Origin of the sequence: Streptomyces sp. NPDC090077, from assembly GCF_044747545.1 — a bacterium.
Lineage (GTDB): Bacteria > Actinomycetota > Actinomycetes > Streptomycetales > Streptomycetaceae > Streptomyces.
In genome coordinates this window covers 114,585-171,505 of sequence record NZ_JBIVEG010000006.1, presented here as the reverse complement: position 1 = coordinate 171,505, position 56,921 = coordinate 114,585, and the positions used below count along the sequence as shown (strand labels likewise).

At 73.0% G+C, this 56,921-nt stretch carries 51 protein-coding genes and 1 tRNA gene (2 of these 52 cut by a window edge); 35 read left to right on the top strand and 17 right to left on the bottom strand.

What is annotated here, in order from left to right:
- From ACIPW5_RS13190 to ACIPW5_RS13175, 4 genes are all read right to left on the bottom strand, one after another.
- Positions 1-452: the 5' portion of an S-methyl-5'-thioadenosine phosphorylase gene (locus tag ACIPW5_RS13190; RefSeq protein ID WP_401244094.1), read on the bottom strand. 382 nt of this gene lie to the left of the window's left edge; the window shows 452 of its 834 coding nt (coding positions 1-452); it begins with the start codon at positions 450-452; the stop codon falls past the left edge of the window.
- An 86-nt stretch (positions 453-538) separates the two neighbouring features.
- Positions 539-850, bottom strand: coding sequence for an FmdB family zinc ribbon protein (locus tag ACIPW5_RS13185; protein ID WP_401244093.1), 312 nt, complete (start codon positions 848-850; stop codon positions 539-541).
- 67 nt (positions 851-917) lie between these two features.
- Positions 918-2,228: an MFS transporter gene (locus ACIPW5_RS13180; protein WP_401244092.1), complete on the bottom strand. Its 1,311-nt coding sequence runs from the start codon at positions 2,226-2,228 to the stop codon at positions 918-920.
- A 416-nt stretch (positions 2,229-2,644) separates the two neighbouring features.
- Positions 2,645-4,123: a potassium/proton antiporter gene (locus ACIPW5_RS13175; protein WP_401244385.1), complete on the bottom strand. Its 1,479-nt coding sequence runs from the start codon at positions 4,121-4,123 to the stop codon at positions 2,645-2,647.
- Between the two features lie 263 nt (positions 4,124-4,386).
- On the opposite strand from ACIPW5_RS13175, the gene ACIPW5_RS13170 reads away from it, so the two are divergent.
- On the top strand, positions 4,387-7,398 hold the full coding sequence (locus tag ACIPW5_RS13170) for a penicillin acylase family protein (protein WP_401244091.1): 3,012 nt from the start codon (positions 4,387-4,389) through the stop codon (positions 7,396-7,398).
- 24 nt (positions 7,399-7,422) lie between these two features.
- Here the strand turns inward: ACIPW5_RS13170 and ACIPW5_RS13165 are convergent, their stop codons facing one another.
- Positions 7,423-8,049 (bottom strand): 5-formyltetrahydrofolate cyclo-ligase, encoded by a 627-nt coding sequence (locus ACIPW5_RS13165; protein WP_401244089.1) that lies wholly within the window; start codon positions 8,047-8,049, stop codon positions 7,423-7,425.
- 94 nt (positions 8,050-8,143) lie between these two features.
- Between ACIPW5_RS13165 and galU the strand changes: the two genes are divergently transcribed.
- From galU to ACIPW5_RS13130, 7 genes are all read left to right on the top strand, one after another.
- Positions 8,144-9,046 (top strand): UTP--glucose-1-phosphate uridylyltransferase GalU, encoded by a 903-nt coding sequence (galU, locus tag ACIPW5_RS13160; protein WP_401244087.1) that lies wholly within the window; start codon positions 8,144-8,146, stop codon positions 9,044-9,046.
- 4 nt (positions 9,047-9,050) lie between these two features.
- Positions 9,051-10,394, top strand: a complete 1,344-nt coding sequence (gene glp, locus ACIPW5_RS13155) for a gephyrin-like molybdotransferase Glp (protein WP_401244085.1) — start codon at positions 9,051-9,053, stop codon at positions 10,392-10,394.
- An 80-nt stretch (positions 10,395-10,474) separates the two neighbouring features.
- Positions 10,475-10,954, top strand: a complete 480-nt coding sequence (moaC, locus tag ACIPW5_RS13150) for a cyclic pyranopterin monophosphate synthase MoaC (RefSeq protein ID WP_401244083.1) — start codon at positions 10,475-10,477, stop codon at positions 10,952-10,954.
- Positions 10,951-11,541, top strand: coding sequence for a molybdenum cofactor biosynthesis protein B (locus ACIPW5_RS13145; RefSeq protein ID WP_401244081.1), 591 nt, complete (start codon positions 10,951-10,953; stop codon positions 11,539-11,541). Before moaC ends, ACIPW5_RS13145 begins: the two co-directional genes overlap by 4 nt.
- Positions 11,542-11,558: 17 nt before the next feature.
- Positions 11,559-12,179: a GNAT family N-acetyltransferase gene (locus ACIPW5_RS13140; protein WP_401244080.1), complete on the top strand. Its 621-nt coding sequence runs from the start codon at positions 11,559-11,561 to the stop codon at positions 12,177-12,179.
- Between the two features lie 154 nt (positions 12,180-12,333).
- The gene (locus tag ACIPW5_RS13135; protein WP_401244078.1) at positions 12,334-13,362 is read left to right on the top strand and encodes a hypothetical protein; all 1,029 of its coding nucleotides are present in this window, start codon (positions 12,334-12,336) and stop codon (positions 13,360-13,362) included.
- A 78-nt stretch (positions 13,363-13,440) separates the two neighbouring features.
- Positions 13,441-13,514 (top strand) — tRNA-Ala (locus tag ACIPW5_RS13130).
- Between the two features lie 167 nt (positions 13,515-13,681).
- On the opposite strand, the gene ACIPW5_RS13125 is transcribed toward ACIPW5_RS13130, so the two are convergent.
- Positions 13,682-14,170: a DUF4265 domain-containing protein gene (locus ACIPW5_RS13125; protein ID WP_401244076.1), complete on the bottom strand. Its 489-nt coding sequence runs from the start codon at positions 14,168-14,170 to the stop codon at positions 13,682-13,684.
- A gap of 38 nt (positions 14,171-14,208) precedes the next feature.
- A complete protein-coding gene (locus ACIPW5_RS13120) occupies positions 14,209-14,709 on the bottom strand; it encodes a hypothetical protein (RefSeq protein ID WP_401244075.1) in 501 nt (166 codons plus the stop codon).
- Between the two features lie 114 nt (positions 14,710-14,823).
- Between ACIPW5_RS13120 and ACIPW5_RS13115 the strand changes: the two genes are divergently transcribed.
- Positions 14,824-16,140: a CoA transferase gene (locus ACIPW5_RS13115; protein WP_401244073.1), complete on the top strand. Its 1,317-nt coding sequence runs from the start codon at positions 14,824-14,826 to the stop codon at positions 16,138-16,140.
- A 31-nt stretch (positions 16,141-16,171) separates the two neighbouring features.
- On the opposite strand, the gene ACIPW5_RS13110 is transcribed toward ACIPW5_RS13115, so the two are convergent.
- Positions 16,172-16,678 (bottom strand): GNAT family N-acetyltransferase, encoded by a 507-nt coding sequence (locus ACIPW5_RS13110; RefSeq protein ID WP_401244071.1) that lies wholly within the window; start codon positions 16,676-16,678, stop codon positions 16,172-16,174.
- Between the two features lie 38 nt (positions 16,679-16,716).
- Between ACIPW5_RS13110 and ACIPW5_RS13105 the strand changes: the two genes are divergently transcribed.
- A complete protein-coding gene (locus ACIPW5_RS13105; protein ID WP_401244070.1) occupies positions 16,717-17,520 on the top strand; it encodes an exodeoxyribonuclease III in 804 nt (267 codons plus the stop codon).
- Positions 17,521-17,593: 73 nt separating this feature from the next.
- Here ACIPW5_RS13105 and ACIPW5_RS13100 read toward each other — a convergent pair whose 3' ends face one another.
- Positions 17,594-18,319 (bottom strand): MerR family transcriptional regulator, encoded by a 726-nt coding sequence (locus ACIPW5_RS13100; RefSeq protein ID WP_401244383.1) that lies wholly within the window; start codon positions 18,317-18,319, stop codon positions 17,594-17,596.
- A gap of 233 nt (positions 18,320-18,552) precedes the next feature.
- Between ACIPW5_RS13100 and ACIPW5_RS13095 the strand changes: the two genes are divergently transcribed.
- The 4 genes from ACIPW5_RS13095 (at position 18,553) to ACIPW5_RS13080 (ending at position 22,283) form a co-directional block, all read left to right on the top strand.
- Positions 18,553-20,157 (top strand): flavin-containing monooxygenase, encoded by a 1,605-nt coding sequence (locus tag ACIPW5_RS13095; RefSeq protein ID WP_401244068.1) that lies wholly within the window; start codon positions 18,553-18,555, stop codon positions 20,155-20,157.
- The gene (locus tag ACIPW5_RS13090) at positions 20,154-21,137 is read left to right on the top strand and encodes an alpha/beta fold hydrolase (protein WP_401244067.1); all 984 of its coding nucleotides are present in this window, start codon (positions 20,154-20,156) and stop codon (positions 21,135-21,137) included. The genes ACIPW5_RS13095 and ACIPW5_RS13090 overlap by 4 nt, the downstream gene beginning before the upstream one ends.
- Positions 21,134-22,018, top strand: a complete 885-nt coding sequence (locus ACIPW5_RS13085) for an SDR family oxidoreductase (protein WP_401244065.1) — start codon at positions 21,134-21,136, stop codon at positions 22,016-22,018. Before ACIPW5_RS13090 ends, ACIPW5_RS13085 begins: the two co-directional genes overlap by 4 nt.
- A gap of 76 nt (positions 22,019-22,094) precedes the next feature.
- Positions 22,095-22,283: a hypothetical protein gene (locus ACIPW5_RS13080; RefSeq protein WP_401244063.1), complete on the top strand. Its 189-nt coding sequence runs from the start codon at positions 22,095-22,097 to the stop codon at positions 22,281-22,283.
- Positions 22,284-22,455: 172 nt separating this feature from the next.
- Here ACIPW5_RS13080 and ACIPW5_RS13075 read toward each other — a convergent pair whose 3' ends face one another.
- Positions 22,456-25,719, bottom strand: coding sequence for a S41 family peptidase (locus ACIPW5_RS13075; protein WP_401244062.1), 3,264 nt, complete (start codon positions 25,717-25,719; stop codon positions 22,456-22,458).
- Between the two features lie 238 nt (positions 25,720-25,957).
- Here ACIPW5_RS13075 and ACIPW5_RS13070 point away from each other — a divergent pair, with 238 nt between their 5' ends.
- Both ACIPW5_RS13070 and ACIPW5_RS13065 read left to right on the top strand, forming a co-directional pair.
- A complete protein-coding gene (locus ACIPW5_RS13070; protein ID WP_401244381.1) occupies positions 25,958-26,536 on the top strand; it encodes a TetR/AcrR family transcriptional regulator in 579 nt (192 codons plus the stop codon).
- 192 nt (positions 26,537-26,728) lie between these two features.
- On the top strand, positions 26,729-28,933 hold the full coding sequence (locus tag ACIPW5_RS13065; protein WP_401244060.1) for an MMPL family transporter: 2,205 nt from the start codon (positions 26,729-26,731) through the stop codon (positions 28,931-28,933).
- A 170-nt stretch (positions 28,934-29,103) separates the two neighbouring features.
- Here ACIPW5_RS13065 and ACIPW5_RS13060 read toward each other — a convergent pair whose 3' ends face one another.
- Positions 29,104-29,490, bottom strand: coding sequence for an SsgA family sporulation/cell division regulator (locus tag ACIPW5_RS13060; protein ID WP_401244058.1), 387 nt, complete (start codon positions 29,488-29,490; stop codon positions 29,104-29,106).
- Between the two features lie 175 nt (positions 29,491-29,665).
- Here ACIPW5_RS13060 and ACIPW5_RS13055 point away from each other — a divergent pair, with 175 nt between their 5' ends.
- The 4 genes from ACIPW5_RS13055 (at position 29,666) to ACIPW5_RS13040 (ending at position 33,614) form a co-directional block, all read left to right on the top strand.
- Complete coding sequence (locus ACIPW5_RS13055) at positions 29,666-30,727, top strand: energy-coupling factor ABC transporter permease (RefSeq protein WP_401244056.1); 1,062 nt, start codon at positions 29,666-29,668, stop codon at positions 30,725-30,727.
- A gap of 1 nt (position 30,728) precedes the next feature.
- Positions 30,729-31,490 carry a cobalt ECF transporter T component CbiQ gene (cbiQ, locus tag ACIPW5_RS13050; protein ID WP_401244054.1) on the top strand — a complete coding sequence of 254 codons (762 nt, stop codon included), beginning with the start codon at positions 30,729-30,731 and terminating at the stop codon, positions 31,488-31,490.
- On the top strand, positions 31,478-32,287 hold the full coding sequence (locus ACIPW5_RS13045) for an energy-coupling factor ABC transporter ATP-binding protein (protein WP_401244052.1): 810 nt from the start codon (positions 31,478-31,480) through the stop codon (positions 32,285-32,287). The genes cbiQ and ACIPW5_RS13045 overlap by 13 nt, the downstream gene beginning before the upstream one ends.
- Positions 32,288-32,450: 163 nt before the next feature.
- Complete coding sequence (locus tag ACIPW5_RS13040) at positions 32,451-33,614, top strand: serine hydrolase domain-containing protein (RefSeq protein WP_401244050.1); 1,164 nt, start codon at positions 32,451-32,453, stop codon at positions 33,612-33,614.
- A 39-nt stretch (positions 33,615-33,653) separates the two neighbouring features.
- Here ACIPW5_RS13040 and ACIPW5_RS13035 read toward each other — a convergent pair whose 3' ends face one another.
- The 3 genes from ACIPW5_RS13035 to ACIPW5_RS13025 form a co-directional block, all read right to left on the bottom strand.
- Positions 33,654-34,133: a YbaK/EbsC family protein gene (locus tag ACIPW5_RS13035; protein WP_401244048.1), complete on the bottom strand. Its 480-nt coding sequence runs from the start codon at positions 34,131-34,133 to the stop codon at positions 33,654-33,656.
- Between the two features lie 490 nt (positions 34,134-34,623).
- On the bottom strand, positions 34,624-36,270 hold the full coding sequence (locus tag ACIPW5_RS13030; RefSeq protein WP_401244046.1) for a penicillin-binding transpeptidase domain-containing protein: 1,647 nt from the start codon (positions 36,268-36,270) through the stop codon (positions 34,624-34,626).
- Positions 36,271-36,349: 79 nt separating this feature from the next.
- Positions 36,350-38,116, bottom strand: a complete 1,767-nt coding sequence (locus ACIPW5_RS13025) for a dolichyl-phosphate-mannose--protein mannosyltransferase (protein WP_401244045.1) — start codon at positions 38,114-38,116, stop codon at positions 36,350-36,352.
- Positions 38,117-38,183: 67 nt separating this feature from the next.
- Between ACIPW5_RS13025 and rsmI the strand changes: the two genes are divergently transcribed.
- The 13 genes from rsmI (at position 38,184) to ACIPW5_RS12960 (ending at position 54,057) form a co-directional block, all read left to right on the top strand.
- Positions 38,184-39,080: a 16S rRNA (cytidine(1402)-2'-O)-methyltransferase gene (gene rsmI, locus ACIPW5_RS13020; protein WP_401244043.1), complete on the top strand. Its 897-nt coding sequence runs from the start codon at positions 38,184-38,186 to the stop codon at positions 39,078-39,080.
- A 160-nt stretch (positions 39,081-39,240) separates the two neighbouring features.
- Positions 39,241-39,738, top strand: a complete 498-nt coding sequence (locus ACIPW5_RS13015) for a hypothetical protein (RefSeq protein ID WP_401244042.1) — start codon at positions 39,241-39,243, stop codon at positions 39,736-39,738.
- Positions 39,739-39,747: 9 nt separating this feature from the next.
- On the top strand, positions 39,748-40,653 hold the full coding sequence (locus tag ACIPW5_RS13010) for a TatD family hydrolase (protein WP_401244040.1): 906 nt from the start codon (positions 39,748-39,750) through the stop codon (positions 40,651-40,653).
- Positions 40,654-40,787: 134 nt separating this feature from the next.
- Positions 40,788-42,245, top strand: coding sequence for a ubiquitin-like domain-containing protein (locus tag ACIPW5_RS13005; RefSeq protein WP_401244038.1), 1,458 nt, complete (start codon positions 40,788-40,790; stop codon positions 42,243-42,245).
- On the top strand, positions 42,242-43,153 hold the full coding sequence (gene rsmA / locus ACIPW5_RS13000; RefSeq protein ID WP_401244036.1) for a 16S rRNA (adenine(1518)-N(6)/adenine(1519)-N(6))-dimethyltransferase RsmA: 912 nt from the start codon (positions 42,242-42,244) through the stop codon (positions 43,151-43,153). Before ACIPW5_RS13005 ends, rsmA begins: the two co-directional genes overlap by 4 nt.
- Positions 43,150-44,052: a 4-(cytidine 5'-diphospho)-2-C-methyl-D-erythritol kinase gene (locus tag ACIPW5_RS12995; RefSeq protein ID WP_401244035.1), complete on the top strand. Its 903-nt coding sequence runs from the start codon at positions 43,150-43,152 to the stop codon at positions 44,050-44,052. The genes rsmA and ACIPW5_RS12995 overlap by 4 nt, the downstream gene beginning before the upstream one ends.
- Positions 44,053-44,144: 92 nt before the next feature.
- Positions 44,145-45,497, top strand: a complete 1,353-nt coding sequence (locus ACIPW5_RS12990; RefSeq protein WP_401244033.1) for an acyltransferase — start codon at positions 44,145-44,147, stop codon at positions 45,495-45,497.
- A 28-nt stretch (positions 45,498-45,525) separates the two neighbouring features.
- Positions 45,526-47,325: an ABC-F family ATP-binding cassette domain-containing protein gene (locus tag ACIPW5_RS12985; protein ID WP_401244031.1), complete on the top strand. Its 1,800-nt coding sequence runs from the start codon at positions 45,526-45,528 to the stop codon at positions 47,323-47,325.
- 188 nt (positions 47,326-47,513) lie between these two features.
- Positions 47,514-49,202 (top strand): PQQ-binding-like beta-propeller repeat protein, encoded by a 1,689-nt coding sequence (locus ACIPW5_RS12980; protein ID WP_401244029.1) that lies wholly within the window; start codon positions 47,514-47,516, stop codon positions 49,200-49,202.
- Between the two features lie 41 nt (positions 49,203-49,243).
- A complete protein-coding gene (locus ACIPW5_RS12975; protein WP_401244028.1) occupies positions 49,244-50,908 on the top strand; it encodes a PQQ-binding-like beta-propeller repeat protein in 1,665 nt (554 codons plus the stop codon).
- Between the two features lie 133 nt (positions 50,909-51,041).
- The gene (locus ACIPW5_RS12970; protein ID WP_401244379.1) at positions 51,042-51,755 is read left to right on the top strand and encodes a response regulator transcription factor; all 714 of its coding nucleotides are present in this window, start codon (positions 51,042-51,044) and stop codon (positions 51,753-51,755) included.
- 104 nt (positions 51,756-51,859) lie between these two features.
- A complete protein-coding gene (gene galE / locus ACIPW5_RS12965; protein ID WP_401244027.1) occupies positions 51,860-52,819 on the top strand; it encodes a UDP-glucose 4-epimerase GalE in 960 nt (319 codons plus the stop codon).
- A 461-nt stretch (positions 52,820-53,280) separates the two neighbouring features.
- A complete protein-coding gene (locus ACIPW5_RS12960; RefSeq protein ID WP_401244025.1) occupies positions 53,281-54,057 on the top strand; it encodes a LuxR C-terminal-related transcriptional regulator in 777 nt (258 codons plus the stop codon).
- Here the strand turns inward: ACIPW5_RS12960 and ACIPW5_RS12955 are convergent.
- Positions 54,016-54,513: a MarR family winged helix-turn-helix transcriptional regulator gene (locus tag ACIPW5_RS12955; protein WP_401244023.1), complete on the bottom strand. Its 498-nt coding sequence runs from the start codon at positions 54,511-54,513 to the stop codon at positions 54,016-54,018. The two genes, ACIPW5_RS12960 and ACIPW5_RS12955, sit on opposite strands and share 42 nt — an antisense overlap.
- Before the next feature lie 146 nt (positions 54,514-54,659).
- On the opposite strand from ACIPW5_RS12955, the gene ACIPW5_RS12950 reads away from it, so the two are divergent.
- Entirely contained in the window at positions 54,660-55,517 is an 858-nt protein-coding gene (locus tag ACIPW5_RS12950) for a trans-aconitate 2-methyltransferase (protein ID WP_401244021.1), read from the top strand.
- A 2-nt stretch (positions 55,518-55,519) separates the two neighbouring features.
- Positions 55,520-55,909 (top strand): VOC family protein, encoded by a 390-nt coding sequence (locus ACIPW5_RS12945; protein WP_401244377.1) that lies wholly within the window; start codon positions 55,520-55,522, stop codon positions 55,907-55,909.
- Between the two features lie 98 nt (positions 55,910-56,007).
- Here the strand turns inward: ACIPW5_RS12945 and ACIPW5_RS12940 are convergent, their stop codons facing one another.
- Entirely contained in the window at positions 56,008-56,679 is a 672-nt protein-coding gene (locus tag ACIPW5_RS12940) for a TetR family transcriptional regulator (RefSeq protein WP_401244376.1), read from the bottom strand.
- Positions 56,679-56,921: the 3' end of an acyl-CoA desaturase gene (locus tag ACIPW5_RS12935; RefSeq protein ID WP_401244020.1), read on the bottom strand. The gene runs 729 nt beyond the window's last position; only the last 243 of its 972 coding nucleotides appear in the window; its start codon lies off the right edge, out of view; its stop codon occupies positions 56,679-56,681. The genes ACIPW5_RS12940 and ACIPW5_RS12935 overlap by 1 nt, the downstream gene beginning before the upstream one ends.

The following is a 56,921-nucleotide window of genomic DNA, read 5'->3' as shown; positions in this document are numbered from 1 at the left end:
GCCGCCGCGAGCGCCACCGACCGGCCGACCGGGCAGTACGGGTCGGCGAAGGTGGTGTGCACGACGTTCGGGACGGTGCCGTCCGGCAGCGGCTCGCCGTCGAAGAAGGTCTGCGCGCGGGACTTCGTACGGTCGACCAGCTGGTCCGGCACCAGCAGCGTGCCGGGTCCGTACTCCGCCCGCAGGCCGCCGACCGCGCAGGGGCCGAGCACCTGGCGGACACCGACCGAGCGCAGCGCCCACAGGTTGGCCCGGTAGTTGATCTTGTGCGGCGGCACGGTGTGGCTGCGCCCGTGCCGCGGCAGGAACGCCACCTGGCGCCCGGCCAGCTCACCCACGTACAGGGAGTCGCTCGGAGGCCCGTACGGCGTCTCCACCTGGATCTCGGAGACGTCCTCGAGGAAGGAGTAGAAGCCCGACCCGCCGATTACACCGATCTCTGCGTTCACCATGGCCTCACCCTAACGGGGGACGCACAAGGCCCCGCCGCCCTAGAGGGCGGCGGGGCCTTGCGGAAAACGGAAGCGGTGCTGCGGAATCAGGCGGCCGAGGTGGAGCTGCTGCCCGTGCCCGAGGGCGCCGAGGAGGTCGAAGCGGCGGGAGCGGCGGCAGCGGTCGACGTCGTGCTGGACGACGAGGACGACTTCGAGGCAGGGGTGCTGCTCGACGAGGCGCCACGGCTGTCGTTCCGGTAGAAACCGGAGCCCTTGAAGACGATGCCGACCGCGGAGAACACCTTCTTCAGGCGTCCGTCGCAGCTCGGGCACACGGTCAGTGCCTCATCGGTGAACTTCTGCACGGCCTCAAGGCCCTCACCGCACTCGGTGCACTGGTACTGGTAGGTCGGCACGAATTTCCTCCTGGCACTCTCACTCAATGAGTGCTAACGACGCTCCATGGTGACGTATTCCGGCGGATCAGTCCACCGTCACAGGCGTGCGGTGACCGATCCCACGCTCGTTCGCCCCGTTGCGGGCGGCCGGCGCGGACGAGTTCACGATCCGGCTCGGGGCCTTCGGCGCCAGCTTCGAGCGCAGCGCCACCAGCGTGACGAGGGCCAGGGCCGTCGCCACCAGAGGCACCAGGAAGCCGTACGAGGACCCGTGCGCGTCCGTCAGACGGCCGGCCAGGGTCACGGCGGCGGCCTGCCCGAAGGCGACCGCTCCGGTCAGCCAGGTGAAGGCCTCGGTCCGCGAGGCGGCCGGGACCAGCTGCTCGATCATCGTGTAGCCGGTGATCAGCGCCGGGGCGATGCACAGGCCGACGACCAGGCCGAGCGCGCCCAGCAGGACCATCGAGTGCACGGCCCACAGCACCGAGGCGGCGGCGGTCAGGCCGATGTAGCCGAGGATCAGGCGGCGGCGCGGGCCGATCTTCCAGGCGACGGCACCCATCGTGATGCCGGCGATCATGTTGCCGGCCGCGAAGATGCCGTACAGCAGGCCGTTGGCGCCCGGGTTGCCGATCTCGTTGGAGAAGGCGGCGAGCGAGACCTGCATGCCGCCGAAGACGGCGCCGATGCCGATGAAGGCGACGATCAGGACGCGCAGGCCCGGGAAGGACAGCGCGGACTGGTGCTTGCCGCCGGCCGCCGCGAGCGGGGCGACCTTCGGCTCGGTGGCGCGCTGCGCGGCGAAGAACAGGCCGCCGAGCAGGGTCAGGGCCGCCTCGGTCGCCAGACCGGCGGCCGGGTGGATGCCGGTGCACAGCGCGGTGGCGAGCACCGGGCCGACGACGAAGGTGAACTCGTCGGTGACGGACTCGAACGCGGCGGCCGTCGGCAGCAGCGGCGAGCCCTCCAGCTTGGCCGCCCAGCGGGACCGGACCATCGGGCCGACCTGCGGGACGGATGCGCCGGCCGGGACGGCGGCCAGCGCGAGCGCCCACAGGGGGGCGCCGAGGAGCGCCAGCACGGTCAGAGCGGAGACCGCGGCGGCGTGGACGAGGACGACCGGCACGAGAACGGCGCTCTGGCCGCGGCGGTCGGTGAACTTGCCCATGACCGGTGCGGAGAGGGCCATGGAGACGCCGGTGACGGCGGCGACGATGCCGGCGTCGCCGTAGGAGCCGGTGGCGTGCTGGACGAGCAGCAGGATGCTGATGGTCAGCATGCCGAACGGCAGGCGGGCGGCGAAGCCGGGGAGGACGAAGGAGAGGGCGCCGGGCGTGCGCAGCAGCTGCCCGTAACCGGGTCGGGCGGACTTGTCGGTCGTGACCGCGGATGTCACGGCCTGGCCTTTCCGCTGCCTGGTAGAGCGTCCCCGTCTGCGGACGGCGGGCCGCCTTGTGAGCGACCGCACCCGTACATGTGGGAGCCCCGAGAGCTGTCCTCTTGCGCAGAACCGAGTGATACCTGGGCGCCCACTGCGGGAAGGGAGCCACGGCCGCTTTGCGGTCGCGCCAGCTCTGCGTCAGGCAGAGTTGGTTCGATGTGGTGTGCCTTCATCGTACAGGGGAATCCACTACCACGCCCTGTGATTACGGTGACAAGGCATGTCTTCACCTGCGATTAACTGGAACTTTGCATTCCGCGCCCTGCGAAATGGGTGCAAGCCCGGTCGCAAGCCACTGAAATCGGCCGAACTAGAACGCCGCTCTAACGAAAAACGATCATCCGAGCGGCGCTCCGGACACCCTCCGCCACCTAGAGTGACGTCCCGCCACCGGTTCCCAGCCAGCCCGCCAGCTTGCCGCCGCGCGCCACCGCCCGCAGCCGGGCCTCCGCCGCGTCCCGCACCGGATCCGTGGCCACGACCAGCAGCTCGTCCCCGCGCCGCAGCACGGTCGACGGCGCCGGCACGAAGCTCTTCGCGTCCCGGACCACCAGCGTCACCGACGCTCCCGCCGGCAGCCGCAGCTCGCCGACCTCGACGCCGTGCATCCGCGAGGCGGGCGGGATCGCGAAGGACAGCAGGTGCCCGCGCAGCTTCTCCAGCGGCGCCGACTCGATCCCGAGGTCGGAGGCGGCCTCGTCGGTGTCGCGCAGGTTCAGCTTGCGCGCCAGCCACGGCAGGGTCGGCCCCTGCACCAGCGTGTAGACGACCACGAGCACGAAGACGATGTTGAAGACCCGGTCGCTGCCCTCGATCCCGGTCACCAGCGGGATCGTCGCCAGGATGATGGGCACCGCGCCGCGCAGGCCGGCCCACGACATCAGCGCCTGCTCCTGCCAGGGAATGCGGAAGGGCAGCAGGCTGACGAAGACCTCCAGCGGCCGCGCCACCATGGTCAGCACCAGTCCGATGATCACGGCGGGCCAGAAGTCGTTCACCAGCTCGTGCGGCGTGACCAGCAGGCCCAGCAGCACGAACATGCCGATCTGGGCGATCCAGCCGAGCCCGTCCGCGAACCCGCGCGTGGCCGGCCAGTGCGGCAGCTTGGCATTGCCCAGCACCATCGCCGCCAGGTACACCGCGAGGAATCCGGAACCGTGCGCCATCGCGCCGGCCGCGTACGCGGTCACGGCGATCGCCATCACCGCGATCGGGTACAGGCCGGAGGCGGGCAGTGCCACGTGCCGCAGCCCGTACGCCCCCAGGAAGCCCACCGCCAGGCCGATCGCGGCGCCGATCGCCAGCTCCAGCGCGATCTTGCCCAGCAGCACGTACCACTCGTCCACCGGTCCGACCGCCGCGAAGGCGACCACCAGGATCACGACGGGGGCGTCGTTGAAGCCGGACTCGGCCTCCAGCACACCCGTCACCCGCGACGGCAGCGGAACCTTGCGCAGCACGGAGAAGACGGCCGCCGCGTCGGTCGAGGAGACGACCGCGCCGATCAGCAGCGCCTGGCGCCACTCCAGCCCCACCAGGTAGTGCGCGCCCGCCGCCGTGACCCCCACGCTGACCGCGACGCCCACCAGGGACAGGACCACCGCCGCCGGCAGTGCCGGCTTGATCTCTTTCCACTTGGTGCCCAGACCGCCCTCGGCGAGGATGACGACCAGCGCCGCGTAACCGATGACCTGCGTCAGCTCGGCGTTGTCGAATACGACGTTGCCTATGCCGTCCTGGCCTATCGCGATGCCTATGCCGAGGTAGATGAGCAGGCTGGGGAGTCCGCTGCGTGAGGAGATGCGCACCGCCGCGACGGCGACGAGCAGTACGAGCGAACAGACCAGCAGGAGCTCATTGAGCGTGTGGACAGTCAGCGGGCGGCCCTTTCCTCAGAGCGTGCCTGGTGGATCGTTCCTCCGGCGGCGCATTCGGCAAGTACTTCGTTACCTTACCTAATCTTTGACGGACTCTTTACGCGATAACCACATTGTGAAACGTCGGTTCCCGCCTGTCCTACGGACCTCGACCCCTGGCGGATCAACGACAGCGGTCCTGCGCCTATGGTTGCTCCCAGCAATCCCAGGACCACCCTGCCCCTCTAAGGACAGCGATGCCCGCCAATGAATCCGGACCTTCCGTCAAGAAGAAGGGACGACGCGCACGCCTGCTCGTGCTCGTCATGGTCCTGGCGCTCTTGGCGGGCCTCGGCTACGGCGCGTACTGGAGCGTGGACACCGTGCGCGCCTCCTTCCCGCAGACGACCGGCTCCCTCAAGGTCCCAGGCCTGACCGGGACGGTCGATGTGAAGCGCGACGAGCACGGCATTCCGCAGCTCTACGCAGACAACGACGAGGACCTCTTCCGTGCGCAGGGCTTCGTGCACGCCCAGGACCGGTTCTGGGAGATGGACGTACGCCGCCACATGACCTCCGGCCGGCTGTCGGAGATGTTCGGCTCCGGCCAGGTCGAGACCGACGCCTTCCTGCGCACCCTCGGCTGGCGCCACGTGGCGCAGGAGGAGTACGACAAGAAGCTCTCGCCGGAGACGAAGAAGTACCTCCAGGCCTACGCCGACGGGGTCAACGCGTACCTGAAGGGGAAGTCCGGCAAGGACCTCTCCGTCGAGCACGCCGCCCTCAAGCTGACCGACGACTACAAGCCGGAGCAGTGGACGCCGGTGGACTCGGTGGCCTGGCTGAAGGCGATGGCCTGGGACCTGCGCGGCAACATGCAGGACGAGATCGACCGCTCGCTGATGACGAACAAGCTCACGCAGGCGCAGATCGACGAGCTCTACCCGCCGTACCCCTTCGACCGGAACAAGCCGATCGTCGAGGGCGGCACCGTCTCCGGCGGCAAGTACACCCCCCAGGGCACCCCCGGCTCCGGTTCGACCGGCTCCGGCAAGGGCACGGGAACGGGCACCGGTACGGGAACCGGCACCGGAAGCACGGGAGCGGGCACGGGCACCCCCGGCGCCACCCCCGGTACCGGTTCGCAGGCCACCCCCAACGGCGGCACCAACCCCGTCACGGGCCTGGCCGACAACGCCTCCGCCCAGGGCGCGACCGTCGGCCTGCGCACGCAGCTCGGCGCCCTCGCCAAGACCCTGGACGAGATCCCGGCCATCCTCGGCCCCAACGGCAGCGGCATCGGATCGAACTCCTGGGTCGTCTCGGGCCAGTACACGACCACCGGCAAGCCGCTCCTCGCGAACGACCCGCACCTCTCCCCGCAGCTGCCCTCGGTCTGGTACCAGATGGGCCTGCACTGCCGCGCCGCCTCGCCCCAGTGCCAGTACGACGTGGCCGGCTACACCTTCTCCGGCATGCCCGGCGTGGTCATCGGCCACAACGCCGACATCGCCTGGGGCATGACCAACCTCGGCGCCGACGTGACCGACCTCTACCTGGAGCAGGTCCGTCCCGAGGGCTACGTCTACGACAACAAGGTCGTCCCCTTCACCACCCGTGAAGAGGAGATCAAGGTCGCCGGCGGCAAGAGCAAGAAGATCACCGTCCGCACCACGAACAACGGACCGCTGATCTCCGACCGCAGCGACGACCTGGAGACCGTCGGCTCCCGCGCCCCCGTCCCCAGCTCGGCCCCCGACCGCGGCAACGGCTACGCCGTCGCCCTGCGCTGGACCGCCCTGGACCCGGGCAAGTCGATGGACGCCGTGTTCAAGCTCAACCGGGCCAAGGACTTCAACGCCTTCCGCGCCGCGGCGGCCGACTTCGAGGTCCCCTCGCAGAACCTGATCTACGCCGACAACAAGGGCCCGAACGGCAACATCGGCTACCAGGCCCCGGGCCGCATCCCGATCCGCAACCAGGGCGACGGCCGCATGCCGGCGCCCGGCTGGGACCCCAAGTACGCCTGGAAGGGCGGCCGGGACGGCAACGCCGGCTACATCCCGCAGAACGAGATGCCCTGGGAGCTCAACCCGGCGCGCGGCTACATCGTCACCGCCAACCAGGCCGTCACCGAGTCCGCCCCCGCCGCCGCCAACACCGGCACCGGCACGGGTACGGGCAACACGGGCACGGGCACGGGTACGGGCAACACCGGCACCGGCAACACCGGCACCGGCACCGGGGCGAACGCCGCCGCCGGCAAGTACCCGTACGTCCTGACCACGGACTGGGGCTACGGCGCCCGGAGCCAGCGGATCAACGACCTCATCGAGGCGAAGACCAAGGACAACGGCAAGATCTCCACCGATGACATGCGCGCCATGCAGATGGACAACAGCAGCGAGATCGCCGCGCTGCTGACCCCGATGCTGGCCAAGATCCAGGTCTCGGACCCGGACGTGCGTTCGGCGCAGAAGCTGCTCGAAGGCTGGAACTACACGCAGGAGCCCGACTCCGCGGCGGCCGCGTACTTCAACGCGGTCTGGCGCAACATCCTCAAGCTGGCCTTCGGCGACAAGATGCCGAAGGAGCTGCGGATCGAGGGCAGCTGCATGAACGTCAGCGAGGAGAGCACCGGCCCGAACGACGACCTCACCAAGACGGTCCGCGAGTGCGGTACGCGCGGCCCCGACTCGGCGCAGCCGGACGGCGGCGACCGCTGGTTCGAGGTGGTCCGCCGGCTGGTCAAGGACGAGAAGTCGCCGTGGTGGACCGCCACCCCGAAGACCGTCCACGACAAGCCGATCAAGACCCGCGACGAGCTCTTCGCCCGGGCCATGGAGGACGCCCGCTGGGAGCTGACCGCCAAGCTCGGCAAGGACCAGGCGACGTGGAGCTGGGGTCGGCTGCACCAGCTGACGCTGAAGAACCAGACGATCGGCAAGGAGGGCCCGGGCTTCATGCAGTGGCTCCTCAACCGCGGCCCGTGGAACGTGGGCGGCGGCGAGGCCACCGTCAACGCGACCGGCTGGAACGCCTCCAGCGGCTACGGGGTCACCTGGGTGCCGTCGATGCGGATGGTCGTCAACCTCGGCGACCTGGACAAGTCCCGGTGGATCAACCTGACCGGCGCCTCCGGCCACACGTACGCGAGCACGTACACGGACCAGACGGAGATGTGGGCCAAGGGCGAACTGCTGGAGTGGTCCTTCGGGAAGGACGCCGTCGACAAGTCGACAGTGGACACCCTGACGCTCAAGCCGTGAGCGCGACGCCGGCCGGCCGGCTGATCACGCGGTAAAGCGCACCACCCCCGACGGGGTGGCCACCGCCTGGACGGGGTGGTCGTGCGGTTCCTCCGGGACCCGCGCGACCACCTCTTCGTCGTACAGGAGCACCACCAGCGCGGGATGCGCGCCGGCCCGCTCCAGCCGGGCGAGCACCCGGTCGTACGAGCCTCCGCCGCGGCCGAGCCGCATCCCGCGGCCGTCCACCGCGAGCCCGGGCAGCAGCACGGCGTCGGCGCCGGTCACGGCCTCCGGTCCGAGCCGCGCGCCGGAGGGCTCCAGCAGCCGCATCTTCCCCGGGTGCGCGGCCTCGGCGAGACTGGCCGGGCCCTCGTACGCGGCCCAGTCCAGGTCGTTGTCGGGGAGCAGCAGGGGCAGCAGCACCCGCTTGCCGGCGTCCCGCAGTGCGTCGAGCAGCTCGCGGGTGCCCGGTTCGGCGCCGACGGACACGTACGCCGCGACGGTGTGCGCGGCGGCCAGTTCGGGCAGGGTGAGGGCGGAGCGGGAGAGCGCGCGGGCCGCCGCCTCGCGGGCGCCGGCGGACAGGGCCCGGCGGGCGGCGAGGAGTTCCCGGCGCAGGGCGGCCTTTTCGGGGACGAAGGGGTGGTTCCCGGGCGGGGTTTCTACCACAGTCTCGTCACAATTCCTTTCACATATGGATCAAGTCGGGCATATTCCTTGGAACCCCGTGGGGGGTGCGGTGTGACCCACTATCGTTCTGCCCATGACTCAGTCGCACCCAGTGATCAAGAAGGCCGTCATCCCGGCTGCGGGGCTCGGCACTCGGTTCCTCCCGGCGACCAAGGCGACCCCCAAGGAAATGCTCCCGGTCGTGGACAAGCCGGCCATCCAGTACGTCGTCGAGGAAGCCGTCTCGGCCGGGCTGGACGACGTCCTCATGATCACCGGCCGTAACAAGCGGGCCCTCGAAGACCACTTCGACCGGAACTACGAGCTCGAATCGGCTCTGATCGCCAAGGGTGACGACGACCGGCTGAAGAAGGTCCAGGAGTCGAGCGACCTGGCCACCATGCACTACGTCCGCCAGGGCGACCCCCGCGGCCTCGGCCACGCCGTCCTGTGCGCCGAGCCGCACGTGGGCGACGAGCCCTTCGCCGTCCTCCTCGGCGACGACCTGATCGACCCCCGCGACCCGCTGCTGCGCCAGATGGTCGACGTCCACGCCCGCACCGGCGGCACCGTCATCGCGCTGATGGAGGTCGACCCGTCCAGCGTGCACCTCTACGGCTGCGCCGCCGTCGAGCCGACCGGCGAGGACGACGTCGTCCGCATCACGGGACTCGTCGAGAAGCCGGAGCCGGCCGAGGCGCCGAGCAACTACGCCGTCATCGGACGCTATGTCCTCCACCCGGCGATCTTCGGCATACTGCGGGAGACCGAGCCGGGCCGCGGCGGGGAGATCCAGCTCACCGACGCCCTGCAGAAGCTGGCCGCCGACGAGACCGTGGGCGGCCCGGTGCACGGCGTGGTCTTCCGGGGCCGCCGCTACGACACCGGGGACCGCGGGGACTACCTGCGGGCCATCGTCCGACTCGCGTGCGAACGTGAGGACCTGGGCCCGGAGTTCCGCACCTGGCTTCACCGTTACGTCACGGAGGAGATGTAGGACCTTGAGCAGTTCCGCACCGCAGGACGCCGGCCACCACCGTCTGTGGTCGGTGGACGAGCACCTCGCGGACGTCCTCGCCGCCGTCCGGCCGCTGGAGCCCATCGAGCTCCAGCTCCTGGACGCCCAGGGCTGTGTCCTGGTCGAGGACGTCACCGTGCCCGTCGCCCTGCCGCCCTTCGACAACAGCTCGATGGACGGGTACGCCGTCCGAACGGCTGACGTCCAGGGTGCGAGCGAGGAGTTCCCCGCGGTGCTCGCCGTCATCGGCGACGTAGCGGCGGGCAGCGGCGAGCTGCCCACCGTCGGCCCCGGCCAGGCCGCCCGCATCATGACCGGCGCCCCGCTGCCGCCCGGCGCGGAAGCCGTCGTACCGGTCGAGTGGACCGACGGCGGCACGGGCGGCGGCGCCGCCTCCGGGATGACCCCGGCCAGCGCCGCGCCCGAGGGCGCGGCCGGCGAGGTGCGCGTCCACCGCGCGGCCGAGGCGCGGGCCCACGTCCGCGCCCGCGGCAGCGACGTACAGGCCGGCGACCTGGCGCTCGCCGCCGGCACCGTCCTCGGCCCCCCGCAGATCGCGCTGCTGGCGGCGATCGGACGCGGCACCGTGCGGGTCCGGCCCCGCCCGCGCGTGGTCGTCCTGTCCACCGGCAGCGAGCTGGTCCAGCCGGGTGAGGCGCTGACCGCCGGGACGATCTACGACTCGAACAGCTTCGCGCTCGCCGCCGCCGCCCGCGACGCCGGCGCCATCGCCTACCGCGTCGGCGCGGTCGCCGACGACGCCGACACCCTGCGCTCCACCATCGAGGACCAGCTGATCCGAGCAGACCTGCTCGTCACCACGGGCGGCGTCTCCGTCGGCGCCTACGACGTGGTCAAGGAGGCCCTGACCACCGTCGGCTCCGGCGACGGCGACGAGCCCTCCGGCAGCGGCGTCGACTTCCGCAAGCTCGCCATGCAGCCCGGCAAGCCGCAGGGCTTCGGGACCGTCGGCCCCGACCACACCCCGCTGCTGGCCCTGCCCGGGAACCCGGTGTCCTCGTACGTCTCCTTCGAGCTGTTCGTGCGCCCCGCGATCCGGACCCTCATGGGCCTGCCGGAGTCCGAGGTGTCCCGGCCCAGCGTGCGCGCCGTGCTCAAGGCCGACCGGCCGCTCGGCTCCCCGGCGGCCCGCCGCCAGTTCCTGCGCGGCACGTACGACGCCGAGGCCGGCACCGTCACCCCGGTCGGCGGATCGGGCTCGCACCTGATCGCCGCGCTCGCGCACGCCGACTCGCTGATGGTCGTACCGGAGGACGTCACCTCGGTGGAGCCCGGGGCCGAGCTGGAAGTGATCCTGCTCGGCTGAGCGGCGCCCGGTGCGGGTAGCGTGTTGCATCACACAGGCCCCAGGCTCCAGGGGGCCCGGAGCGGGAGCGGCACGCAGATATGAGTACGCAGAGCAGGCTGACGCACATCGACGAGGCCGGCGCGGCCCGGATGGTCGACGTGTCCGAGAAGGACGTCACCACCAGGACGGCGCGGGCCAGCGGACGCGTCCTCGTCTCGCCGCGGGTGATCGAGCTGCTGCGCGGCGAGGGCGTGCCGAAGGGCGACGCCCTCGCCACCGCGCGGATCGCCGGGATCATGGGGGCCAAGAAGACCCCCGACCTGATCCCGCTCTGCCACCCGCTCGCGGTCTCCGGGGTGAAGGTCGAGCTGGAGGTCGCCGACGACGCCGTCGAGATCCTCGCCACCGTCAAGACCACCGACCGTACGGGCGTCGAGATGGAGGCGCTGACCGCGGTCGCCGTGGCCGGCCTCACCGTGATCGACATGGTGAAGGCCGTGGACAAGGGCGCGGTCATCACCGACGTGCGGGTGGAGGAGAAGACCGGCGGCAAGTCCGGCGACTGGACCCGCGCGTGAACCCCCCGCGCGGTGGCGAGGCCCACGGCCACGGTCACGGTGACGGGACGGCGGCGCCGGGCGAGGCCGCCCCGCGGCCTCCGGTGGGGCGGGCCCTGGTCGTCACCGCCTCGAACCGGGCCTCGCAGGGCGTGTACGCCGACAAGGGCGGTCCGCTGCTCGCCGGGGCGCTGGAGGAGCTCGGCTTCACCGTCGACGGCCCGCGCGTGGTGCCGGACGGCGATCCCGTCGAGGCGGCGCTGCGCGAGGGCGTGGCCGGAGGCTACGACGTCATCCTGACCACCGGCGGCACCGGCATCTCGCCGACCGACCGGACCCCGGACGCCACCGCCCGCGTGCTGGACTACGAGGTCCCGGGCATCCCGCAGGCCATCCGTGCGGAGGGCCTGGCCAAGGTGCCCACCGCCGCCCTGTCGCGGGGCCTGGCGGGCGTGGCGGGCCGCACCCTGATCGTGAACCTGCCCGGTTCCACGGGCGGGGTGAAGGACGGCCTCGCGGTGCTGGCGCGGATACTGCCCCACGCGGTCGACCAGCTGCGGGGCGGCGACCACCCCAGACCCGACGCGGCGCCCGGGAGCCCGAGCTGAACGGCCCCTCCTGGCCGGTGGTGCTGGCGGACGGCGATGTCACGCTCCGGCCGATAAAGCTGCGGGACCAGCGCGCCTGGCGCGAGGTCAACCAGCGCAACCGGGACTGGCTGCGGCCGTGGGAGGCGACGATCCCGCCGCCCGCGCCGTGGGGCCCGGTCATCCAAAGGCCGACATATCGACAGATGGTCCGCCACCTGCGGGCGGAGGCGAACGCGGGCCGCATGCTGCCCTTCGTCATCGAGTACCAGGGGCGGCTGGTCGGTCAGCTGACGGTCGCCGGGATCACCTGGGGCTCGATGTGCGCCGCCCACGTGGGCTACTGGGTGGACCGGGACGTGGCCGGCCGCGGGGTGATGCCGACGGCGGTCGCGCTCGCCGTGGACCACTGCTTCCAGCGGGTCGGGCTGCACCGGATCGAGGTGTGCATCCGCCCGGAGAACGCACCCAGCCGCCGCGTCGTGGAGAAGCTCGGCTTCCGCGAGGAGGGGCTGCGGCCGCGTTATCTCCATATCGACGGGGCGTGGCGCGACCACCTGGTCTTCGCGCTGACCGCCGAGGAGGTTCCGCAGGGGCTGCTGCGCCGCTGGCACCGCACGCGCAAGCGGGAGAGTCCGCCGCCGACACCCGCCCCGTAAAGCAGGTAATCGCAAAAGCGTTCGAATTGCTGGCCGATTCGCCCATAACCTGATCCGAAGAATCACAAAAAAAGTCGGTGATATCAGCCGGATCGTGCGACACACCGGCCCAATTGGCTGATCCCCCCGGGCGCGCCCCTCTACGGTGTGAGGTGTGAGCAGCAGCGGCCTCATCTACGCAGTCATTGTCGGGGCCTGGGCCGCCTACTTGGTGCCCATGTGGCTCCGGAGGCAGGACGAGCTGAACGAAGCACGTCCGACGGAACGCTTCTCCACCGCCATCCGGCTGCTTTCCGGCCGGGCGGGAATGGAGCGCCGTTACGCCAAGGGGCTGCGTGAGCGCGGTGAGGATCAGGCGGAGGCCCAGCCCCACGCGGACCCGGAAGCGGCGACGGAAACGGTGAATTCCGTGGACGCCGACGCCCGGGCCCTCGGCGTGTCCCCGACCAGGGCGGAACCGAGATCGGCCGAGGCCGAGCGGGTCCGCCGACAGCAGCGCCTCCAGGTGCTCGCACGCCGCCGGCGCACCACGGCGCTCCTCTTCCTCGGCTTCAGCGGCGGTGCGGTCGCCGCGGCCGTCTGCGGGATCCGCTACTTGTGGGCCCCGGCCGTCCCTGCGCTGCTGCTGAGCGCCTACATCGTGCACCTGAGGGTCCAGGAGCGGCGGCGCTACGAGTTCACGATGGACCGGCGGCGCGCCGAGGCGGCCGCCCGCAGCCTGCGGGAGAACCGTGCCCCGCGCCACCGCGAGCAGCCCGAGCCCGCCGCGGGCTCCGGCGCCGAACCGGATCCGGCCCCGCCGGTCTCCCCGCAGGAGGCCGGGCGCCGGGCGCTCGTCGAGCAGACCGACCACGCCGAGTGGGTGGACCAGCAGCGTGAGCGCGAGCGCGGCCCGGCCCGCGGCGACAGCTGGGAGCCGGTGCCGGTCCCGCTGCCGACGTACGTGACGGCCCCGGTCGCCCCCCGCGCCACCGGCCCGGTCAACCCGGACGGCTGGAGCGCGGCCCGCTCCAGCGCCGCCGAGCCCACCGACCCCCGCCTGCGCGCCCAGCCGGCCGTACCGAAGCCGGCGGACCCGGCCCAGCCGCCCGCCCCGCCCCGCCCCCGGGGCCGCGACCTCGGCCGTACCCCGCTCTTCGACCAGTACGAGAGCGACGACCGCCCGCGCGCCGCGAACGAGTGACGGGTGACCTGCGAGGACCCTCCGGACAACGCGTTTTGGAGCACCCGCGCGGGGATGCTAATGTTTCACACGTCGCAAGGGCCTGTGGCGCAGTCTGGTAGCGCACCTCGTTCGCATCGAGGGGGTCTGGGGTTCAAATCCCCACAGGTCCACAGACGACAGTTCTTGAGTAGCTCTCAAGAATCGTCACGAGATCCCGTTCCGCCGAAAGGCGGGGCGGGATCTCGGCGTTTCAGGCTGTCCGTGTCCCAAGAGATCCGCCTCCCCGTCCCGGCCGGCCTCCCACCACCATGTGGTGGTGGACTTGTCGATCGTTCCGTCAGGCCTGGGCAGCGGCGTGCCAGGCGGCGGTGACACACCCTTCCTCCCAGTGCCACCACCCCAATGCCTCACCGTGCTCCAAGAGCTCGTGGATTCGCGGCAGGTCCGCCCCGGGCGGGACGTCCAGGGCCACCATCCGGTACCGCTCGATCCCCTCGCCCGTCGTACCGAGGCGGCGGAAGGCCTCCAGCACGTTCTGCCGGGCGGCTGCGGAGCCGTCGCCCTTGAGCACGATCAGCCGGATCGTGCAGTTCTGGGACGGGCGGACCGTTTCCCCGGCCCAGCGGACGCCTTCTCCGTCGCGCTCCACCCCGATGACGTCCCCGCTGGCGACTCCGCGTACGAACCAGGGCGTGTTGTCCAATCGCACCGTGCCGTCGCCGAGGTCCGTGGCCCATAGGCTCTCGACGCTCGCAGGCGGCCAGCCGTCCTCGTCCACGTCCATCCGGAAATGGATCTTCACGTGGTCGCCGCTGATGTCCGTCACCGGACCATCTTCCCCGCTGTACAGCAGTCGCCCGCTCCTCATCCCTGCTTCCGGGGAGGGAGGATCGCGTGGGCTCTCCAGTGCTCGGGGTCACGCGGTCCGGCAAGCGCCTGGACGAACCGACCTGCCGCCGTCTCGAAAGCGTCGGCCAGCGACGTCGCTCCGGCGACGGTCCGGTCGACGGGGTCGACGTAGTGGGCGTTGTGCTCCACTTCGCACCAGCAGGCCACGCTGATGGCCGACCAGACACGGAGAAGGCCCTCCTCGGTCCACTCCACGTCGAGCGAGAGCGCAAGCCAGTCGCTGCCTTCGTCATAGAGGGAGACCTCGGTCAGGAGGATCTCCGGTGTGCCCGCCACGGACCGTCCCGGGAAGATGACGTGCTCGGGGAACCACTCCCACACCAGGCGTTTCCCCGGTACCAGGGCGCCATCGATCTCGGCTGCCGAACGTGCAAGGCGGCCGAGGTCGGCGGCACCGGCGTCTGGGAAGAGGGCCTCCAGGGGCACGGCTTCGAAGGTCCCGCTCGGCGTGTTCATGGGCATGAGCATGAGGATCGGCTGGTACGGGGGCAAGGACCCCCGGAAGGATTTCCTGGGCACCGTACGCGCGCGGCCGGTTGGGCCGTCGGTGGGGAGCGTCAGAATGGGCGCATGGTGAACGGGGACGGGGCCGTCGTGCAGGCGTGGGAAGCGCTGGGCGGGGCCGGTGAGTTGGCGGGGCGGGTTGGGTTCCGGGGGGCGAGCGGGCTGGAGGGGTCGCTGCCGGTGCGGGAGTTGGCGCGGGCCTGCGTCGGGGTGTGCGGGCTGGCGGCGGCCGAGCTGGCCGCCGTACGGGCCGGCGGTACGGCGCTGGACGCGGCTGCGGTCGTGGTGGACGAGGGGGCCGTGGCCACCGCGTTCGTCAGCGAGCGGCACCTGCGGGTGGAGGGCCGGGCGCCGGTGGGCTTCGCGCCGCTGTCCGGGTTCTGGCGGGCCGCCGACGGGTGGGTCCGGACCCACGCCAACTACCCCCACCACCGGGCGGCCCTGGTCCGGGCGCTCGGCGTGCCCGGGACCCCGGAGGCGGTGCGGGAGGCCCTCGCCGGCCGGAGCGCCGCCGCGGCGCAGGAGGCGGTGTACGCGGAGGGCGGGCTCGCCGTCGCCGTCGCGGGGGAGTACGGGGAGCCGCAGCCGCTGGTGGAGTGGGTACGGGGGCCCGGCGGCGGCCGGCCGCCGGGGCCGGGCGCGCTGCCCGCGTCCGGGGTGCGGGTGCTGGACCTGACCCGGGTCATCGCCGGGCCCGTCGCCACGCGGACCCTGGGGGTGCTGGGCGCCGACGTGCTGCGGATCGACTCCCCGGGCCTGCGCGAGGCGGACGACGCGCACGCGGACACCGGCTTCGGGAAGCGTTCCGCGCTGCTGGACCTCGGGGCCCCGGCCGGCCGGGCGGCGCTGGAGGACCTGCTCGGTGCCGCCGACGTGGTGGTGACCGGGTACCGTCCGGGCGCGTTGGAACGGTTCGGGCTGGGCGCGGAGGAGCTGCTGGAGCGGTTCCCGCGGCTGGTGGTGGCGCAGCTGTGCGCGTGGGGGTGGAGCGGCCCCTGGGCGGGGCGCCGGGGCTTCGACTCGCTGGTGCAGGCGGGGTACGGGATCGCCGCGCGGTGCGCGGGGGAGGACGGGACCCCCGGCGTGCTGCCGGCGCAGGCGCTGGACCACGGCACGGGCTACCTGGTGGCCGCGGGCGTGCTGCGGGCCCTGGCGGAGGGCGGCGGCCGGGCGCTGCGGTTCTCCCTCGCCGGGACGGCGTCGTGGCTGGTGCGGGAGGTTCCGGCGGCGGGGCCGGCGGTGCCGGGCTACGCGCCGGAGCCGTGGCTGCGCGAGGCGGAGTCCGGCTACGGGGTGCTGCGGTACGCCGCGAGCCCCTTCGGGGACTGGGGGCGGGGGCCGTCCCGGTGGGGCGCGGACCGGGCGGTCTGGCTCGACCGGTGACCGCGGTGGTGGGACGGGCCCCGCGGGGCGGTCAGGAGCCGGCGGCCGCCCGGAGCGGCTTCGCCATGCAGCGGCTGGACGGGTAGTCGCGGTAGTAGCCGAACTTCTCGGACAGGGCGTAGCCCGAGGAGAGGTAGAGGGCGATGGCCTCCGGCTGCTTGTCGCCGGTCTCCAGGACCATGCGGCTGCGGCCGGCCGCGAGGGCGTCCGCCTCCAGCTCCGCCAGGATGCGGCGGGCCAGGCCCAGGCCGCGCGCCTGCGGGACGACGTACATGCGCTTGATCTCGGCGTCGCCGTCCGAGTAGCCCTCGTCGTTCTTCTCCTGGCCGCGCCAGGCGCCGCTGGCCACCGGGGTGCCGGCCGCGTCGTAGGCGAGCAGGTAGAGGCCCTGTGGCGGAAGGAACATCGCGGGGTCGAGGAAGGTGGCGTCGCCCTCGCCGTCGTAGCGCTGCCGGTATTCGACCTGGACCTGCGCGTCGAGCGCCGCCGCGTCCGGGTGGTCGTACGGTACGGCGCGGATGTTTATACCGTGAGACATTCGAATATCGTACGGATCCCTCCCGCTATGGTGCAGGGATGCTCACCGTGACCTCCGTGAATGTGAATGGGATCCGCGCCGCCGCCAAGAAGGGGTTCGTGGAGTGGCTCGCCGGATCCGACGCCGACGTCGTGTGCCTCCAGGAGGTGCGTGCCGAGGAGCCGCAGATCCCGGCGGAGGCCAGGGAGCCCGAGGGCTGGCACACCGTGTTCGCGCCGGCCGCCGCCAAGGGCCGGGCCGGCGTCGCGCTGTACACGCGGCGGGCGCCCGAACGGGTGCAGGTGGGCTTCGGCAGTGACGAGTTCGACACGAGCGGCCGCTACGTCGAGATCGACCTGCCCGGTGTCACCGTCGCCAGCCTGTACCTGCCCTCCGGGGAGGCGGGCACCGAGAAGCAGGACGAGAAGTACCGGTTCATGGAGGAGTTCCTCGGCTACCTCGGGGAGCTGAAGGCGCGGGCCGCCGCCGACGGGCGGGAGGTCGTGGTGTGCGGCGACTGGAACATCTGCCACCAGGAGGCCGACCTCAAAAACTGGAAGACGAACCGCAAGAACGCGGGCTTCCTGCCCGAGGAGCGGGAGTGGCTGGGCAAGGTGTACGGGGAGGCCGGCTACGTCGACGTCGTGCGCGGGCTGCACCCGGACACGGAGGGGCCGTACTCGTGGTGGTCCTACCGGGGCCGGGCCTTCGACAACGACGCGGGCTGGCGCATCGACCTCCAGGTCGCGACCCCGGGGCTGGCGGCGAAGGCCGTGAAGGCCTTCGTCGAGCGCGCCGAGACGCACCCGGAGCGCTGGTCGGACCACGCGCCGGTGACGGTGGTCTACGAGCTCGGCGTCTGAGGGGCGGTCGCGGCGCCGGCGGTGGTGCCGCGCCGTCGGGCGTCCCCGGGTGCACGCGGTGTGCCCGGGGCGGTTACGGCGCCTCGGTGGCCTCGGTGGCCTCGGTGGCCTCGGCGGCCTCGGGGCGGTCCGGGCCGGGGGGCCGGGTGCGCTGCTGGTGCAGGCGGTCCATCGCCATCGTCAGCTCCGCCTCGACCACGCTCTTGGCCAGCGGGCGCAGCCGGGTGACGGCCTCCGCCCCGAGGTGGGCGGAGATCAGCCCGGTGAACAGCTCCGCCAGCGCGTCGGCGTGTTCGCGGACCCGGCGGCCCGACTCCAGCACCGCCGCGAGCGGGACGCCTTCGCGGACCAGTGCCGAGGAGACGTCCAGCAGGCGTCGGCTGACGTGCACGATCGCCTCGCCGTCGGTGGCGACGTAGCCGAGGTCGAGTGCGGCCGCCAGGTTCTCCGGGGTGACCTCGCCCTCGAAGTAGTCGGCCAGCACCTCGGGCGAGAGCCGGACCGGGGTCTCCTCCGAGCCGCCGAGCCCGAGCAGCTCGCCGAGCTGGCCGACGTCGCGGCCCTTCTCGAAGGCGGCGGTCAGTTCGGCGATGCCGCCGAGGGTGTGGCCGCGGTCCAGCAGGGCGGCGATCGTGCGCAGCCGGGCCAGGTGTCCCTCGTCGTACCAGGCGATGCGGCCCTCGCGGCGCGGCGGCGGGAGCAGCTTGCGCTCGCGGTAGAAGCGCAGCGTGCGCACCGGGATGCCGGCCGCCTCGGCCAGCTCCTCCGCCCGGTACTCGCGCCGGCGTTCGCGCTCCACGGGTTCCACGGCGGGCCGCGCCCCTCTCGTCACCGGTCTGTCCACACCCGCAGCCTAGGGGGTGCCCCGTGGATCACGGCCGGCTCCGGTCCGCAGGAGGCCGTTGGGGGTACTCGCGGTAACTTTCCGGGCGCGACCCCTACCCATGGGTACGGAGCTGCTCTACCCTCCCGATTGTGCCAGTGATTGCTGGCAACGTTGCGGTTCGGATTGCGGTGCGGAAGGCGGCGGGCATGGGCGGCAGCACGGTCGGCAAGGGCAGGAAGGTCGGCAAGGGCGCGCGCGAGCACGTACGGGTGGCGGTGATCGGTTCCGGCTTCGGCGGGCTCGGCGCCGCCGTCCGGCTGCGGCGCGAGGGGATCACCGACTTCGTCGTACTGGAACGGGCCGACTCCGTCGGCGGCACCTGGCGCGACAACAGCTACCCCGGCTGCGCCTGCGACGTACCGTCCCACCTCTACTCCTTCTCCTTCGCCCCCAACCCCGACTGGCCGCGGACCTTCTCCGGGCAGCCCGCCATCCGCGCCTACCTGGAGCACGTCGCCGACACCTTCGGGCTGCGCCCGCACATCCGGCTCGGCCACGAGGTCCTGATGATGCGCTGGGACGCGCAGGAGCTGCGCTGGGAGATCGAGACCTCGGCGGGCGCGCTGACCGCCGACGTCGTGGTGTCGGCGACCGGGCCGCTGTCCGACCCCAAGATGCCCGAGATCCCCGGGCTCGCCGAGTTCCCGGGCAAGGTCTTCCACTCCGCCCGCTGGGACCACGACTACGACCTGAGCGGCAAGCGCGTCGCCGTCGTCGGCACGGGCGCCTCCGCGATCCAGATCGTGCCGGCCATCGCCCCGAAGACGGCCCGCCTGACGCTCTTCCAGCGCACCGCGCCGTGGGTCATGCCGCGCACCGACCGGGCCATCAGCACCGTCGAGCGCTGGCTGCACCGCCAGCTGCCGTTCACCCAGTCGGCCCGGCGCGGGCTGCTGTGGGGGATCCGGGAGCTCCAGGTCAGCGCGTTCACCAAGCGGCCGAACCAGCTCGGGCTGATCGAATCCCTGGCCAAGGCCAATATGGCGCGCTCCATCAAGGACCCGGCGCTGCGGGCCAGGCTGACGCCCGACTACCGGATCGGCTGCAAGCGGATCCTGCTCTCCAGCGAGTACTACCCGGCGCTGGCCCGCCCCGACGTGGACGTGGTCGCCTCGGGGCTCAAGGAGATCAGGGGGTCGGTGCTCGTCGCCGCCGACGGGAACGAGACCGAGGTGGACGCGATCGTCTTCGGCACCGGCTTCCACGTCACCGACATGCCGATCGCCGACCGGGTGGTGGGCGCCGACGGGCAGACCCTCGCGGACGCCTGGAAGGACGGGATGCAGGCGCTGCGCGGGGCGACCGCCGCGGGCTTCCCCAACTGGATGACGATCATCGGACCGAACACCGGTCTCGGCAACAGCTCGATGATCCTGATGATCGAGTCCCAGCTGAACTACATGGCGGACTACCTGCGCCAGCTCTCCCTCCTCGACGGCGGCAGCCTCGGCGGGCGCACCGCGCTCGCGGCCAGGCCCTCCGCCGTCAACCAGTGGAACCGCCGCGTCCAGGCGCGGATGGAGCGGACGGTGTGGAACACCGGCGGCTGCACCAGCTGGTACCTCGACTCCCAGGGCCGCAACACCACGGTGTGGCCGGGCACGACGGGTGAGTTCCGGCGCGCCACGTTGACGGTCGACCTGGGCGAGTACGAGGTCGTACGCGTACGCGACCGCGAGCGCGGCCGGGTCCCGGCCCCTGCGGCGGGCCCCGCCGCCGCTCCGGCGGGCGCCGCGGAGGGAGCCGCGTGAGCCGGCCCGGTCACGTCACCGCCGGGCGGTACGCGCCCCCGGCGGCGGCCCGCGAACTGGTCGCCGTATCCGCCGACGGGTCCCGGCTGCACGTGGAGGTGCACGGCGCGGAAGGGGCACCGGCCGTGGTGCTCTCCCACGGCTGGACCTGCTCCACCGCCTTCTGGGCGGCGCAGATCCGGGACCTGGCCCGTGACCACCGGGTCGTCGCCTACGACCAGCGCGGTCACGGCCGCAGCCCGGCGGCCGCCGCCTACAGCACCACCGCCCTCGCCGACGACCTGGCCGCCGTGCTGGCGGCCGCCCTCGCCCCGGGGGAGCGGGCCGTGATCGCCGGGCACTCGATGGGCGGCATGACCGTCATGGCCGCCGCCGGTCGCCCCGAGTTCGCCGAGCACGCCGCGGCCGCCCTGCTGTGCAGCACCGGCAGCTCGCGGCTGGTCGCGGAGGCGACCGTACTGCCGTTGCGCGCCGGGCGCGCGAGGACCCGTACGACCCGCGCGGTGCTCGGCTCGCGCGCTCCCCTCGGGCCCGTCACGCCCGTCGCCCGCGCGGTCCTCAAGTACGCCACCATGGGCCCCGGGTCCGCGCCCGACCGGGTGGAGGCCTGCGCCCGCATCGTGCACGCCTGCCCGCCGCGGGTGCGCCACGCCTGGTCCGAGGTGCTGGCGGGGCTGGACCTGGACGCCGAACTGGCCCGGCTGACCGTGCCGACCGCCGTCATCGCCGGCCGGGACGACCGGCTCACCCCCGTCGCGCACGCCCGGCGGCTCGCGGTGGCGCTGCCGCACTGCGTGGGCCTGACCGAACTCACCGGCATGGGGCACATGACCCCCGTCGAGGCACCCGAGGCCGTCACCGGCGCCGTGCGCGAGCTGACGGGCCGCTACCTCGGCACTCCCTCCGCACCGTCCGCCGCCGCACCGTCCGCCCCCGCTGCATCCGCCGCATCCGCCGCAGAGAAGGAGAAGACCGCGTGAGCGCTCGCAGGAGTCTGGAAGGCCAGGTCGCCGTCGTCACCGGCGCCGCCCGCGGGGTCGGCGAACTGCTCGCCCGCAAGCTGTCCGCGCGCGGCGCCAGGATCGCGCTGGTCGGCCTGGAGCCGGAGGCGCTCAAGGAGGTCTCCGGCCGGCTGCACACCGACAGCGACCACTGGCACGCCGACGTCACCGACCACGAGGCCATGGCCCGGGTCGCGCGGGAGGTCAAGGAGCGGTTCGGAAAAGTCGACATCGTCGTCGCCAACGCGGGCGTCGCCGCCGGCGGCCCGTTCGGGGACTCCGACCCCGAAGCCTGGCGCCGCGTCATCGAGGTCAACCTGATCGGCGGGGCCGTCACGGCCCGCGCCTTCCTGCCCGTCCTGATGGAGAGCCGCGGCTACTTCCTCCAGATCGCCTCGCTCGCCGCGATCACCCCGGCGCCGATGATGACGGCGTACTGCGCCTCCAAGTCCGGCGTCGAGGCCTTCGCGCACTGCCTGCGCGCCGAGGTCGGCTACAAGGGCGTCGGGGTCGGCGTCGGCTACCTCTCCTGGACCGACACCGACATGGTGCGCGGCGCCGACCAGGACGAGGTCATGCGCGAACTGCGGCAGCGGCTGCCGTGGCCCTCGAACCGCACCTACCCGCTGGGTCCGGCGGTCGACCGCATCGTCGCCGGCATCGAACGGCGCTCCGCGCACGTGTACGCGCAGTGGTGGCTGCGCGGCATGCAGGGCGTCCGCGGCTACCTGCCGGCGGTCATCGCGACGGCCGGGAAGCGCGAGATGAAGCGCTTCGAACCGAGGCTCGCCGAGGTGTCGAAGGGGCTCGTGGGGGCGGGCGGGGCGGCTGACGAGCAGCAGCGTTCCGGGCGCCGCTGATCGAAATGCGTGCTTTGTGGCTGCGTGTCAGTCTGGTCGAGGCCCAACCACCGACACCCCGTACGGAGTGAGAAGCATGGGTATCAAGGACCAGTTCCAGGACAAGGCCAACGAGCTCAAGGCACGTGCCGAGCAGGCCACGCAGGGCGCCAAGGACGAGATGTCCGAGCGCACCGCGAAGGCCAAGCAGCAGAAGAAGGACATGAGGTCCACGTCCCGGCAGTCGGTCGACGACGTCAGGGGCGAGCTCGACGACCGGACCTGAAGTCCGGGAACGGTCCGCGCAGCACCTTCAGAACCTTCAGAACCTTCGGGTCCGACTGCTACCGGGCCCTGACACGTTGCACACAGCGCCGAGGGGCGCGGTCCGCACCGAGGAGGTCCGGACCGCGCCCCTTCCGCTGCTTCTCCTGTGTCTATTTGTCTACTCCCGTTGTCTACTCCCGCGGCGGCAGCTTCGGACGCCGGCGGTCCGGTACGTCGGTGTAGCCGGGCGGCACGGCCGCCGGGTCCTGCTCCAGCAGCTCCAGCGCCAGGTGCACGGCGTCGTCCAGCTGGGCGTGGCGCCCCTCCGCCCAGTCGAGCGGGGTGCGCAGGATCGGGAGGTCCGGCTCCACGCCGTGGTTCTCCACCGACCAGCCGTACTCGGGGAACCAGGCGGCGTTCATCGGCACGGTGATCACCGTGCCGTCGCCCAGGGTGTGCCGGCCGGTCATCCCGACCACCCCGCCCCAGGTGCGCTGGCCCACCACCGGGCCCAGGCCCAGCAGTTTGAACGCGGCGGTGATCATGTCCCCGTCGGAGGAGGTCGCCTCGTCGGCCAGCGCCACGATCGGGCCGCGGGGCGCGTTGGACGCGTACGAGACCGGCTGCGCGTTGCGCGTCAGGTCCCAGCCGAGGATCGATCGGGTGAGTTTTTCGACGACGAGTTCACTGATGTGCCCGCCCGCGTTGCCGCGCACGTCCACGATCAGGGCGGGCCGGGACATCTCCATGCGCAGGTCGCGGTTGAACTGCGCCCAGCCGGAGCCGCCCATGTCGGGGATGTGCAGGTAGCCGCAGCGTCCGCCGCTGACCTCGCGCACCACGGCGCGGCGTTTGGAGACCCAGTCCTGGTAGCGCAGCGGGCGTTCGTCGATCAGCGGGACGACCGCGACCCGGCGTGCCCGGCCCTCGCCCTCGGCGGGCCGGAAGGTGAGTTCGACGGTGGTGCCGCCGGCCGCGGACAGCAGCGGGTAGGGGCCGGTGAGCGGGTCCACCGGGCGGCCGTCGATGTGGGTGAGGACCGCGCCCTCGCGGATGCCGGTGCCCGCGAGCGGGGAGCGGGCCTTGGAGTCGGAGGACTCGCCGGGCAGGATCCGCTTGACGACCCAGCCCTCCTCCCGGTGCACGAGGTTGGCGCCGAGCAGCCCGATGGCCCGCTGGTAGTGGGGCGGGCCCTCGTTGCGGCGGGCGGGGGAGACGTACGCGTGCGAGGTGCCGAGTTCGCCGAGGACCTCGCGCAGCAGGTCGGCGAACTCGTCCGGGGAGGCGACGCGTTCGACGAGGGGCCGGTACTGGCGCAGCACGCCTTCCCAGTCGATGCCGCACATCTTCGGCTCCCAGAAGTACGCCTGGATGAGCCGGCCGGCCTCCTCGAAGGCCTGGCGCCACTCGGCCGCCGGGTCCACCTCGTGCAGGATGCGCCGCAGGTCGAGGTAGACGGTGGAGTCGCCGTCACCCGATTCGGTGGCCGGCACGGCGCGCAGGTCACCGTCGTCGTTGACGACGAGCCGGGTGCCGTCGCCGCTGACCGCGAACCAGTCCAGTCCTGAAGCCAGTTCGGTCTTGCGGGCCTTGGTCATGTCGAAGTGCTCGAGCGTCGGCTTGCCGCTGGTGTCGGCCGGGTTGGCGAAGGTCTCGCCGAGCGCGCCGGAGATCGGCCAGCGCAGCCAGACCAGTCCGCCGCCGTGCACGGGGTGCAGGGCCGAGTACTTCGACGCGGAGACGGGGAAGGGCGTGACCCGGCTCTCCAGGCCCTCGACCTCGACCGTGACCGTGCCGTCGGCCTCGCCGGGCTCCCCCTCGACCGGGTCGAGCCCGCCCGCCGCGGGCCGGCCGTCGGGGGAGAAGGCGAAGGGGGAGGGGGTCGCCGAGGAGAGGGGCACCAGGTAGGGGCGGCAGCCCAGCGGGAAGGACAGGTCGCCGGTGTGCACGTCGTACACCGGGTCGAAGCCGCGCCAGGACAGGAAGGCGAGGTAGCGGCCGTCCCGGGTGAAGACCGGGTTCTCGTCCTCGAAGCGGCCGTTGGTGACGTCGACGATGACGCGCGCGCCGGGTCCGGAGATCTTCGCCATCTTGATCTGCCGCAGGGTGCGTCCGATGCCGGGGTGCGACCAGGTCAGCCAGCAGCCGTCGGGGGAGAAGGCGAGGTCGGTGACGGGTCCGTTGATGGACCGGATGAGCTCGGTGACCTCTCCGTTGGACTCCTCCGTCGCGTCGAGCAGCAGCAGCCGCCCGTCGTTGGAGGCGATGGCGAGCCGCTCGCCGTCGGGGTCGGACAGCAGTTCCGTGACGCGGCCCAGTTCGCCCGAGGCCAGCCGGCGCGGCTCGCGGTCGCCGGAGGCGCGCGGCAGGTAGGCGATCTCGATCGCGTCCTCGCCCTCGGCGTCGGTGACGTACGCGACCTGCCCGCCGCTGCCGAGCATCTCGGGCAGCCGTACCCGTACGCCGGGGGTGTCGGCGATGGTGCGGGCCGGCCCGTCGCGGTGGGTGAGCCAGTACAGGCTGCCGCGCACGACGACGGCGCTGGCCCGGCCGGTGGTGTCGACGGACAGCGAGTCGACGTTGCTGGCGGCCGGTACCTGGTACGTACGCCGCCCCGCGCGCGGGCCGCCGAGGCGGACCGGCAGCTTGCGCGGCGAGGCGCCCTCGTCGAGGGAGTCCACGAGCCAGACGTCGCCCGCGCACTGGTAGACCACGCGGGAGCCGTCGCTGGAGGCGTGCCGGGCGTAGAACGCGTCGTGGTCGGTGTGGCGGCGCAGGCCGGTGCCGTCGGGCAGGCAGGAGTAGAGGTTGCCGATGCCCTCGTGGTCGGAGAGGAAGGCGATCCGGCCGCCGACGAACATGGGGGATTCGAGGTGTCCTTCGATGTCCTCCAGGAGCCGCTGCCCGTGCAGCCAGAGCCGGCCGGTGGCCCCGCCGCGGTACCGCTTCCAGGCGGCGGGCTCGTGCGGGGGCTTGCCGGTCAGCAGCAGGCTGCGGTGTTCGCCGTCGACGTCGGCGACCTGGATGTCGGAGACCGGGCCCCAGGGCAGGCGGCCGCCGGGGCTGCCGTCGGTGGGCAGCTTGTACGCCCAGGAGTAGTAGGAGAAGGGCTGGCCGTGCGAGGAGACGGCGAGGACGTTGCCGTCCGGGTCCCAGCCGCAGACCCGGGTGTCGGTAGAGCCCCAGTGGCTGAGCCGGCGGGCGGGGCCGCCGTCGACGGGGGCGAGGTGGATCTCCGGGTCGAGGCTGCGCCAGGTGGTGAAGGCGATGTGCCGGCCGTCGGGGGAGAAGCGCGGGTGGCCGACCCGGGTGCGGTCGACGGTGATGCGCCAGGCGCGGCCGGGGGTCTGGCCCTCGGGGACCAGGGGGGCGACCCAGAGGTCGTCTTCGGTGGCGAAACACAGCAGGTCGTCGTGCAGGTGCGGGAAGCGGAGGTACGCGACGTCGTGACTCACCCCCCAATGCTTTCCGCGCCGAGGGGGCCCGGCAACTCGTACAGGTGACCGCGTGTCGCCCGGCCGGGTGAGGTGCGGGGTGCCGCGCGGGCCGCGTTCCGGGGCGTGACCCACACCACGCCGCTATCGAAACGGAACGGTTTCGTTTCGTTAGCCGGGGAGGTAGGCTCTGAGGAGTACGGAACCGTTTCGTTCGGAGGAGGCAGGGATGAAGGCGAGTTGCCGGGTGACCGACGTCATGTCGGCCCGCCGCAGCCGGATCACCCCCGAACGGGAAGCCGAACTCCACGGGGCGGTCCTCGACCTCCTGCGCGAGGTCGGCTACGAGGCGCTGACCATGGACGCCGTCGCGGCCCGTACCAAGTCCAGCAAGGCCACCCTCTACCGCCAGTGGGGGAGCAAGCCGGAGCTGGTCGCCAAGGCCCTGCGATGTACCCAGCCGGTCTCCCTGCGGGAGATCGACACGGGCACCCTGCGCGGGGACTTCGCGATGATGGTCGAGCGCTCCGACGACGCGCAGATGGCGAAGGACACCGCACTGATGCGGGGCCTGGCCCATGCCGTCCACGAGAGCCCGGAGCTGCACCGGGCACTGCGCGACCTGCTGGTGGACCCGGAGATCAACGGTCTCCAGGCGATGCTGCAGCGCGCCGTCGAGCGCGGCGAGATCAGGCCGGACTGCCCGGCCCTGGACTTCGTGCCGCACATGCTCATCGGGGCGTTCATCGCACTGCCGCTGATCGAGGACCGGTCCGTCGACCGGGCCTTCCTCGGCCAGTTCATCGACGCCGTGGTCTTCCCCGCCCTCGGCGTCTGACGTCCCGACCGGGTACTTCGCCCGGGGCCGGATCCAGATCCCCGGCCGCACCACCGTGCGAAGTACAGCTCCCCAGAAGTACAGAACGTCCTTCCTGCTGCTCCTGACACGCCGCTCTCGTCGTCGGGCCGGCTTTCCACGCCCTGATCCGACCCGGATCCATCCCACGACCTGAAACGGGAGAACCACGACGTGGCCACCTTCCTCTACCGGCTCGGGCGCGGCGCCTTCAGGCGCCGCGGCCTGGTCGCCCTCGTATGGGTGGCGCTGCTCGTCGCCGCGGGCTTCGGCGCCGCGACGGCCTCCGCGCCCACCTCCGGCTCGTTCTCGATACCCGGCACGGAGGCCCAGAAGGCCTTCGACCTGCTGGACGAGAAGTTCCCGGGCATGTCCGCCGACGGCGCGACCGCCCGCATCGTCGTCAAGGCCCCGGCGGGCGCCAAGGTCACCGACCCGGGCCCCAAGGCCGAGGTCGAGAAGCTCATCTCCGGCCTGAAGGACGGCGACGGCGCCGGCCAGGTCGCCAGCGTCGACGACCCGTACCAGACGAAGGCGGTGAGCCAGGACGGCTCCACCACCTACGTCACGGTGAAGTACAAGGTCAGCGGCATGGAGCTGAAGGACGACACCCGAGAGGCGCTCAAGGACTCGGGCCACGCGGCCCAGCAGGCCGGCCTCCAGGTGGAGATCGGCGGCGACGCGCTGATGGAGGCCCCGGAGACGGGCTCCGGCGAGGCCATCGGCATCCTGGTCGCCGGCATCGTCCTCGTCATCACCTTCGGCTCGCTGGTCGCCGCCGGGCTGCCGCTGCTGACCGCCCTGATCGGCGTCGGCATCGGCGTCTCCTCGATCACCGCGCTCGCCAACGTCCTGGACCTCGGCTCCACCACCTCCACCCTCGCGATGATGATCGGCCTCGCGGTCGGCATCGACTACGCGCTCTTCATCGTCTCCCGCTACCGCGTGGAGCTCGCCGAGGGCCGGGAGCGCGACGAGGCCGCCGGCCGCGCCGCCGGAACCGCCGGCTCCGCCGTGGTCTTCGCCGGTCTGACCGTGGTCATCGCCCTGGTGGGCCTGGCCGTCGTCAACATCCCGATGCTGACGAAGATGGGTGTCGCCGCCGCCGGAACGGTGGTCATCGCGGTGCTCGTCGCCCTGACGCTGGTCCCGGCGATCCTCGGCTTCGCGGGCCGGAAGGTGCTGCCCGCCGGCGAGAAGAGCAAGCTGTTCGGCAAGGGCCGCCCGGCCGACGCCGAGCCCAAGGCCAACGGCGGCACCCGCTGGGCCCGCTTCGTGCTGCGCCGCCCGGTGACGGTGCTGCTGGCCGGTGTGATCGGCCTCGGCGTCATCGCGATCCCGGCGACCAAGCTGGAGATGGGCCTGCCGGACGACGGCTCCAAGCCGGTCTCCACCAGCCAGCGCAAGGCGTACGACCTGCTGTCCGAGGGCTTCGGCCCCGGCTTCAACGGCCCGCTGATGGTGGTCGTCGACGGCGACAAGGCGCTGGCCGACCGCACCGCCGACCGGATCAAGGGCCTGGACGGGGTGGCGGCAGTGATGCCCCCGCTCCAGAACGAGGCCAAGGACGCCGCGATCGTCAGCGTGATCCCGAAGGACCGGCCGTCCTCCACCGAGACCGAGGACCTGGTCCACAAGATCCGCGAGGGCAACGGCAAGGACGTGTTCGTCAGCGGCCAGACCGCGATGAACATCGACTTCTCGCAGAAGATGAACGACGCGCTGCTGCCCTACCTCGCGCTCGTCGTCGGCCTCGCCTTCCTGCTGCTGATGCTGGTCTTCCGCTCGATCCTGGTCCCGCTCAAGGCGGCCCTCGGCTTCCTGCTGTCGGTCGTCGCGGCCCTCGGCGCGGTCGTCGCGGTCTTCCAGTGGGGCTGGCTCGGCTCGGTCTTCGGCGTGGAGCAGACCGGTCCGATCATGTCGATGATGCCGATCTTCATGGTGGGCGTGGTCTTCGGCCTGGCCATGGACTACGAGGTCTTCCTGGTCACCCGCATGCGTGAGGCGTACGTCCACGGCGAGCGGCCGGGTCAGGCCGTGGTGACGGGCTTCCAGTACAGCGCCCGCGTGGTCGTGGCCGCCGCCGTCATCATGATCGCCGTGTTCTCCGGCTTCCTCGGGGCCAGTGACTCGATGGTGAAGATGATCGGCTTCGGCCTGGCCGTCGCCGTCCTCTTCGACGCCTTCGTGGTCCGCATGGCCATCGTCCCGGCGGTGCTGGCGCTGCTCGGCCACAAGGCCTGGTGGCTGCCGAAGTGGCTCGACCGGATCCTGCCCAACGTGGACGTGGAGGGCGAGAGCCTGCGCAAGCACCTCGGGGAGCAGGAGGCCGGCTCGCCGGAGGACCCCGACAAGCAGCGCGAGCTCGTCAACGCCTGAGGCACCGCCTGACGCGGGCGCCCGGCGCGGCGCCTGCCGAGGCGGCGCCCACGTGGCGTCCGCGCCAACGCCGGGGTCAACGCCCGGGTCAACGCGACGCCCGGGAAGTCACACCTGCAGAACGCCGGCCCCGTACCTGGAACCCCAGGTGCGGGGCTGGTGGCGTTCCGCTAGGCCGTCCGGGTGGTGGCGTACGTACGGCGCAGGAAGCGGCGCAGTGCGGAACTGTCGAACTGGAGGACGGCGACCCCCTCGGGCGAGTGGAACTCGACGACCGCCTGGACGCGCCCGCAGGGCCAGACGCGCACGTCACCGCTCCCCGAGGGGGCCAGCAGGCCGGCCTCCAGGAGGGCGAGCGGGAAGACCCACTCGTTGTCGGTCTCCTCGGGGGACAGCTCGGCGGGGAAGACGACGCGCACGGCCAGCGGCTCGGCGGGGGTGAACCGCAGGGCCACAGGAATGGCCCGGTAGAGGGGGTCGTCGGTGATCACGCGGGCGCGCACCCGCTCCTCGACGGCGGTCGCGGTCGCTGCTGGATTCTCGGCGGTGGCTGACATCGACAAGACTCCTCGAAATCGGAACATTTGCGTCCGTTTGTCCGTCCAGCCTCGCACATTCCGACGAAACCGCACGGCTCTATTTGTGACCTGCCCGCTCTTGCCAACTGTTTGCAACTGGGCACTACTCTTGAACGGTTAAAGACTTTGTGAGGAAGAGGAACCGGAGCCCTCCATGCATGTGCCCGACGGATTCATCAACGCACCCGTCTCGGTGGCCGCAGGAGTAGCGGCCGCCACCGCTGTCGGGGTCAGCCTGCGCGGCGCCCGCCGCGAGCTCGACGAACGCACCGCCCCGCTGGCCGGCCTCGTCGCCGCCTTCATCTTCGCCGTGCAGATGCTGAACTTCCCGGTCGCCGCCGGCACCAGCGGCCACCTCCTCGGAGGGGCCCTCGCCGCGATACTCGTCGGCCCCTACACCGGCGTGCTGTGCGTGTCCGTCGTCCTGCTGATGCAGGGCATCCTCTTCGCCGACGGCGGCCTCACCGCCCTCGGCGTCAACATCTCGGTCATGGCCGTGGTGACCGTGGTCGTCGCCTACGCCGTCTTCCGCGGACTCCTCAAGCTGCTGCCCGCCGGCCGCCGCTCGGTCACCGTCGCCGCCTTCGCCGGCGCCCTGCTCTCCGTGCCCGCCGCGGCCGCCGCCTTCACCCTCCTCTACGCCCTGGGCGGCACCACCGACGTCCCGATCGGCAAGGTCCTCACCGCCATGGTCGGCGTCCACGTCCTCATCGGCATCGGCGAGGCCGCCATCACCGCCGCGACCGTCGGCGCCGTGATCGCCGTACGCCCCGACCTGGTCCACGGCGCGCGCGGCCTCGCCGCCCCGCTGAAGCTGCGCGTCGGCGGCGAACTGGTCGACGCCCCCGCGCCCGCCGCCACCCCGGTGCCCGCCGCCGCCCGCTCCACCCGCAAGGTCTGGCTGACCGGCCTGGCCGCCGCCCTCGTACTGGCCGGCTTCGTCTCCTTCTACGCCTCCGCCAGCCCCGACGGCCTGGAGAAGGTCGCCGCCGACAAGGGCATCGACACCAAGGTCGAAGAGCACGCCGCCGCGGGCTCCCCGCTCGCCGACTACGGCGTCAAGGACGTCTCCGACGCCCGCCTGTCCGGCGGCCTCGCGGGCGTCATCGGCGTCGGCGCGACCGTCGCCGTCGGCACCGGAGTGTTCTGGGCGGTCCGCCGCCGCCGCGCCCAGGACCTGACCGCGACGTCCACGGCCGCCCCGTCGGCCGGCTGACATGGGGGCCGGCCACGCGCACAAGCTCTACCGGCACGGGCACTCGCCCGTGCACGAGCTGCCGCCGCACTGCAAGATCGCCGCGACGTTCGCGTTCGTGGTCGCCGTCGTGTCCACCCCGCGCGAGGCCATGTGGGCCTTCGCGGGGTACGCGGTCCTCCTCACCGGCGTCGCCGTGGCGGCCCGGATCCCGGCGGGCTTCATGCTGCGGCGGATGCTGATCGAGGTGCCGTTCGTCCTCTTCGCCGTGCTCATGCCCTTCGTGGCCCAGGGCGAACGGGTGGAGGTGCTCGGCATGTCCCTGAGCGTCTCCGGCCTCTGGGGCGCCTGGAACGTGCTGGCCAAGGGCACCCTCGGCGTGGCCGCCTCCGTGCTGCTCGCCTCCACCACCGAACTGCGCGCCCTGCTGCTGGGACTCCAGCGGCTCAAGCTGCCGCCGCTCCTCGTGCAGATCGCCTCCTTCATGATCCGGTACGGCGACGTCATCACCGACGAGCTGCGCCGCATGTCCATCGCCCGGCGCTCGCGGGGGTTCGAGGCGCGCGGCGTCCGGCACTGGGGGGTGCTCGCGAAGACGGCGGGCGCCCTCTTCATCCGCTCCTACGAGCGCGGCGAGCGGGTCTACCTCGCCATGGTCAGCCGCGGCTACGCCGGCTCCATGCCGGTGATCGACGACGTCACGGCCACTCGCGCCCAGTGGGCGTACTCGGCCGTGCTCCCCGTGACGGCGCTCGCCGTCTGTCTGATGGGATGGACGCTGTGACGTCTTCTTCCGCCCCTTCCGCCCCCTCCTCCTCCCCTTCGGCCGACGCCGCGGCTCCTTCGCTGGAGGTGTCCGGGGTCGCCTACGCCTACCCCGACGGGCACCAGGCCCTCTTCGGGGTCGACCTCACCGTCGGCCGCGGGGAACGGGTCGCGCTGCTCGGCCCCAACGGCGCGGGGAAGACCACCCTCGTGCTGCACCTCAACGGCATCCTCGGCGGAGGGGTCGGCTCGGTGAGCGTGGCCGGACTGCCCGTGGAGAAGCGGAACCTCGCCGAGATCCGGCGCCGGGTGGGCATCGTCTTCCAGGACCCCGACGACCAGCTGTTCATGCCGACCGTCCGGGAGGACGTGGCCTTCGGTCCGGCGGCCGCCGGCCTGCGGGGCGCGGAGCTGGAGGAGCGCGTGCGCGAGGCGCTCGAACTGGTCGGCATGGCCGGCTTCGCCGACCGTCCTCCGCACCACCTGTCCTTCGGCCAGCGGCGGCGGGTGGCGGTGGCGACCGTGCTGGCGATGCGGCCCGAGATCCTCGTCCTGGACGAGCCCTCCTCGAACCTGGACCCGGCCTCGCGGCGCGAGCTCGCCGACATCCTGCGCTCGCTGGACGTGACCGTCCTGATGGTGACCCACGACCTGCCGTACGCGCTGGAGCTCTGCCCGCGCTCGGTGATCCTGAGCGAGGGCGTCATCGCCGCCGACGGGCGCACCCGGGACCTGCTGTGCGACGACGCGCTGATGCGGCAGCACCGGCTGGAGCTGCCGTTCGGCTTCGACCCGCGGTCGGTGGCGGCGGCGTAGGACGGCGGGCGGCGGGCGGCCGGGGCGCTGGAGCCATCCCGGGCGGCTAATGTCACACGGTCGACGTGTGGCATTAGCCGGCGGTGCTGGGTGGTGGGTGCCGGGTGGTGGCGCGGGTGCGTGGCCGCGGCATAAGCGGAGGCCGGCGGTTGTTGGCCTGCTCGTGAACATCCAGGGTGCGGTGACCGAGGGCTTCGAGCCCGTCAGAGACGCCTTCGCGCGCAACTTCGAGGTCCTCGGGGACCGGGGTGCGGCCGTGGCCGTGTACCGGGACGGCCGCAAGGTCGTCGACCTGTGGGGCGGTACGAAGGACGCGGACGGCGACGCCGCCGGGCCCTGGGCCGAGGACACCGCGACCATCGTGCGCTCCGCCACCAAGGGCGTGGCCGCCGCCGTCCCGCTGCTGCTGCACCAGCGCGGACTGCTGGACCTGGACGCGCCGGTCGGCTCGTACTGGCCCGAGTTCGAGGCGGGCGGCAAGGAGAAGGCGCTGGTGCGCCACCTCCTCGCGCACCAGGCCGGCGTGCCCGCACTGGACCGGGGGCTCACCACGGCGCAGGCCGCCGACGGGGTGAGCGGGGCCCGCGCGGTCGCCGCGCAGCAGGCCTTCTGGGAGCCGGGTGCCGAGCACGGCTACCACGCGCAGACCTTCAGCTGGTTGGTCTCCGAGCTGGTGCTGCGGGCCACGGGCCGCACCGTCGGGGGGATCCTGGCGGAGGAGATCGCCGAGCCGCTGGGGCTGGACTTCTGGATAGGCCTGCCGGAGGGCGAGGCGCCGAGGGTGGGCCGGGTGGCGCCGGTGGAGCCGCCGGCGAGTGCGGGGCTGCTGAAGACCCGGCCGAGGAGAAACGTTTCGGAGGCGTACGCCGACCCGGAGTCCCTCACCCGCCGCGCCTTCGCGGCCATCGATCCCCTGCCGGACGAGAACGACCCCGCCTACCAGGCGGCCGAACTGCCCGGTTCCGCAGGCATCGGCACGGCCCGCGCCCTGGCCCGCTTCTACGGGGCCACCATCGGCGTGGTGGAGGACGGGGCGCGGATCTTCACCCCCGCCACCACCGCGCTGGCCGGTACGGAGTTCGCGTCCGGCCCGGACCGGGTGCTGGTCGTGAACACGCGCTTCGGTCCGGGCTACATGCTGCACGGGCCGGCGTCGCCGCTGCTGTCGCCGGCCTCCTTCGGGCACCCGGGGCGGGGCGGGTCACTGGCCTTCGCGGACCCGGAGTCGGGGATCGGCTTCGGTTACGTCACCAACGCCCACGCCAAGTCGGTCACCGCCGACCCGCGTGCGCAGGCGCTGGTGCGGGCGCTGCGGTCCTGCCTCTGACGCGGGGGTTGGTGGGCGGCGGCCGGCGGTCGGGTGCGGTCAGACGGTTTCGCGTACGTCGGCCAGGGTGGCCGCGGCGTGCTCGATGAGCTCCTTGGGGGCCATGGGGAAGACGGTGTGCGGGGTGCCGGCCGCGGCCCAGACCACGTCGTGCTCCAGCAGCGAGCGGTCGGCCAGTACGCGGGTGCGGGTGCGGTGGCCGAAGGGCGGGACGCCGCCGATGGCGTAGCCGGTGGTCTCGCGGACGAGCGTGGCGTCGGCGCGGGTGACTTTCGCGGCGCCGAGTTGACGCCGTACGGCCTCGACGTCGACCCGTGAGGCGCCGTCCATGAGCACCAGTACCGGGACCCCGTCCGCCGCGAAGATCAGCGACTTCACGATCTGGCTGAGCTCGCAGCCGATCGCGGCGGCGGCGTCGGCGGCCGTACGGGTCCCTTCGGGGAAGGTGCGGACGTCGAGGTCGAGGCCCAGATCGGTGAGGGCCCGTGCGAAGAGGGGGTGCGGGGTGCTGGTCGTCATGCCGGGACGCTAGCGCTGTGCGGGGGCGGGGGCCACGCGTTTTGCCCGGCCCGGGCCGGCCCGGCCCGGGCCCGCCGCCGCCCCGTCCGCCCGCGCCGCCCCGTCAGCCTGGGCCGCCCCGTGCGGCCTGGGCCTGCGCCGTGCGGCCTGCGCCACTCCGTCCGCGCCGCCCCGTGCGGCCCGCGTCGCGCCGTCCGGCCTGGGCCGGCGCCACTGCGTCCGCGTCGCGCCGTCCGGCTCGGGCTCGCGCCGCCTCGGCCGGGTTCGCGCCGCCTCGGCCGGGTTCGCGCCGCCTCGGCCGGGCTCGCGCCGTTCGGTGCGCCCGGCCGGACTGTTGCGCGGGGTCGCCTCGCCCACGGCGGCGCCGCTCCGGGACGACGCGGCCGGGCCGGGCGGCCCCGCGCCGGGGGCGATGTGCCTGCCCCCGGGCGTCGGTCCGGGCGTTCCGCCCCGTGTTCCGCGCGTCGCGGTTGTTCCGGCCCGGTGGCCGTCAGGAGGCGTTCAGGACCGTGGCGACGATGGGGCCCGCCGTGTCGCCGCCGTGGCCGCCGCCCTCGACCATCGCGGCCGCCGCCACGTCGCCGCGGAAGCCCGTGAACCAGCTGTCCGGGGCCGCCGCGCCGTCGACCTCCGCCGAGCCGGTCTTCGCACCCTTGTCGGAGCCGCCGACCGAGGACATGGCCCCCGCCGCCGTGCCGCCGGGGCCGGCGGCCTGCTTCATCATCCTCACCAGCTGCGCCGATACCCCGGGCGCCAGCGAGCGCGGGGCGGCGGCCAGGGCGCGGCCGTCCAGCGACGCCTTCACCAGCACCGGCTGCCGGAACACCCCGGTCCGGGCGGTCGCCGTGATCGACGCGACGTTCAGGGGGTTCATCAGGACGGCGCCCTGCCCGATGTACTCCGCGGCCGCCGCCGGACCGGAGGTCACGGGCACGCTGCCGTCCTGGGACGGGATGCCGGTCTTCCAGTCCAGCCCGATGCCGAAGGCCTCCTTGGCCACCCGCGGCAGCGCGCCGTAGTCGTGGACCTCGTCGATCAGGCCGATGAAGGCGGTGTTGCAGGACTTGGCGAAGCTGGTCGAGAAGGGCTGGCCCTTCAGCGAGAAGCCGTTCAGGTTGTGGAAGACCTTGCCGTCCCACGAGACGCTCTGCGGGCAGTCCGCCGGGCGGTCCGCGGCCACCAGGCCCTTCTCCAGCAGCATCGCCGCCGTGACGATCTTCATCGTCGAGCCGGGGGCGCGCCGGCCCTGCATCGCCGCGTTGAAACCGTCCCTGCGGTGGTTCGCCACCGCCAGGATGTCGCCGGTGCTCGGCTGGACGGCGACCACGGAGGCCTCGGGGTGCTGCGCGACGGCCTTCTCGGCCGCCGCCTGCACGCCGGCGTCCAGCACCGTGCGGATCTCTCCCGGCTTGCCCTCGACCAGCGTCAGCAGGCTCCGCTTCGGTGCGTCCTGGGCCGCCGGTTCGATCCACAGCTCGACGCCGGGCGTGCCGCCGGTCTTCTCCCCGTAGGTCTTGCGCAGCGAGTCCAGCACCGGCCGCAGCGACGGGTACTGCTCGGCCGTCAGCTCCTTGCCGTTGCGGTCGACCGCCTTGACCGGCGGGGCCGCCGGGGTGCCCGCGCGCAGCTTCTCGCCGCTCTGGAGCTGCGGGTGGATCACCGAGGGCTGCCAGTCGACGAGCGGCCTGCCGGTCTCCGCGGCGCGCACGACGGTCAGGCGGGAGTCGTAGACGAGGGGCTTGGAGGTGCCCTCGCGGCCGACCTCGGCCTCGACCTTGAACGGCACCGAGGCGCCCTCCGCCGCGGCGGGGGTGATGACGGCCCTGGACACCATCGCCGCGGCCCGGTAGTCGGCCACCGCGGTCTGGGCGGCCTGGGTGTTGTTGGTCAGTCCGGCGGCCGTGGCGGCGTCGCCGGCCGCCCACGCCGCGAGGAAGGCCTTCGCGGTGGCGGCGGCCTCCTTCTCCGTCACGGGCCCGCTCCCCTTCGCGGCGGGCGACGCGCCGCTCGCCGTGCCGCCCCCCGCCGGGCTGCCGTCGCCCGCGTCCCCGACCAGCGCGTACACCCCGTACGCCGTGCCGCCGACCATCGCGAGGAACACCCCGCCGACGATGGCACCCTTCGCCGCCCCGTTCACTGCGTCCCCTCCCCAGGAGCCCCCGTTCTCTGAACATGTTCAAAGAACCTGTGAGGAGACCTTACCTCTCAGTAACGGGTCAGATCCAGGTGTCCAGCCACATCCGGCCGCGCCACGAGTCCATGGGCAGGGTCTGGCCCGTGTAGACCGGCCAGAAGTAGATGAAGTTCCAGATGATGAGGAGGACGAGGACGCCCGCGCCGATCGCGCCCACCGCGCGCCGCCGCTCCGAGGAGCCCGCCGGGCCCAGCAGGGCGCCGACCATCATCGCCACCGCCAGGCACAGGTACGGGACGAAGACCACCGCGTAGAAGTAGAAGATGGTCCGCTCCTGGTAGTTGAACCAGGGCAGCAGTCCGGCGCCCAGCGCGCACGCGATCGCGCCCGCCCGCCAGTCGCGGCGGAAGAACCACCGCCACAGCACGTACAGCAGCGCGAAGCAGCCCGCCCACCACAGCAGCGGCGTGCCGAGGGCCAGCACCTCGCGGGCGCACTTGCCGGCCTCCGTCGCCGGGCAGCCGTCGGTGCCGGGCGCGGGGGACTCGTAGAAGTAGGAGACGGGCCGGCCCAGGACCAGCCAGCTCCACGGGTTCGACTCGTAGGTGTGGCCGGAGGTCAGGCCCACGTGGAACTTGTAGACCTCCGTCTCGTAGTGCCACAGGCTGCGCAGCCACTCGGGGAGGAAGGACAGCGCGCTGTTCTGGTCGTACTTGGCGGCCCAGTCGCGGAAGTAGCCGCCCTTGCCGTTGTCCGGGCTGAGGATCCAGCCGGTCCAGGAGGCCAGGTACACGGCGATGGCCACCGGCACCGTCGACAGGAAGGCGGGCAGCGCGTCGCGGCGCAGCATCGCCGCGTACGGGGTGCCGGTGCCCGCGGTGCGGCGCGCGGCCGCGTCCCACAGGACGGTGAGGACCCCGAAGAAGGCGAGGACCACGAGGCCGTTCCACTTGGTGCCGAAGGCCAGGCCCAGGCAGACGCCGGCCAGCAGCCGGTACGGGCGCCAGCCCAGCCGCAGGGTCTCCGCGACCGTCGCGTCGGGGTGGGCGCGGCCCTCCTCGTCGACCGGCAGGGCGGCGGCGAGTCTGGCGCGCGCCTTGTCCCGGTCGACGACCAGGGCGCCGAAGGCCGCCAGGACGAAGAACATCAGCACGAGGTCGAGCAGTGCGGTCCGGCTCATCACCAGGTGCAGGCCGTCGACCGCCAGCAGCGCGCCCGCCAGGCAGCCGAGGAAGGTGGAGCGGAACAGCCGCCGGCCGATGCGGCACACCAGCAGCACCGAGAGGGTGCCGAGCACCGCGGTCATGAACCGCCAGCCGAAGGGGGTGAAGCCGAACATCCACTCGCCGAGGCCGATCACCCATTTGCCGACGGGCGGGTGCACGACGTAGCCGGGGTCCAGGGGGAGCGGTACCGCGTCGGGATTCGCCAGGATCGACTTGTCGACATCCTTGGGCCAGCTGGCTTCGTAACCCTGCTTGATGGTGGCCCACGCGTCCTTGGCGTAGTACGTCTCGTCGAATATCACCGCCTTGGGGCTGCCCAGGTGCGTGAACCGCAGCACCCCGGCCACCAGTGTGATCAGCAGCGGTCCCGCCCAGGCCATCACCCGCTGCCAGGTCTGCCGGGACGCCTCGGGGATCCCCAGCGCCGTCCACAGCTGCGCGGACGGCCGTGCGTACGGGGGCACGAGGCGGGTGCGGACGTCGCTCACCGGCGCGGCCGGCGCGTAGCCGAACCCGCGCAGACGGCGCAGCCACACGGGCGGCTCGTAGTCGGAGTCGCCTCCGCCGGGCCGGACGGGCGGGGCCCCCGCGGGGCTGGGCGGCGGCGTCGCGGTACTGGTCACCGGATCATCGTAGGGAACGCCCCTGTGGAGCCCCAGCCCCCACGAGCCCCAATGAGAGGATGAGCCGGTGACAGCTGACCAGCCCCGCGGTGCCGAAGCCCCCTCCTCCCACGGCGTACTCGTCCTCGCCGGGACCCCCATCGGCGATCTCGCCGACGCCCCGCCCCGGCTCGGGGCCGAGCTGGAGCGGGCCGACGTGATCGCCGCCGAGGACACCCGGCGGCTGCGCCGGCTCACGCAGGGGCTCGGCGTGCACACCACCGGGCGCGTCCTGTCGTACTTCGAGGGCAACGAGTCCGCCCGCACCCCCGAACTGGTCGAGGCCCTGGAGGCCGGCCGGCGGGTGCTGCTGGTGACCGACGCCGGCATGCCGTCCGTGTCGGACCCCGGCTACCGGCTCGTCGCCGCCGCCGTCGAGAAGGACATCAAGGTCACGGCCGTGCCCGGCCCGTCCGCCGTGCTGACCGCGCTCGCCCTGTCCGGGCTGCCCGTGGACCGCTTCTGCTTCGAGGGCTTCCTGCCGCGCAAGGCGGGCGAGCGCCTCGGCCGCCTCCGCGAGGTGGAGGGCGAGCGGCGCACGCTCGTCTACTTCGAGGCGCCGCACCGGCTGGACGACACCCTGGCGGCCATGGCCGAGGTGTTCGGGGCCGACCGGCGGGCCGCCGTGTGCCGCGAGCTGACCAAGACCTACGAGGAGGTCAAGCGCGGCCGGATCGGCGCGCTCGCCGCATGGGCGGCGGAAGGCGTGCGCGGCGAGATCACCATCGTGGTCGAGGGAGCACCGGCGGCCGTGCCGGGCGACGTGGACGACGAGGAGCTCGTGCGCCGCGTACGCGTGCGCGAGGAGGCGGGCGAGCGGCGCAAGGAGGCGATCGCCGCCGTCGCGGCCGAGGCCGGAGTACCCAAGCGCGAGGTCTTCGACGCGGTGGTTGCGGCAAAGAATGCGACACAAAAGATGCCGTAAATCGGTAAAGGGCTAACCTGAAAGGCAAAGCTCAGACCGCGCACCGGCCCCTTTGTGCATGACTCGGCCAAAGGCCGTCCATTACTGGACAGGGCCTGCTGCGCTCCCGCCCGAAGAGGCGTCCACTGGCAATGGCACCAGTGGAACAAGAGGAGCTGGCATGAGTGAGATCGCAGACACCCCGGTACCCGTCACGGCCGCGGCCGCGGGACCGGCACCCGTTCCCACCTCCGGCGTGCAGACCGTGCACGAGGCGTACTCCTTCGCGTGCATGAAGTGCGGCTACGGCTGGGAGCAGGCGTACGCGATAGAGCACCACGTCGACGGCAAGGGCGAGCCGTTCATCATGTACACGGTGAACGGCGAGCGGGTGCCCTCCCCGCTGTCGAACCCGACCTGCCTCAACTGCGGCGGACACGTCGTACGGATCATGCGCGCGGGCCAGGTCTCCACCGTGCTCGGCACGATCGACCGGCTCTACCACCACCGCATCGCCCCCGGGATCGCCGGCCCCGTACCGGCCGGCGAGAACGCCCCCCGCCCGCCCAAGCAGCGCCGGGCCCCGTCGCACGAGTCGCCCGGACCGGTGGCCGTCGACGCCTCCGAACGGCGCCGCGGCCTGCTCTCCCGCCTCCTCGGGTTCTTCAGGCGGTCATAAGATCGGCCCATGAGCCCCAGCCCCTCCGCCCCCTCCGCCAAGGCCGCCGCGTCGAAGGACGTCCCGCCCCCGCTGCCCGAGCCGCTCCGGGTGGCGGTGGCCGACTCGCACACCCACCTCGACATGCAGTCCGGCACCGTCGAGGAGGGCCTCGCGAAGGCGGCCTCCGTGGGCGTGACCACCGTCGTCCAGGTCGGCTGCGACGTGAAGGGCTCGCGCTGGGCCGCCGAGACCGCGGCCGCGTACGCCAACGTGCACGCCGCCGTCGCCCTCCACCCGAACGAAGCGCCCCGCATCGTCCACGGGGACCCCGACGGCTGGTCGCGGCAGGGGGCCCGGCCCGGCGGCGGCCAGGGCGCGCTCGACGACGCGCTCGCCGAGATCGAGGCGCTGGCCGCGCTGGACCACGTCAAGGCGGTCGGCGAGACCGGCCTCGACTACTTCCGCACCGGCCCCGAGGGGATGGCCGCGCAGGAGCGTTCCTTCCGGGCCCACATCGAGATCGCCAAGCGGCAGGGCAAGGCCCTCGTCATCCACGACCGCGACGCCCACGCCGACGTGCTGCGCGTGCTGCGCGAGGAGGGCGCCCCCGAACGGACCGTCTTCCACTGCTACTCCGGCGACGCCGACATGGCCCGCGAGTGTGCCGCCGCCGGCTACTACATGTCCTTCGCCGGAACCGTCACCTTCAAGAACGCCGCGCCCCTGCGCGAGGCCCTCGCGGTGGCCCCGCTGGAACTCGTGCTGGTGGAGACCGACGCCCCGTACCTCACCCCGGCGCCCTACCGCGGACGGCCCAACGCCCCGTACCTCATTCCGCTGACGGTCCGGGCGATGGCCGCGGTGCGCGGCATCGACGAGGACGCGATGGCCACCGCCCTCGCCGCCAACACGGCGCGCGCCTTCGACTACTGACCCGCCCCGCCACGGGGTTCGCGCAGCCGTTCGCCCGACACGCTGGGTAGTCGAACGGCTTTGGTCCGTGACGCCCCCTGCCGCTAGGGTGCCGTGCCCGAGCAGCCGGGGGCCGGACCAGTGGAGCGAGCGACGTGAGCGAAACGCAGGGCAGTCACCGCCGTGCCTCCTGGCCGGACACCCCCGCCCCGCCCGGCCCCGGCCCGCACGACGGCCCGTACGCGGACCCGTACGACGACCCGTACGACGACGGCCCCCGCGAGGACCCGTACGCCGCCGCGGCCCCCGAGCCGCAGGTCCCCGCCCCCCGCGGCGAGGGGCGCCGGGCCGCCCGCCGCCGCGCCACGGCCCCCGCCGGCGGACGCCGCCGCGCGACCACCACCGCGGAACCCCCGCCGCCGCCCCCGCCCGCCGCCGCCCCCGGCAGCGGCGCCGGCTCCGGCCGGCGCCGGCGCTCCGCCCCCGCCCCCGCCCCGGCCGGCCGGGGCACCGCCGCCGCCCGCGACAGCTGGCGGCGGATCGTCCCGCAGGCCCTCGTCGTGGCCTTCCTGGCCGGCGGCACCACCGCCTTCGTCGCCGCCGACAAGGCCGTCCGGCTCACCGTCGACGGAGTGCCCCGCACCCTCCACACCTTCGCCGGGAACGTGGACGAACTCCTCGAAGCCGAAGGCCTCGGCGTCGGCCCCCACGACCTCGTCGCCCCCGCCCCCGGCTCCGCCCTCGACGACGGCCAGCAGGTCGTGGTCCGCTACGGCCGCCCCCTGCGCCTCACCCTCGACGGCACCACCCGCCAGGTGTGGACCACCGCCCGCACCGTCGACGGCGCCCTGCGCCAGCTCGGCGTCCGCGTCGAGGGCGCCTTCCTCTCCGCGCCCCGCACCGCCACCGTCCCCCGCTCCGGCCTCACCCTCGGCGTGCGCACCGAACGCGGCGTCACCTTCATGGCCGACGGCCGCGAACGCACCATCCGCACCAACGCCGCCACCGTCAAGGAAGCCCTCGACCAGGCCGGCATCACCCTCCAGGGCCAGGACACCACCTCCGTCCCCCCGGACTCCTTCCCCCGCGACGGCCAGACCGTCACCGTCCTGCGCATCACCGGCACCCGCGAGGTCCGCGAGGAGCGCATCCCCTACGAGACCGAACGCGTCGAGGACGCCGGGCTCTTCGCCGGCACCGAGGTCGTCGAACGCGCCGGACGACCCGGAGCGCGCCGGGTCACGTACGCCCTGCGCACCGTCAACGGGGTCCGCCAGCAGCCCCGGAAGATCGCCGAGGAGGTCGTCCGGGAGCCCGTCAGCCAACGCGTCCTGGTCGGCACGAAGCCCCTGCCCACCTCCGTCGCCGGCGCCGACGGCCTCGACTGGGCCGCACTGGCCCAGTGCGAATCCGGGGGCCGCCCCTCGGCCACCGACCCCTCGGGCACCTACGGCGGCCTCTACCAGTTCGACGTGAACACCTGGCAGGCCCTCGGCGGCAGCGGCCGCCCGCAGGACGCACCCGCCTCGGAGCAGACGTACCGGGCGAAGAAGCTCTACGTGCAGCGGGGGGCGAGTCCGTGGCCGCACTGCGGCCGTAGGCTTGAGCGGTGAGCACCGCAGAGCAGCAGCCCCACGAGACCTCCGAGGTCCCTTCCGACGCCCTCCTCGGGCCGGCCGACATCCGAGAGCTGGCCGCCGTCCTCGGCGTACGCCCGACGAAGCAGAAGGGCCAGAACTTCGTCATCGACGCCAACACGGTGCGCCGGATCGTGCGCACCGCCGAGGTGCGTCCGGACGACGTGGTCGTGGAGGTCGGGCCGGGCCTCGGCTCGCTGACGCTCGCGCTGCTGGAGGCCGCCGACCGGGTGACCGCCGTCGAGATCGACGACATCCTCGCCGCCGCGCTGCCCGCCACCATCGAGGCGCGGATGCCGCACAAGAAGGACCGCTTCGCGCTGGTCCACTCCGACGCCATGCTCGTCACCGAGCTGCCCGGCCCGGCGCCGACCGCGCTCGTCGCGAACCTCCCCTACAACGTGGCCGTGCCCGTCCTGCTGACCATGCTCGACCGCTTCCCGAGCATCGAGCGGACCCTCGTCATGGTGCAGTCCGAGGTCGCCGACCGGCTCGCCGCCCGCCCCGGCAACAAGGTGTACGGGGTGCCCTCGGTCAAGGCCGCCTGGTACGCGGACGTCAAGCGCGCCGGGGCCATCGGCCGCAACGTCTTCTGGCCCGCGCCGAACGTCGACTCCGGTCTCGTCTCCCTCGTGCGCCGCTCCGAGCCGGTGAAGACCACCGCCTCCAAGGCCGAGGTCTTCGCGGTCGTCGACGCCGCGTTCGCGCAGCGCCGCAAGGGGCTGCGCGCCGCGCTCGCCGGCTGGGCCGGTTCGGCCGCCGCCGCCGAGCAGGCGCTGACCGCCGCCGGCATCTCCCCGCTGGCGCGCGGCGAGTCGCTGACGGTCGAGCAGTTCGCGGCGATCGCCGAGCACAAGCCGGCCGTCGGGAGGCCCGCGCTGTGAGCGTGACGGTACGCGTCCCCGCGAAGGTCAACGTCCAGCTGGCGGTGGGCGCCGCCCGCCCCGACGGCTTCCACGACCTCGCCAACGTCTTCCTGGCCGTCTCCCTGTTCGACGAGGTCACCGCGACCCCCGCCGACGCGCTGACGGTGACCTGCGGGGGCCCGGACTCCGACCAGGTGCCGCTGGACCGCACCAACCTCGCGGCCCGCGCCGCCGAGCTGCTCGCCGCCCGGGCCGGCATCGAGCCCGCCGTCCACCTCCACATCGCGAAGAACATCCCGGTGGCCGGCGGCATGGCCGGCGGCAGCGCGGACGGGGCGGGCGCGCTGCTGGCCTGCGACCTGCTGTGGAAGCTGGACACCCCGCGCGAGGAGCTGCTGGAGATCTGCGCGGAGCTGGGCAGCGACGTCCCCTTCAGCCTCGTCGGCGGCGCCGCGCTCGGCACCGGCCGCGGCGAGTTCCTGACCCCGGTGGACGCCGGCCGGTTCCACTGGGTGTTCGCGGTCGCCGAGGGCGGCCTGTCCACCCCGGCGGTGTTCCGGGAGTTCGACCGGCTGACCGCCGGTACGGACGTGCCCGCGCCCGAGGCCTCCCCGGCGCTGCTCGCGGCCCTCGCCTCGGGCGACGCCGACGCGCTGGCCGCGGTACTGCCCGGGTCGAACGGCCTCCAGGCCGCCGCACTGTCGCTGCGCCCGCAGCTGGCCGACACCCTCGCGGCGGGCGCCGCCGCGGGGGCGCTGGCCGGGCTGGTGTCCGGATCAGGCCCGACGACGGCGTTCCTGGTCCGGGACGCGGAGTCGGCGGCGGAGGTCGCCGCCGCGCTGGAGGCCTCCGGCACCTGCCGCGCCACCCGGGTCACCTCCTCCCCGGCCCCGGGGGCCACGGCCGTCGCCTCCTGAGGCGGGGGCGGCCCGGGCCCGCGGGCTACCTAGGCGCGGGATGAGTACCCGCGCCCTGTCGCTGCACCGGGCGCGGCCGCGACCGTAGGGGCATGACAGTCAGCGCACGCGGCATGGCCGCCGCCACGCCCGCCTCCCGCGACCGGTACGTCGACCTGCTCCGGGTCGCCTCGCTCGCCACCGTCGTGTGCGGGCACTGGCTGATGGCCGCCGTCAGCACCGACGGCATAGGGAACCTGCTCGCGCTGGTGCCCCCGCTCCAGGTGCTCACCTGGGGGCTCCAGGTCATGCCGGTGTTCTTCTTCGTCGGCGGGTTCTCGCACGCCCTGTCGTACCGCTCGCTGGAACGCCGCTCCGGGGGCCGGCCCGTCTACGCGGCCTTCCTGCGGGCCCGCCTCCAGCGGCTGCTGCGGCCCACCCTGGTCTTCGTCCTCGTCTGGGCCGCGCTCGCGCTGCTCGTGCAGCTCGCCGGGGCGGACGGCGGCCGGCTGGCCGGGGCCGCGCTGCGGATGGTCACGCAGCCGCTGTGGTTCATCGGGATCTACCTGGCGATGGTGGCCCTCACCCCGCCGCTGCTGCGGCTGCACGCCCGCTGGGGCTGGGGGGCGTTCGCCGCGCTGGCCGGCGCCGCGGCCCTGGTCGACGTACTGCGCTTCGCGCTCGGCGCCCCCTACGCGGAGTTCCTGAACTTCGCCTTCGTCTGGCTCGCCGTGCACCAGCTGGGCTTCCTGCGGGCCGACGGCCGCCTCACCCGTCCCGCGCTGCTCGGCGCCGCCGGGCTCGCCGGGGCCGTGCTGCTGGTGGCGGCCGGACCGTACCCGCTGTCCATGGTCGGAATGCCGGGGGAGAAGGTGTCCAACATGGCCCCGCCCACCCTCGCCCTGCTCTGCCACGGCATGTGGCTGGTCGGCGCCGTCCAGCTGCTCGCCCGGCCCGCGGCGGCGTGGCTGGCCCGGCCGCGCGTGTGGCGCGGGGTCGTCGCCGCCAACGGCGTCGCCATGACCGCCTTCCTGTGGCACCTCACCGCCATGCTCGGCGTGTACGCGGCCCAGCTCGCCCTGGGCCTGGAGCTGCCCGAGCCGGCCACCGCCGCCTGGTGGGCGCAGGTGCCGCCGAGGATCCTCCTCGCGGCCGCCCTCACCGCCGCGCTCGTGGCCTGCTTCCGCCGCTTCGAGGCACCCCGGGCGGTTCCCGCGGCCGCGCCCGCGACCGCCGCCGCGCTCCCCGGACCCGCCGCCGGACCCGCCGCCGCCCTGGGCACCACCCTGTGCCTGCTCGGGATCCTCGGCCTGTCCATGACCGGCCTCGGCGGGCTGCTGGAGGGCCACACCGCCACCCTGATCGCCCTCCCGGTCACCGCACCCGCCGCCATCGGCATGGCAGTGGGGGGCGCCTGGCTGGTGGAACGTTCCGCGTCGGCGCGGAGGGTTAGGCTGAGGGGCTGATCCACACCCTTTCCCTGGAGCGCGTCTGATGGCCGTCAATCTGGTCAATGTCGAGGCAGTCAGCAAGGTGTACGGCACCCGTACCCTGCTCGACGGCATCTCCCTCGGCGTGTCCGAGGGAGACCGGATCGGCGTCGTCGGCCGCAACGGCGACGGCAAGACCACCCTGATCCGGATGCTGGCCAAGCTGGAGGAGCCCGACTCCGGCCGCGTCACGCAGAGCGGCAGCCTGCAGATGGGCGTGCTCACCCAGCACGACTCCCTCGACCCGGCCGCCACCATCCGGCACGAGATCATCGGCGACATGGCCGACCACGAGTGGGCCGGCAACGCCAAGATCCGCGACGTCCTCACCGGCCTCTTCGGCGGCCTGGACCTGCCCGGCTTCGGCCAGGGCCTGGACACCGTCATCGGCCCGCTGTCCGGCGGCGAGCGCCGCCGCATCGCGCTCGCCAAGCTGCTCATGGCCGACCAGGACCTCCTGGTCCTCGACGAGCCCACCAACCACCTCGACGTCGAGGGCATCTCCTGGCTGGCCGGCCACCTCCAGACCCGCCGCTCCGCCCTCGTCTGCGTCACCCACGACCGCTGGTTCCTCGACCAGGTCTGCACCCGCATGTGGGACGTGCAGCGCGGCGACGTCTTCGAGTACGAGGGCGGCTACAGCGACTACGTCTTCGCCCGCGCCGAGCGCGAGCGGATCGCCGCCACCGAAGAGGCCAAGCGGCAGAACCTGATGCGCAAGGAGCTGGCCTGGCTGCGCCGCGGCGCCCCCGCCCGCACCTCCAAGCCCCGCTACCGCATCGAGGCGGCCAACGAGCTGATCGCCGACGTGCCGGAGCCGCGCGACAAGTCCGAGCTGATGCGCTTCGCCAACGCCCGCCTCGGCAAGACCGTCTTCGACCTGGAGAACGTCACCGTCCAGGCCGGGCCGAAGACCCTGCTCAAGCACCTCACCTGGCACCTGGGCCCCGGCGACCGCGTCGGCCTCGTCGGCGTCAACGGCGCCGGCAAGACCTCCCTGCTGCGGGCCCTCGCCGAGGCCGCCCGCACCCAGGGCGAGGCCCAGCCCGCCGAGGGCTCCGTCACCGTCGGCAAGACCGTGCGCCTGGCCTACCTCTCCCAGGAGGTCGGCGAGCTCGACCCCTCGCTGCGCGTCCTGGAGGCCGTCCAGCGCGTCCGCGACCGCGTCGACCTCGGCAAGGGCCGCGAGATGACGGCGGGCCAGCTGTGCGAGCAGTTCGGGTTCACCAAGGAGAAGCAGTGGACGCCGGTCGGCGACCTCTCCGGCGGTGAGCGGCGCCGGCTGCAGATCCTGCGCCTGCTCATGGACGAGCCCAACGTCCTCTTCCTCGACGAGCCCACCAACGACCTCGACATCGAGACCCTCACCCAGCTGGAGGACCTCCTCGACGGCTGGCCCGGCTCGATGATCGTGATCTCCCACGACCGGTTCTTCATCGAGCGCACCACCGACACGGTGATGGCGCTGCTCGGCGACGCGAGCCTGCGGATGCTGCCGCGCGGCCTCGACGAGTACCTGGAGCGCCGCCAGCGGATGATCGAGGCCGCCGCCCCGGCGCCGGCCCCGGCGGCCGCCGCCAAGTCGACCTCCTCCGGCGACTCGCGGGCCGCGAAGAAGGAGCTCCAGAAGATCGAGCGGCAGCTCAACAAGATGGCGGACCGCGAGACGAACCTGCACGCGCAGATCGCCGAGCACTCCACCGACTACGACAAGGTCGCCAAGCTCGACGCGGAGCTGCGGGAACTCATCTCCGAGCGCGACGACTTGGAGATGCGCTGGCTGGAACTGGCCGAAGAGGCCTGAGTCCAGGGGGCCCGCGGGGGCCCCGCGGCAGGGCGGCCGGGCGGATAACGGCCTTGTCACAGGCCGGTCCTCCCTTGGGAACAGGGGTGCGAACGGCCCGGCCCGTACCGGCCACGAGTGATAGAAAGGGTCGGTTCTTTTCGATCTCCCGGACCGCCCCCACCGCCCGAACCCGAAGGTATGCGCTGATGACCGAGCCGCTCCAGCCGCCGAACCAGCCGCCGTCCCCTTCCGGTTACGGGCACCTGCCCGGACCGCCGCAGCAGGGCTACGGCTACCCGCCGCAGGGTCCCAACCCGTACGCGCAGCAGCCGCCGACGGCGCCCCAGCAGCCCGTGCAGCAGCCGCCGACGGTGCCGCAGCACCTGTCCCAGCAGGGCGGGTACGCCTTCCCGCCCGCCGGGCCCGGCACGCCCCCCGGCCCGCCGGCGCCGGGCGGACCGGGCCGGCGCAAGGGAGCGGTCGTCGTCGCGGCGGCCGTCGCGGGCGTCCTCGTCCTCGGCACCGGCGGTTACTTCGCCTTCCTGAGTGACGACGGGGGCGACAAGAAGCCCGCCGCGCAGGGTTCGGCGCCCGCCGACCCCAAGCCCTCCGGCTCCCCGTCCGTGGACAAGGGCGACGGCAGCGGCAACGGCATGGGCGAGCAGACCGACCTCAACGCGGGCCGCAAGCCCGGCGAGGACAAGGCGCTGTGGTTCAAGACGGCCAAGCTCCAGGCGGCGGGCACGACGGGCATCCCCGCCCCGGCGATGTGGGTGGTCGGCGACACCGTCGTCAAGACCGTCGGCAGGTCCGTCGTCGCCTACGCCGTCACCGACGGCAAGGAGAGGTGGAAGACGGACTTCAAGACGGACATCTGCGGGTTCGCCGACCAGACCACCCCCGACGGCAAGACCGTCCTCACGGTCAAGGACGGCGAGGGCTCCAACGCCACCTGCAACCAGATGAAGCTGTTCGACCTGAAGGCCGGCAAGGAGGGCTGGACCAAGGAGCTCGCCAAGGAGAACCTCTTCGACGGCGGCGGCTCCGTCGCGATGTCCCTCACCGGGGACGTCTTCGTCGTCAACCGGCTGGCCAACACCACCGTCCACAAGCTCTCCACCGGCGACAAGCTGTTCTCCGGAGCCGTCCCCGAGGGCTGCCAGCCGAGCCAGTACGCCGCCGGCAACGGCAAGCTCCTCGGCATCGCCCTGTGCATGGACGAGGACAAGACCGTCGAGATCCAGGACGCCGACCCGGTCACCGGCAAGAAGACCTGGGCCTACCGGCTCCCCAAGGGCTTCCGCGTCACCAGCGTCCTGTCCGTCTCCCCGATCGTCCTCGACATCAGCAACCGGGACCTCAACAACGCGGACGCGAGCAAGCGGGCCATCATCTCCCTGACGCCCGACGGCAAGAAGCGCGCCAGCATGTCCGCCGAGGGCTCCTTCGAGACCAACTGCAACGCCGGCAGCAGCGACAACCTCCAGGGCTGCGGCAACTCCGTGGTCGACGGCGACACCCTCTACCTGCGCACGACCACGACCAAGGGCACCGACAACGAGGTGGTCGCCTTCGACCTCGCCACCGGCAAGGCCAAGTGGCGCCAGAAGGCCGGCGACAAGCGCAACTGGTACCCGGTCAAGGCGGCCGGCGGCCAGCTCATCGCCTACCGGGCCGGGGCCCTCGACGAACCCGGCGAGGTCGTCTCCATGGCGGCCGCGGGCGGCGCCCCCAAGACGCTGCTGCGCATGCCCTCCGGCCCCTCCGCGAAGATCGAGAGCTCGATGACCACCTTCCAGGTCCGGGCCTTCGAGGACGGCCGGTACTTCACCTCCGCCACCTCGCTCGTCGGCAACAGCACGGAGGAGCGACTCCTGATGGTCTTCGGCAAGTGAACGAGTCCACCGAGCGTCCCACCGAGAGGCAGTAGCACGCGATGAGTACCCCGCCGCCCCCCAGCCAGCCGCCCTCCGGCGGATTCGGCGGTCCCCCGCCGCCGGGCCCCGGGCAGCCCCCGGCCCAGCCGCCCACCGTCCCGCAGCCCCAGGCCGGCTACGGCTACCCGCAGCCCCAGGCGCAGCCCGGCTACGGCTACCCGCAGCAGCCGGCCACGGTCCAGGCGCCCGCGCAGGCCCCGTACGCCGCCCCCGCGGGCGGCGGCGGCAACGACAAGCGCAACCAGCTCGTGATCGTCGGCGCGGCCGTCCTGGCCATGGCGCTGATCATCGGCGGCGGCTTCTGGTACGTCTCCGGCGACGACGGCGGCTCCGGGCAGCCCACCGCGGGCGGCGCCAGCGGCTCGCCCGACGGCGACAAGGCGCCCGCCGGCATCCCCGGCAGCGAGAAGGTCCCGTCCAACCCCAAGTCGAAGTCGCTGGTCAACGTGCCCAGCCCGACCCCGGCCGACGTGGTCTCCGTCGACGGCTCCTGGCTGACCGACACCACCTACGTCAAGTCCGACGTGGCGAAGGTCGTCGGCTACAACCTCGTCGACGGCGGCAAGAAGTGGGAGCTGCCGCTCCCCGCCAACGTCTGCGGCGCCACGAAGTACATCAGCGACAACAAGACCGCCGTCCTCTTCGAGGAGGGCATGGCGACCAACGAGAAGAAGTACCCCCAGTGCACCCAGGTCGGCGTCATCGACCTGAACACCGGCAAGCTCCTGTGGTCCGGCAACGCCAAGTCCGCCACCGGTGGCGACCGGCCCGTCTCCTTCAACGAGGTCACCATCAGCGGCCAGACGGTCGCCGCGGGCGGCCTGTCCGGCGGCGCCGCCTGGAACCTCGCCGACGGCAAGTCCCTGTGGACCCCGAAGACCGACGCCGAGGGCTGCTACGACATGGGCTACGCCGGCGGCGAGGCCCTCGCCGTCCTGCGCAAGTGCGGCCGCGGCTCCAGCCCGACCCTGTACGCGCAGGCCATCGACCCGGCCACCGGTGCGCCGAAGTACCAGTACAAGCTGTCCGCGGGCATCGAGTGGGCCGGCATCATCTCCACCAAGCCGCTCATCGTCGCCGCCAACGTCGGCAACACCGCCAAGAACGCCACCAACGTCAGCGACCTGTTCGTCGTCGACGACGCGGGCCAGCTCAAGACCCGCATCGGCCTCGCCGGCGGCAGCTACGCCCCCAGGTGCCCCGCCACCGAGGTCGAGCAGTGCTCGAACATGGTCGTCGGCAACGGCAAGGTCTACCTGCCGACCTACGAGCACCAGGGCACGGCCTCCGTCGGCCGCACCAACGAGATCGTCTCCTTCGACCTGGAGACCGGCAAGCCGACCAGCGACCGCGCCGACGCGGGCGAGAAGTACACCATGTACCCGCTGCGCATGGACGGGTCCAACATCATCGCCTACAAGGTGCCGCCGTACGACGGCGGCGGCCAGGTCGTCAGCATCGACGGCAAGACGATGAAGGAGACCCTGCTGATGCAGAACCCGGTGGACAAGGCCAGCCAGCGCATCGAGGCCGCGTTCTCGCCGGACCGCTCGGAGTACCGCTACCACAACGGGCGCCTGTTCGTCTCCCGCACCAACGTGCGCAAGCCGTACTCGGAGAAGTCCGACCCCGAGTTCCTCTTCGTCTCCTTCGCGGCGAGCTGACGCCCGCTCTTCCCCGACGCCGAAAGCCCCCGGACGGTGCCCACCGATCGGGGGCTTTCGCGCGGTAACCGGCACGCCCCGTCGAACAAGCGTGTAGCTTGCCGGGTCAGAAGGATCTGGGGTGGGAGCCTTGATGGGCGTACGCGTCATGGTGGTCGACGAGCACCGTCTGCTGGCCGAGGCGCTCGCCTCGGCCCTGAAGCTGCGCGGGCACCGCGTGCTCGCGGCGGCCGCGCCGGCGGCCGGTGCCGCCGAACTGGTCATCGGCCGCGCCCCGGAGGTGTGCCTGTTCGGCACCGCCGCCCCGGCCGAGCCGGGGGTCTTCGAGCCGGTGGTGCGGATCAAGCGGGAGCGGCCGCAGATCGCCGTGGTGGTGCTGGGCCCCGTGCCGAGCCCGCGCGGGATAGCCGCGGCCTTCGCGGCCGGCGCCTCGGGGTACGTGCGCCAGGACGAGCGGATCGAGGGCGTCGAGCGGGCCCTGGCCAAGGCCCGGTCGGGGGAGGCCGCCATCGCCCCGCAGCTGCTCCAGGGGGCCTTCGCGGAGCTGCTGAACCCCTCGTCGCAGCCCGACGACGAGGGCAGCCGGCTGCTGCGGCTGCTGACGCCGCGGGAGGTCGAGGTGCTGGTCCGGGTCGCGGAGGGGGAGGACACCCGGCTGATCGCGGCCGGCATGGCCATCGCGCCGAGCACGGCCCGTACCCACGTGCAGCGGGTGCTGATGAAGCTCGGCGTGGGGTCGCGGCTGGAGGCCGCCGCGCTGGCCGCGCGCACCGGGCTGCTGGACCGTGCCGCGCTGCCCGGGAGGCCCCGGCCCGAGGACCCCGGGGCCGGGCGGTCCGGGGCCTGAACCCGGGCCGCGGACGGCCGCGATTTCCCCGGAGGCGCGGAATCCGGTAAGCCAGTCACCAGAGCACGCGCATCCGCGTGCTTCCGCGAGAGGTAGGAGTGCGAGTGAGCAAGTACCTGGTCACCGGCGGTGCCGGATACGTGGGCAGCGTCGTGGCGGCCCATCTGCTGGAGGCCGGACACGAGGTGACCATCCTCGACAACCTCTCCACCGGCTTCGCCGAGGGCGTCCCCGCGGGCGCCACCCTGATCGACGGCCGGATCCAGGACGCCGCCGACCACCTGGACCCCTCCTACGACGCGGTGCTGCACTTCGCGGCCTCCTCGCAGGTGGGCGAGTCCGTGGTGAACCCCGGCAAGTACTGGGACAACAACGTCGGCGGCACCCTCGCCCTGCTGACCGCGATGCGGGAGGCCGGGGTGCGCCGCCTGGTCTTCTCCTCCACCGCCGCCACCTACGGCGAGCCGACCGAGGGCGCGCTGACGGAGACCTCGGTGACCGCGCCGACCAACCCGTACGGCGCCTCGAAGCTGGCCGTCGACCACATGATCGCGGGGGAGTGCGCGGCGCACGGCCTGGCCGCCGTCTCGCTGCGCTACTTCAACGTGGCCGGCGCCTACCGGGAGTTCGGCGAGCGCCACGACCCCGAGACGCACCTGATCCCGCTGGTGCTCCAGGTCGCCCTCGGGGAGCGCGAGTCCATCTCGGTGTTCGGCGACGACTACCCCACCCCCGACGGCACCTGCGTCCGCGACTACATCCACGTCGCCGACCTGGCGGACGCCCACCTGTCCGCGCTGCGCGTCGCCGCCGAGGGGGAGCACCTGGTGTGCAACCTCGGCAACGGCAGCGGCTTCTCGGTCCGCGAGGTGATCGAGACGGTCCGCAAGGTCACCGGCCGGGAGATCCCCGAGGTCGTCGCCCCGCGCCGGGCCGGGGACCCTGCGGTCCTCGTCGCCTCCGCCCGCACGGCCCACGAGCGCCTCGGCTGGACCCCGACCCGCTCGGACCTCACCAACATCGTGACGGACGCCTGGAACTTCGCCCGCGAGCGCCGTTCCTGACCTCCCCGGCACCTCCCGCGCGCCCCCCGCACCCGACGGTGCGGGGGGCGCGCGCACGAGGGCCGGGCGCGGCGGGCAGGCGCCGTGCGCGGGCGCCCAGCGTGCGTACGCCGGGTGAAATGCCCCCCGTGCAACTGCCCGGGGCACGCGCCGGTCGGAAATCCGCCGCCAGGGCCGTCCCGAGGGTTGAAAACAAGCCACCGCGAAGGCCGTTGCGGACCGTCCCACCGGAAAATCGCTCGAAAAACTTCTGCTATTCGGCCAACCGCGGGACGCCCCCCGTTCTACGCTGATGCGTGACACCGGTGGGGGCCGGTGTTGATTCAGGGGTCGAGACACGCCGGGTACGGCGTCCGGTCCGGGGTAGTGCACAGATGTCGCGGCGGCGGCCGCGGGGGCTGTGGGCCACCCGGCCGGACGCCGTACCCGTAGTCGTCCGTTCCCCGACCCTTGGGGGTTTTGTGGTTCGTATCCGGGTCCTGGTGGTCGACGGCCACCGCATCTTCGCCGAGTCTCTGGCGGCCGCGCTCGCGGCCGAACCGGACGTGGACGTGTCCGCGGCCGGCAGCGGCCCCGCGGCCTCGCGCTGCCTGGAGCGCGCGGTGGCGGAAGGCCGCCGCTACGACGTGCTGCTCGTCGACGCCGACCTCGGCGCCGCCGCGGCCGCGTCGGGGGCCGTCCCCGGCCAGCGGGAAGCGGGCTCCGGCCCGGCGCCGCCGGCCGCCGACGGGATCGCCCTCGTCGCCGCGGTACGGGTCGCGCACCCCGGCGTGCGCACCGTGGTCCTGGCCGAGCGGGACGACCCGCGCCGGGCCGCGCTGGCCCTCCAGGCGGGCGCCTCGGGCTGGGTCGCGAAGGACTGCTCGCTCTCCCGGCTGCTGGCCGTCGTCCGCGGGGTGCTGCGCGAGGAGACCCACCTGCCGCCCGCCCTGCTCACCGGGGTGCTGCGGGAGCTGACCGCCGCCCGCAAGCACCGTACGGACAGCGAGCGGCTCGTGGAGTCCCTCACCCCGCGCGAGCACGAGGTGCTGCGCTGCATGGTGGCGGGGCTGGGCCGCAAGGACGTCGCCGCGCGGCTGTTCCTGTCCCCGCACACCGTCCGCACGCACATGCAGAACGTGCTGGGCAAGCTCGGGGTGCACTCCACCCTGGCCGCCGTGGCGCTGGCCCGGCGGGCCGGCGTGCGCCCCGCGGAGCTAGCCGGGGATGTTGTCGAACGGAGCGGTCAACTGGCGTAGCAGCCCGGCGAGCTCGCCCCGCTGCATCGTGGAGAGCTGGGCCAGGATCGCGCGTTCCTGGGCCAGCAGTCCCGCCAGGGACTGGTCGGCGCGGTCGCGCCCCTCGGGCGTCAGCCGCACCAGCACCCCGCGCCGGTCGCTGGGGTCGGGCAGCCGCTCGACCAGGCCCTTCTTGGCGAGCCGGTCGATGCGGTTGGTCATGGTGCCGGAGGTGACGAGCGTCTGCGTCAGCAGCTGGCCGGGGGAGAGCTGGTAGGGCGCGCCCGCGCGCCGCAGCGAGGTCAGGACGTCGAACTCCCACGGCTCCAGGCCGTGCTCGGAGAAGGCGAGCCTGCGGGCCCGGTCGAGGTGGCGCGCGAGCCTGCTGACGCGGCTGAGCACTTCGAGCGGTTCCACGTCGAGGTCAGGGCGCTCTCGCCGCCATGCCGCGACCAGTCGGTCGACCTCGTCCTCCATGCCGATCAGTGTACGGGGTCTGTCGACATGAAGTCTCTTGAAATCGAGAATCTTGACATCGAGATATAGTCTGGCCGAGCATGGGGCATGGAGGTGGCCGGAACGGCTTCCGGTTCCGACCGCCCCACCAGTAGGGAGGCTCGAACATGCATTCCGATATCGCGCCGGCCGTGCGCCACCACCACCTGGACGGCTCCGCACCCGTCTGGGACCCCCAGCAGTACCTCCGCCACGCCGGCCACCGGACACGCCCCTTCCTCGACCTGATGAACCGCATATCCGAGCTCCCGACCAGCCCCGCACGCATCGCCGACCTCGGCTGCGGCCCCGGCAACGTCACCGCGCTCCTCGCCGACCGCTGGCCCGACGCCCGCATCACCGGCTTCGACCTCTCCCCGCAGATGCTCCAGCGCGCGACCGCCGAGTACGCCGGACCCACCCCCGGCGGCGGCCGGCTCGACTTCCGCCACGGCGACATCGCCGACTGGATGCCCGAGGAGACGTACGACCTGATCGTCTCCAACGCGGCCCTGCAGTGGGTGCCCAGCCACCCCGGCTCCTTCGCCGCCTGGATCAACGGCCTGCGCCCCGGCGGCACCTTCGCCTTCCAGATCCCCGGCAACTTCACCGCCCCCAGCCACCGGCTGCTCGCCGAACTGTGCGACACCCCGCGCTGGCACGACCGCCTCGCCGGGCACGGCGCGCGCTACGTCCACATCCTCGAACCCGCCGAGTACCTGGCCCGGTTCACCGAGCTCGGCTGCGCCGTCGACGTCTGGGAGACCACGTACTCCCAGCTCCTCCAGGGCAACGACCCCGTCCTCGACTGGGTCAAGGGCACCGCCCTGCGGCCCGTCCTCACCGCCCTCGGCGACGACCGCGAGGCCGTCGACCGCTTCCTCGCCGAATACCGCGAGGCCCTGCACGCCGCGTACCCGCCGGGACCCCGGGGCACCGTCTTCCCGTTCCGCCGCATCTTCGCCGTCGCCCACAAGGAGGCATGACCGTGCTGACCGCAGTCGACCACGTCCAACTCGCCGCGCCGCCCGGATCGGAGGACAAGCTGCGCGCGTACTACCAAGACGTCCTGGGCATGCGGGAGGTCTCCAAACCGCCCGTCCTCGCCGCGCGCGGGGGCTGCTGGTTCACCGCCGGAGGCGTGCAGCTGCACGTGGGCGTGGAAGAGGACTTCCGGCCGGCCCGCAAGGCGCACCCCGGGCTGCGCGTGACCGGGATCGAGGCGTACGCCGACAGACTCCGCGAGCGCGGCGCCGACGTCGTCTGGGACGACGACCTGCCGGGCCACCGGCGCTTCTACTCCCACGACCCCGTCGGCAACCGGCTGGAGTTCCTGGAGCCGCTCGCCCCCGGCACCGGCGGCCCGACGGACGGCTGACGGACCGGCGGGCTCCGCACGGCCCGCACGACGCGACGGCGCCCCGTCACCGGAACACCCGGTGACGGGGCGCCGTCGCACGCGGACCCGTACGGACCTCAGCTCTTGCGGTGGCCCACCAGCCGCGGCCGCGGCTCCAGGTTCTCCAGCCCGTGCCAGGCCAGGTTCACCAGGTGCGCCGCCACCTCCGCCTTCTTCGGCCGCCGCGTCTCCAGCCACCACTGGCCCGTCAGCGCCACCATCCCGACCAGCGCCTGCGCGTACAGCGGGGCCAGCTTCGGATCGAAGCCGCGGGCCTTGAACTCCAGGCCCAGGATGTCCTCCACCTGCGTGGCGATGTCACTGATCAGCGAGGCGAACGTGCCCGTCGACTGCGCCACCGGCGAATCCCGCACCAGGATGCGGAAGCCGTCCGTGTAGTTCTCGATGTAGTCCAGCAGCGCGAACGCGGCCTGCTCCAGCAGCTCCCGCGGGTGCCCGGCCGTCAGCGCGCCCGTCACCCCGTCCAGCAGCTGGCGCATCTCGCGGTCCACGACCACCGCGTACAGGCCCTCCTTGCCGCCGAAGTGCTCGTACACCACCGGCTTGGACACCCCGGCCTTCGCCGCGATCTCCTCCACCGACGTGCCCTCGAAGCCCTTCTCCGCGAACAGGGTGCGGCCGATGTCCAGCAGTTGCTGGCGCCGTTCGGCGCCCGTCATCCGGACCCGGCGTCCTCGCCTGGGCTTGTCGCTGCTGGAACTGCTGCCGTCGATCGCCACGTCCCCCATCATGCCGCGTTCGTCGTCTTTTCCTTGCGCCGGGCGTCGATCCTCGCCTCGGACGGCCACCGCACGTCGGAGGCCCACCCCAGCAGCTCGAACCAGCGGATCAGCCGCGCGCTCGAGTCCACCTGGCCGCGCAGCACCCCGTGCCGCGCCGACGTCGGGTCCGCGTGGTGCAGGTTGTGCCACGACTCCCCGCACGAGAGCACCGCCAGCCACCACACGTTGCCGCTGCGGTCCCGCGACCT

Bases quoted from the DNA above. Each gene is read 5' to 3' on its own strand.
- ACIPW5_RS13170 (WP_401244091.1), top strand. From the start codon at position 4,387: ATGCCCGCCAATGAATCCGGACCTTCCGTCAAGAAGAAGGGACGACGC.
- galU (WP_401244087.1), top strand. From the start codon at position 8,144: ATGACTCAGTCGCACCCAGTGATCAAGAAGGCCGTCATCCCGGCTGCG.
- moaC (WP_401244083.1), top strand. From the start codon at position 10,475: ATGAGTACGCAGAGCAGGCTGACGCACATCGACGAGGCCGGCGCGGCC.
- ACIPW5_RS13120 (WP_401244075.1), bottom strand. From the start codon at position 14,709: ATGAACACGCCGAGCGGGACCTTCGAAGCCGTGCCCCTGGAGGCCCTC.
- ACIPW5_RS13115 (WP_401244073.1), top strand. From the start codon at position 14,824: ATGGTGAACGGGGACGGGGCCGTCGTGCAGGCGTGGGAAGCGCTGGGC.
- ACIPW5_RS13110 (WP_401244071.1), bottom strand. From the start codon at position 16,678: ATGTCTCACGGTATAAACATCCGCGCCGTACCGTACGACCACCCGGAC.
- ACIPW5_RS13105 (WP_401244070.1), top strand. From the start codon at position 16,717: ATGCTCACCGTGACCTCCGTGAATGTGAATGGGATCCGCGCCGCCGCC.
- ACIPW5_RS13095 (WP_401244068.1), top strand. From the start codon at position 18,553: ATGGGCGGCAGCACGGTCGGCAAGGGCAGGAAGGTCGGCAAGGGCGCG.
- ACIPW5_RS13080 (WP_401244063.1), top strand. From the start codon at position 22,095: ATGGGTATCAAGGACCAGTTCCAGGACAAGGCCAACGAGCTCAAGGCA.
- ACIPW5_RS13070 (WP_401244381.1), top strand. From the start codon at position 25,958: ATGTCGGCCCGCCGCAGCCGGATCACCCCCGAACGGGAAGCCGAACTC.
- ACIPW5_RS13060 (WP_401244058.1), bottom strand. From the start codon at position 29,490: ATGTCAGCCACCGCCGAGAATCCAGCAGCGACCGCGACCGCCGTCGAG.
- ACIPW5_RS13055 (WP_401244056.1), top strand. From the start codon at position 29,666: ATGCATGTGCCCGACGGATTCATCAACGCACCCGTCTCGGTGGCCGCA.
- cbiQ (WP_401244054.1), top strand. From the start codon at position 30,729: ATGGGGGCCGGCCACGCGCACAAGCTCTACCGGCACGGGCACTCGCCC.
- ACIPW5_RS13045 (WP_401244052.1), top strand. From the start codon at position 31,478: ATGGACGCTGTGACGTCTTCTTCCGCCCCTTCCGCCCCCTCCTCCTCC.
- ACIPW5_RS13035 (WP_401244048.1), bottom strand. From the start codon at position 34,133: ATGACGACCAGCACCCCGCACCCCCTCTTCGCACGGGCCCTCACCGAT.
- ACIPW5_RS13015 (WP_401244042.1), top strand. From the start codon at position 39,241: ATGAGTGAGATCGCAGACACCCCGGTACCCGTCACGGCCGCGGCCGCG.
- ACIPW5_RS13010 (WP_401244040.1), top strand. From the start codon at position 39,748: ATGAGCCCCAGCCCCTCCGCCCCCTCCGCCAAGGCCGCCGCGTCGAAG.
- ACIPW5_RS12990 (WP_401244033.1), top strand. From the start codon at position 44,145: ATGACAGTCAGCGCACGCGGCATGGCCGCCGCCACGCCCGCCTCCCGC.
- ACIPW5_RS12985 (WP_401244031.1), top strand. From the start codon at position 45,526: ATGGCCGTCAATCTGGTCAATGTCGAGGCAGTCAGCAAGGTGTACGGC.
- ACIPW5_RS12980 (WP_401244029.1), top strand. From the start codon at position 47,514: ATGACCGAGCCGCTCCAGCCGCCGAACCAGCCGCCGTCCCCTTCCGGT.
- ACIPW5_RS12975 (WP_401244028.1), top strand. From the start codon at position 49,244: ATGAGTACCCCGCCGCCCCCCAGCCAGCCGCCCTCCGGCGGATTCGGC.
- ACIPW5_RS12970 (WP_401244379.1), top strand. From the start codon at position 51,042: ATGGGCGTACGCGTCATGGTGGTCGACGAGCACCGTCTGCTGGCCGAG.
- ACIPW5_RS12955 (WP_401244023.1), bottom strand. From the start codon at position 54,513: ATGGAGGACGAGGTCGACCGACTGGTCGCGGCATGGCGGCGAGAGCGC.
- ACIPW5_RS12950 (WP_401244021.1), top strand. From the start codon at position 54,660: ATGCATTCCGATATCGCGCCGGCCGTGCGCCACCACCACCTGGACGGC.
- ACIPW5_RS12940 (WP_401244376.1), bottom strand. From the start codon at position 56,679: ATGGGGGACGTGGCGATCGACGGCAGCAGTTCCAGCAGCGACAAGCCC.